This is a genomic window from Spirosoma liriopis (assembly GCF_023196085.1).
In the GTDB taxonomy this organism is placed as follows: domain Bacteria; phylum Bacteroidota; class Bacteroidia; order Cytophagales; family Spirosomataceae; genus Spirosoma; species Spirosoma oryzicola.
In genome coordinates, this window is record NZ_JALPRF010000001.1 from 1,268,364 (window position 1) to 1,326,034 (window position 57,671).

The window sequence follows — 57,671 nt, forward strand, 5'->3', positions numbered from 1 at the left end:
GAAAATCCGAACACTCGTCGAGCGGAACGATTCGTCGCAGTTGGGCAGTAATCCCATGACGGACAACATGTTGCGACTTTTAGCCCAGATGCAGCCGAAGAAAGAAATCTATTCCATCTCGGTGAAGACGGGTGAAAAGATCCGACTAATTCCCCTATCAGATATTGCTTATTTCGAAGCCGAGGATAAGTACGTTTTCCTGGCCACAACGGACGGTCAAAAATTCCTGACAACGTATACGCTGACAACACTCAACGAAAAGCTGCCCGACACATTCGTGCGCGTTAGTCGATCCGTGATGGTCAACCGGCATAAAGTTACCGAAGTTCACAAGCACTTCGACGGCAAATTTTTGCTCGCCATCAACGATAAAAAAGGCACAAAACTGACCACCGGTAGTACGTACGGGGAAGCCGTACGGCAAATGCTCGAACTATAATCGGAACAAACAAGGCAATGGGAAAACTGTACTTTTGCAATAAACAGCGCAGTTATGAGCAAGAAAAACCGAACCGGAATTGTTTACTCAACCAATCCCGATTTTGCCTACCAACCCGACCAGAAATCCGAAGCCGAAACCTTAGCTCCGGCTCAGCAAAACCTGAAAATCTGGCTGGTGAAGTTAGGCGGCAATAAAGTGGTAACGACCGTGCGCGGCTTCGTCGGAACCGAATCGGATCTGGGTGACTTAGGCAAAAAACTGAAAGCCGCTTGTGGCGCAGGTGGCTCAACGAAAGACGATGAAATCCTGATTCAGGGCGATCACCGCGATAAGGTACTGGCGTGGCTCACCGACAAGGGTTACAGAGCCAAAAAAGCAGGCGGGTAAAAAACGAATGCCACTACCGAGAGGAGTGGCATTCGTCGTTCAGGAACCGTTCTGTTTGAAGACAGACATCAGCGTTTAGTCAATACCACCCATCCATTTTTTCAGCGGTTTTACAAAGAGCAGCAGCAGCACCCCGAAGCCTAAACTGAAATAAGCGACACTTTGAAACAGCTGTGGCATCTGCTGCACATTCTTCTCATCGAATCCACCGGCAAACAGCCCCGCAATCAGATTGCCCAATGACGAACCCACGAACCAGAGTCCCATCAGCTGACTGGTGTAGCGTTTGGGAGATAGCTTAGAAAACGAACTCAATCCCACCGGGCTCAGGAATAACTCGGCGAGCGTGAAAAAGAAGTAAGTAAGCGACAGATAGAGGGGTGATGTACGCTCACCGGTCAGCGCAATCTTCGCAGCAACGACCATGACGATATACGCTATCCCTAACAGAATCAAACTCGTAGCCATTTTGGCCGGTACGGGGTAACTAATTTTGCGGTTAGCCAGAAAGACCCATAAACCTGCCAGAACAGGCGAAAAAAGGAGAATAAAGGCTGGATTCAGGTTCTGGAACCAGCTCGACGGCATCTCCCAGCCGAATAGATTCAGCTCTGTGTAACGATCGGCAAAAATTTGCAGCGATGACCCTTGTTGTTCATTACCCGCCCAGTAGGCAGCCGCAGCGATGAAAAAAACAAAAAGCACCGTTACGCGCTTTTTCTCGACCGTATCCAGCCCGCCCGCAATTAAAATATACAGGAAATAGCCGACGGCAATCAACGAAATAATCGCTCCCATCGCCTGCGCCAACCCTTGGGCCGTAGTCATGTCCAACACCCCGGTCAATTGCAAGGTCGCTAATATGGCTACCACCACAACCAGAAACAGCAATAGGGAACGGTTTCCGCTCGATGACTGTCCTTGGGCTGCGGCCACCGGAGCGACAAAATTACCATGATCGCCGAGGTACCGTGGTCCAAAGGTGCGGAAAGTAACAATGCCGAGTGCCATCGCAATGGCAGCCGCGCCAAAACCGTAATGCCAGCCAACCTTTTGCCCCAGATAACCCACCACCGAGATACCAAGCAGCGACCCGGTGTTGATGCCCATGTAAAAAATCGAGAAAGCCGCGTCTTTGCGTGCTCCCCCTTCGGGATACAACTCACCCACGATACTACTGATATTAGGTTTCAGCATTCCGGTGCCGATGGCGACGGTCGATAAACCTATGTAGAATAAACTCGGCCCGGACGGAATGGCCAGGATGATGTGACCAAGCATAATGACCATACCACCGTAGAAGATCGACTTCCGTTGCCCTAGTATGTTGTCGGCAAGCCAGCCACCGGGTAGCGAAAGCAGGTACACCGAGGCCGTATAAATGCCATAAATAGCCGCTCCATCGGCTTCGGTTAAGCCCATACCGCCCCGAACGTTATCGATCAGAAACAGTAGTAAGATGGCTCGCATTCCGTAGTAACTGAAACGCTCCCACATCTCGGTAAAAAACAAAACGAAAAGGCCCATCGGGTGGCCAAATAGCGTGGCTTGCTTGATAGGCTTTTCAGCAGTAATTTCCATAGCGTAAGGTTAATAACTTAGTTTGCCGAAGAATATGCTTCTAACAACGAAAAAATAGCTGTAAATATACTTTCAGCAACCGGAATCAGCAAGACTGCTCTTTGGGTTAGGGTGTGAACGCCCATAGATCATCATAGCTGGCCCGACCGTATACACCTGTCGTGACGTAGCCTTTTGAGCCAACGCTGAACCCAACTGCTTTTTGCCGGGCGGTTCCTTCGAAGGATGATTTGTTGGTCCAGGAATCGGTAGTTGGGTCATACCCCCATACATCATAGTCGCCGGAGCGTTGACTACAGGCTCCCGTCACAAAATAGCCAATGTTGTTGATCGCGAAGCCGACGGCATACGAACGCGCGATGGATGTTTCAGCGAAATTTTTGCGCTCTTTCCACAGGTTTTTAGCCGGGTCATACGCCCAAAAATCCGGTTGATTTATCCCGGCGGCATTGCCAGTACCAACGTAAGCCGTTTCATTAATCACAAAAGCAGCCGCACCGACTCGTCCCCGTCCGCCAAAATCAGCCGCCCGCGTCCAGGTGTCCGTTGTCGGATCGTACCCCCACAGATCACGCTGTTCGTTGCCGTCCGTACCCGTCCCGACGAACCCTGTTTGACCAATGGCGAAGGCTACCGCCGACCGTCGGGCGGAACCGCCAAAATCCGCCACCTGCGTCCAGGCATTGGCGACGGGATCAAATTGATAAAAATCACGCAGCAGCTTGCCACTGGCTCCGTCGATACCCGTACCAACGTACCCTTTGTTGCTAACGGCAAAACCCACAGCTTCACTACGCGCTTTACCGGGAAAATCAGCGACCTGCGTCCATTGATTCGTGTCTGTATCGTACTGCCAAAAGTCGGCAAGAGCCCCTCTTTCTATCGTTAGCCCAGTCCCGACATACGCTTTATTATCGATTGTGAATGTTACCGCAGCGCTGCGAGCTGGCCCTTGTAGCGATGCTTTTGTATGCCAGCCCCCCGGTAACGTGACGGTTTCGGGGCTCATACAATTGTTCAGCAGAAGGCACAGGCAAACTCCCACTACCCCCAGTCGACGCTTACCTTTCATCATTTTTTTTAGTAGTTGGTGCACGTAATTCGTTCTTAAAGAGTGAAAAGCCAGCGCGTGCAAATTCTTAATACTTTTAACGATAGAATTCTCATACATTGATTTTATCACTTGTTCCATTTCCTGATTGCCCATGCTTCTTCCTTTTCTTTTTCAGAAAGACGCCCATCCAGTAAAAGCCCCCTACGTAGTGCTTGATTTTTCGGCTACCAATCCCGATCTGGCAACGCTGGACCTGACGGATACGGTTACTTTCACCGATTACGTTTTCGGAAAATTACGGGAAGCAGGGGCACAGGTAGGCGTGGGCGGCTACAACGAACACCGGGTTATCTACCGCCGAAGTGCGCATTTCAACACCGACGAAGAACCGCGTGAAATTCACCTTGGCATTGACTTCTGGGCCGAAGCCGGAACGCCTGTCTACGCACCGCTGGCCGGGAACGTGCATAGTTTTCAGGACAACGATCACTTTGGCGACTATGGACCCACGATTATTCTGGAACACACGGTTGACGGAAAGCCGCTCTATAGTTTGTACGGCCATCTAACGCGGTCGTCGCTGGAGGGATTGTCCGTCGGGAAGCGGGTTGAAGAAAACGAGCAGATTGCCGAGATTGGCCCCTACCCCGAAAATGGCGACTGGCCTCCGCACCTGCATTTTCAATTGATGACCGACATGCTAGGCAATGAAGGCGACTTTCCGGGTGTCTGCTCCGTCAGCGACCGCGCAAAATTCCTCGCCATCTGCCCAAACCCGAATGACTTGTTAGGCATTCCGGGGTTATCCTAACTTGCCGGTTAGTGTAGTTTTTACCGTGATAAAGTTTAGTACATCAAGCAATCGCCTATATTTGATTTTCATTCATCTAGCATTCCGAGTTTGACGCATCAGTCGTTCGTGAATAGTTTATTTTCAAGCGCAATGAACGAGCACAGTAAAGATTTTTTGTATCAGTACCTTAACAATGCCTCACCAACGGGCTTCGAATCGTCGGGGCAGCAGATCTGGCTGGATTACCTCAAGCCGTACATCGACGAGCACATTGTCGATACATACGGAACAGCCGTCGGTGTGATCGGCCCAGGAAAGGATTACAAAGTAGTGATCGAAGCCCACTCCGACGAGATTTCGTGGTTTGTCAACTACATCTCCGACGATGGCTATTTGTTTGTTCGGCGTAACGGTGGTTCTGATGCCCTGATTGCTCCTTCCATGCGCGTTCATCTTCACACCAAACAAGGCGTGGTCGATGGGGTGTTCGGCTGGCCGGCCATTCACGTTCGGGATCTCGCCAAAGATAGCGCTCCGAAAGTAACGGACCTGTTCATCGACGTAGGTGCCGCCACCAAACAGGAAGTACTGGACATGGGTATCCACGTTGGCACGGTCTGCACATTCTCCGACGGCCTGATGGAGCTAAACGACCGCTATTTCGTTGGTCGGGCGTTGGACAACCGCATGGGCGGCTTTATGATTGCCGAAGTAGCCCGGTTGCTGAAAGAAACTAACGTAACGCTGCCCTTCACGCTTTACGTGGTCAACGCTGTTCAGGAGGAAATTGGGCTTCGTGGTGCCGAAATGATTGCCCGGCGGCTTCGCCCCGATCTGGCTATCTGTACCGACGTGACACACGATACCCAGTCGCCGAAATACGACAAGAAAGAACAGGGCGACCTTAAATGTGGCGACGGACCGGTGTTATGCTACGGACCAGCGGTGCAAAACAACGTCCTCGACTTCATGATCGGCGTTGCTGCACAGCAGAATATCGCCTTCCAACGACAGGCGGTTAGCCGTTCGACGGGCACCGATACCGACGCCTTTGCCTACGCTACCGAAGGAATTGCATCGGCCCTGATTTCGCTCCCGCTCAAGTACATGCACACCACCGTCGAAACGGTTCACAAAGACGACGTGCAGAACGTGATTAAACTCATGTACGAAACCTTACTTGCCTTGAAAGGCGGAGAAGATTTCCGGTACATCAAATAAAGCTAAACCAGAAAGAGCCGGATCAGTGCCGGCTCTTTCTGGCTCTAAGTACCTGTACCGATCGCTATTGAGTTGTTCCTAGACTAAAACACCAGCCGATTGCTACCACTACCTACTTCCAGCTGTACGGTGTGCCCAATGGGAAGAGCAAGATTCTGGTCAACGTGTCCAGCCGGAAAGTTAAACAAAACAGGATAGCTATACCCCGCAACGGCGTCGGCGATAATCTCGAATGCATTTTTTCCGAATGGCAACGACGGATTGATCCGCATATCGTTAAACTGTCCCACGACCAATCCGGCTAATTTTTCCAGCCGACCCGCCCGCCGAAGCTGCGTCATCATCCGGTCAACCGAGAAGAGTGTTTCGTCAATATCTTCGATAAACAGAATTGTTCCGGCCAAATCGATATCCGTGAACGTGCCAAGCGAATTAACCAGAATGGTAAGATTGCCCCCTACCAGCGGCCCTTCTGCTTCACCCACCCGGTTGAGCGCATGATCCGACACTGCGTAATAGTCAGGCCCCTCACCAAACAGCCATTGCCGTACCGACTCAAGTGATTCCGCCCGGTCGGGATGGCCGTACTGCCGGGGCATCAACCCATGAATGCTTTGTATACCGTGCTTGTAAAGCAGACTGAGTAAGACGGTTATATCGCTAAACCCGACAAGCCATTTTGGATTCTGTTGTAGCCGTGTCACGTCTAGCTGATCAACAATCCGGTAACAACCATACCCGCCACGGGCGGCAAAGACTGCTTTTACGGAAGGATCATCAAACAACCGCTGCAAATCAGTACGTCGCAGTTCATCTGAACCCGCAAACGGACCATCAACAGTCCGAAGGCTATCACCTTCGATAACATTTAACTGCCAAACATCGCGAAGAATACGCAAACCGTCGGACAATTCTTCGTAAGGAAACCAACTGGCGGGAGCTACCACGCCAACTGTATCACCGGGACGTAAAAAAGGAGGAACAATCAAGTCAGTTTTGTCTTTGCACCCCACTTTGGAGGCTGCTGTAGCTATATGCACGGTCGCCCCGAAAGGTTTGGGGAAACCGTTCGTTATGTACCGCAAAAGTAAGAATTCAGTAGCAGTTTTGGCACGGTTCGCGCTATAAGCCTTAAGCGCATTTTATACCACTTATGGACAACTAATCGACTGATTTGAGGACCAAAAAGACTTCATAATGAGCGGCATAACTAAATCATATGAAAACTTATTCCTTTCTGATAGGAACCGCAAAAAGTACTACTGAACTTTTAGCTAATTTTGGGGTTAGTGAGATACTCCTCTTCCGCTTTAGACAAGCTTTTCAGGTATATGTTCTGTTTTTGACCAATAATCGTGTACTCTGCTCAGAAAAGAACTTTCTATTACTATTTAGCCTCCTGAAAAATTTCTGGCAACTTTAATAGAACCTTAACCAAAGAATTAAGTATAAATACTTACTTTAGCGAAAAAATTGGCGTGATCGCGCCAAATGGTACTAACCTACGAAGATGACATTAACCGAAGGTATGATTAGTATAGTCGTGCCAGCCTACAATGAGGAAGAGAACTTGCCTGTTCTCGTTCATCGACTTATGGCTGTTATGAAGCCTTATCAATCGTATGAGATTCTGATTGTCGATGACGGTAGTTCGGATCAGACCCGATACGTTCTTCGCCAGTTGAGCAAAGCTTATCCTGTAGTACGGTTTATCTCTTTTTCGCGAAACTTCGGTCATCAGATGGCGTTGCGAGCTGGTTACGAAAACGCCAGAGGTCAGGCCGTCATCTGTCTGGATGCCGACCTTCAGCATCCGCCTGAACTTATCCCTACCCTAATTGCCAAATGGCAGGAAGGCTACGAAGTTGTTTATACCGTTCGGCAACCGGACGAAAGTCTGTCGTGGTTTAAACGTACAACCTCAAAACGATTCTATAGCCTGCTTCGGAAGGTTTCAGGGTTAAAAATTGAAGACGGCGCGGCTGATTTTCGGCTGCTGGACCGGAAAGTTATTGATACATTAAAGCAGTTCAAGGAGAACGATCTGTTCCTTCGCGGAGCCATCTCCTGGGTAGGTTTCCGCCAGTGCCGGATCTTGTATCAACCCGCTGCCCGCTACGCTGGCCGATCAAAATACTCGTTTCGTAAAATGATGCAATTGGCCGCTATGGGCATTACGTCGTTCTCGACGAAACCGCTCTATTTATCGGTATTGCTTGGTTTTGGGATGTTTTTGTTTGCCAGCCTGTTCGGACTGGAAACCTTGTACGAGTATTTTTTCACCGACGCAACCGTATCGGGCTGGACGACCTTAGTCGTACTTTCTGTGCTGATTGGCGGTGCTCAATTTATTATGATCGGTATTATCGGCGTATATTTGGGCAAAACGTTTGTGGAAGTAAAACAGCGCCCCGCCTACATTATTGGCGATACGAGCGATATTGAGGAAACCGTTACCGTATGGGAACCCCCAACCGAAGCACAGCTAGGAGAAGTATATTATTCACCGTTGACGTAGAGGAATTTGACACGGCTGTTGAGTTCGGCCACGACATTTCGCTGGACGAACAGATAGCCGTTTCGACACGGGGGCTGCGCCTGATAGCCGAACGATTTGATGCAGTGAGTGCGCGTACTACCCTTTTTACAACGGCCAACTACGCGCTTCATGAGCCTGCCCTAATCCGGCAGCTTGCTACTAAGCATGAAATAGCTTCGCATGGCTATTATCATACGACGTTTGAACCAGCCGACTTACTAACATCACGGCTTGCTCTGGAAAAACTGCTCGACAAGCCCATAACCGGTTTTCGGCGGGCCCGCATGGGCTTTGTTGATCCGAACGATGTCCGGAAAGCGGGTTATCAGTATAATTCGTCGTTGCATCCAACCTGGCTTCCGGGTCGTTACAATCATTGGGGCGAACCCCGACACCCATTCCAGGAGTTGGGCGTCTGGCAAATTCCGGCTTCGGTAACGCCAAGACTGCGCCTTCCTTTGTTCTGGCTTAGTTTAAAAAACTTTCCTTTTTCGTATTACAAATCACTCTGCAAGCAAACACTAGCGACGGATGGTTTTTTGAATCTGTACGTACATCCCTGGGAATTTACGGATCTAGCGGCTTACGAAAAGATACCGACCTATGTTCGTCGGCACTCGCGCGATGAGTTGCTCGATCGGGTCGAAGCGCTGTTACGTTACTTAAAACCAATGGGTGAATTTGAAACTATGGACGAATTTACCCGACAACTCGAAGCAGTTGCTCACTGACCGGATCTTTTGCTTCTGATATCCTCTTTTGATGCTGTCCTTTTTCAAAAAGCCTATATTCAGCGATTACCGCTTTATTTTTGGTGTTTACGCCCTGCTTACCTTATTCGCCAGCACGCGGATAGTAGTTCTGCTCGACTCCAATAACTATAAGATTTTTTACTACTCGCTGTACCATTTGATAGACGGGAAAACGCTGTACAGTGAATACCCCGCCGAATACAGTGATCACTATCATTACGCCCCTACATTTGCGGCCTTATTCGCACCCATTTTTGCCCTGCCATTCCGAGTAGGGCTCTTTCTGTGGCATTTTCTGTTTGCTGGCGTTTGGGCATTGGCTATTTACCGAATGCCGCTTACCCACCAGCAAAAAGTTTTCGCGTACTGGTTCTGTCTGCAAGAATTATTTACATCGCTGGTCAACAGTCAGACAAATCCGCTGATTGGTGCGATTCCGCTGTTCGCGTTCATTAGCTTTGAAAAAAAGCAACCCATCTGGGCCGCCTTCTTTATCGTCCTTGGTTTTAACATCAAGATATACAGCCTTGTAGCAGCAGCTTTGTTTCTGTTGTATCCGCAAAAGATTCGTTTTTTACTAGCAATGGTTTGCTGGGCTATCGTGCTTGGTTTGCTGCCACTTTTGTTTACTTCTCCGGCAAAATTGCTCTGGCAGTACGAACTGTGGGTAAATCAACTGCTGATCAAGTCCGATCATGACAAATGGGCCAATACCTCGATTCACCGGCTTGTGCACCTGTTTATTTCCCCGGACGTGCCGACACCGGTCATTATCGGTTTCGGTGTAGCGCTGTTCTGCACGGTTTACATGCACATTAAACGGTTTACGCAGCGGTACTTCCGGATGCTGATGGTCGCTTCGATCCTGATCTTTCAGGTTATTTTCAACCCCGTTTCTGAATCGCCTACGTACATCACTGCCGTCACGGGCGTTATGCTCTGGTGGTTCTATTGCCCGCAAAGCGTATTAGACCGAGTCTTACTAATCAGTTGCCTCGTCTTGACGGTTTTTTCGCCGAGTGATATATTTCCGGTCTATCTGCGCGATCGTTTTGTCTTACCATACGCGCTGAAAGCATTACCTTGCGTGCTGATCTGGTTCCGAATTATTTACCTGATGCACAGACCGACTCCGTTTTCTTCGTCAACAGATGTTCGGGAGGCTGGGCTTTCACTCGAAAACAACACGTAGTTCGCCACGGGGGCAGGCTCGAAGTAAGTAAACGTCGGTAGATCAATTACACAATCATCCTTTATCCAAACACAAACTAAATGGCGCAAGGAGCGGCAACATGGCTTGATTTCTGGCAGGACGAAAACGAATTTGACGACTCAATGTCCGTCAATTACGCTTATTTTCTGGCGCGGGTAGAGAAATACATTCCTCTGTCGAAAAAGCTAAAGGTACTAGACATTGGCTCTGGTCCGGGCAATCTGGAAACGGCCTGGCACAACCGGGTTGCCGAGATCCACGGCCTGGATGTATCCAAACGATATAACGAGATCGCCCGCCAGAAACACGCTGGGCATCCAAACGTTTATTTTCACGATTTATCGCCGGACGATTATCTTAATTTTAGCCCGGTCCTGAACCAAAAGTTCGATGTGATCATCGTGATGAGCGTCGTTCAGTATTACCGCAATGCAGCCGAAGTAGAGCAGTTGCTGAAGGCAATAAAAGCGGTAGCCGCACCCGGTGCCAAAGCCATGATCTGCGACCTGATGGTGGGGGGTAGTGTACTCAAAGACATTGGCAGCATCATCGGTCGTTCACTCCGGCAGGGTCAGTTGCTGACGATGATCAGACTTCTGATTCGCTTACGCTTATCGGCTTACTATACAGTGCGCAAGAATAACGGCTTTCTGGTAATTCCTAAACAGGAGTGGCTGGCGATGTGCCAACGGTTGGGCTTGAACGCCCGCTTTGTGGAGGAGCCGCTGACGATGCAGCAGGAAAGACAAAATCTATTTATCGAATTCTAGACGATGCTAATCGTTGACAGTATTAGATAAATACCACGTCGTCGATCACGTCGGTACCCATGTCTTTATTAACGAGCTGGATGAGTTTCTGCTTCGCGTTAACAAGTTCGTTGCGCAAGGGAGCCGACGTAATTTCAATATGCAACTTGCGGTCCCGAACGTAGATCCGGTTGGTCCGCGAGGCAATGGTTGGTCCCATCATGCGACCCCAAAACGCTTCGAGGTATGTTTCGTTAAAGCGCGTCTGGAGTTGATAGGCTTTCAGTAACTGCCCGATTGCATCCTTCAACGATGTAGTTCCGGAGGTTCGTGTAGCGTTTTCGCGATTATAACGGTAAGTCTGGCTCATCAGCAACGTATCTTCCTTACAAAAGTAAACATCAGGCGGACTAAATACGCCCTACCAAACCGCGAAGTTGAAAAAATAACCCAACGGTAGAAAATCCCCCTGGCGTTTGGATTGGCGCCGTTTGCCTATTATACTTGCGCTATCAAGTCAATTGTCAGGCGTCAATCCAAACTCCGACGTCAATTGATTTATACAGAAGCGAGGAGAGATCAGGCTCTGCGAATCGCTGGCAACCTACCACTTGGCAAGGTGCTAACTCCTGCCTAAAGCAACCGCAGCAGCGGATCATTAGGGACTATAAATCGTATACTTAAATGCGCTATACTCAGCACTGTACGCCCCCCGCGGCCTAATAAGCATACTACCCTATTAAACCGAAGACTGGGAGTGGTCTTGGGCGGTTCTTTATGTTTACGATTTTCAGTTTGCGCGGTCTTCACTGAAAATGTCAGGCCAGAAAACGCATTATCCATTGGACATTCATTATTTCGACTACAAATATTCGTTCCCTCTCGAATCGGGCGAGAGCCTGCCGGGCTTTCAACTGGCCTACACGACACGCGGAACACTAAACGACGAAGGTTCTAACGTTGTCTGGATTTGCCACGCCCTGACCGGTAACGCTGACCCCGGCGATTGGTGGGGCGGTATGGTCGGTCAAGGGAAATATTTCAATCCCGAAAATCACTTCATCGTCTGTGCCAATGTGCTTGGTTCCTGCTATGGATCAACGGGCCCGCTGTCAACCAACCCCAGCACGGGTCGGCCTTTTCATCACGACTTTCCCGCGCTAACGATCCGCGATATGGTCGAAGCATTGGATTTACTGCGTCAGGAACTGGGAATCGAAAAAATTCACACCTGCATCGGCGGCTCTCTCGGCGGTGAACAAGCAGTTGAGTGGGCTATTTTACGCCCTCAGTTAATTGAGAATCTGGTGCTGATTGCAGCGAGTGCTGTAGCCTCTCCCTGGTGTATTGCCTTCAACGAAGCACAGCGTATGGCCATCGAGGCCGATCCTACCTGGATCGAACAGCGCGACGATGCGGGAACAGCGGGTATGCGAGCAGCGCGGGCGATGGCCATGATCTCGTACCGGAATTATGACACCTACGGCTTTACGCAGGCGCTCGACAACAATGAGCAACTGGACGGTTACAAAGCGGCTAGTTACCAACGCTACCAAGGCGAAAAAATAGCGGATCGTTTTAATGCTTTTACGTATTGGACGCTCTCGAAAGTTATGGATTCGCACAACGTTGGTCGTAACCGGGGAAGTATTCTGAATGCGCTCAATCAAATAAAAGCTCGAACCTTAGTTGTCGGTATTCGCTCGGATTTACTTTTCCCGCCAACTGAGCAGCAGTTCCTGGCCCGGCACATTCCAGAGGCCACCTACGAAGAAATTGATTCGCTTTATGGGCACGACGGTTTCCTGATCGAGTTCCGTCCCTTGGCGGGTATTATGCGGAAGTGGGTAACGGCTACTCAACCCAGTTCAACGAACGTAGCGGAGGTAGTTAAGAAGTAGACTTCCCATTTTTTCGCGGGTACGATCAGACCAAATACTCATGTGTTTAACGAAGTGCTGCAACACATTCTTTGCTTTTGAGTTATCATAACTTAGCACGGTACACATAACGTACCCTTTATACGAAGCCATAAGGCAAAACTTAACCAATTTATAACCAGATGATCTGGTACGAAGACGAAGTTCGACAGCTCGAAACTAAAATTAAGTCTAATCTATCTACGTCGGACCGAGTCGTATTTTACGGCAGTTCGTCTATCCGGCTTTGGTCAACACTGGCGCAGGATTTTCCGGATATCACAGCGCTTAATTTAGGCTTCGGGGGCTCAACACTGGCGGCCTGCGCATGGTTTTTTGAACGATTGGTCGTTCCCGCTAACCCCAGGTGCATTGTATTTTACGCCGGTGATAACGATCTGGGTGATAATCGCCATCCGGAAGAAGTATACTTGTTTTTCTGCGCACTGGCGGAAAAGGTACGTCGGCAGTTACCCGATACCCAATTTTACTACCTGTCCATAAAGCTCAGCCCTGCTCGCTGGGATATTGCCGATAAGATTCGCGCGACCAATAAACTCATTGCCGACAAAATAAATGAGCTGCCAAACTTTAAAACCATTGACATGACAACTGCTTTGTTGGGTACTGATGGTAAGCCACGTCGCGAGTTTTTTCAGGCTGATGGTCTTCACCTTACCCCGGCAGGTTATCAGGTTTGGAAGCAGGTTTTACAGCAATTACAAATCTTTAATAATTTGTTTACGTACTAAGCTGCCATTGTTTGCGTTGCCTGCTGCAATTTCACCGTAACTACCGCTATCACTATGAATCGCGAGTATCATAAGTGGTTCAGCCCGAATCTGAACCGCGATATGGAATTGCTTGTTTTTGGTCATGCAGGAGCTCGCGTTCTGGTCTTTCCGACCCGACGCGGGCGTTTCTATGAATACGAAGAGCTGGGTTTGGTCAGCGCGCTCGCCGACCGGATCGAGAACGGCTGGATTCAGCTGTTCTGCGTTGACAGCGTTGATCGGGAAAGCATTTACAACCGCTACATTGCTCCGCACGAACGCATCAAGCGCCACAGCCAGTACGAACACTACATTCTGAACGAAGTACTACCGTTTTCCCGCCTGAAAAATCCGCAGCCGTTCATGATTTCGCACGGATGCAGCCTGGGGGCTTACCATGCTACCAACATTGCGTTTCGGCATCCTCAGTGGTTTGGTAAATTAGTAGCGCTTAGTGGCCGGTATGACTTATCCGCTCCGGTAGCAGAGTTTCGCGGTCTATTCGACGACTATTACGACGAAAATATTTACTTCCACACACCCAATCATTTTCTGCCGAACCTGGAAGAAGACGCGATTCTAAACGAACTGCGCCGGATGCAGATTGTCATGACGGTTGGGGCCGCCGATCCTTTTTTAAACAGCAACTGCGCCTTGAGCGAAACACTTTCTCTAAAAAACGTCTCTCACGAATTTTACATATGGGAAGGTCGGGCCCATCAGGCCGAGGATTGGCACAAGATGGTGCAGATATACCTGTAGCTGATCGGATCTGATCACGGTAACTTAGAAGCGAGGTACAGATAAGGCCCCAGCAGATGGTGCACGAAGATCGTTTTCTTGTTATCGGGGTATTTTTTATGATACGCTTCGTCGGCCAGCAGCACTACGAATGACCCCGTTCGGACGTAATGGCTGGATTGGTAAAACGTGGGCGGAATGTACTCTTTCAAGTTTGTTTTTACGTACCGACTGGCAAAGCTACCCAAGTACTTCTGGTAATTTTTCTGCGCCTTACGTGCTGGTTTAGACAGCTTGTTAAAGACGTATTTCAGCGCCAGATTCCGGGGAAACTTCTGCTTTTTGAGTAAAGCGGGGATGTTGGAGAATGGGTTGGTTTGATTGAAATCGTCAATCGTCTGAATTGTAATCGGTGTTTCGGGAACCCAATCGGCTGAATTGACCACGTTGAACGCCCAGCCCCCAGCGGTCAGGGCTTCGTATTCGTACGCATAAAATAGATTACCGGGTTTGGGCGCAGCACTGCAATAGGTCTTGAACCGAATTGTGGCGGGTATCTTTCCCTGCTTCTGCAACTGCTTCAGATGAGATGTCATCAGATACCCGATGGCTCCCCCCTGGCTATGCCCCATGATGTAAAAATTGGTTACCCCGGCTCGAATACACGAATCAAGCCGGGGTAGTATGTTCTGCGCCAGAAAAGCGGTTCCAATAAGCCAGCCAATATGTACCGCAGCCTGCGGATGTTCGGCCAGTTGATAATCAAACTTATAATCGTTTGATAAAACCAACTGCCCTTTGGCTGGCACCATGGCCGCGTAGAAGTTCTCCAACCAACCGACAGGGTCGAGTGTGGTTCCGCGGATGCTGATAACCGCTACGGAATCAGCCGATGTCCATAAGTCACACCGGTTGTCAAGACCCACTACCGGCGAACGATACACAAACTTGAACCGCTGTGGTTTTGGAATCGGGCTATCTGGCGGCAAGGTGTCCACTTGCCGGGCAAATACGCTCATCAGCTCGATGTATTCCGCTTTCTCGAAGCCCGGTTTAAGTTTTTGCCCCAATAAGGTAGTCGATACCAGGAAAAATGCAAAAAACGTAAGCGTTTGTTTCATATGGCCTCAACTGTACAGTGTACAACACAACTTACCTGGGCAACGCTTAGCCGCGCTTATGTTGAAGCGCGACGACCGACGTACGGCCAACGTATCAATTATTCGGCAATGACTTGGCTCGTCAGCAACGACGCATCAGCAACGACACCCTGTGCTTTCAAAAGCGACTTGGCGTACGGTTCGTACAACACACGTCTGGGTGGATTGACCGATAAATCAGCATCCCACAAACCAGAATGGTGCCACTGGTCTAAATGATCCCAGTCGGGCCGGTCGATGATTGGATACAAACACACCCCCCAGAGCGGAATACCCGCTTCAATTACAGCCGCGCATTCGCGTCCGACCATCTCGATCCAGACAGGCCGGTCAATACCCGGATGGCTTGTCTCGGTCAGAACAATCGGTTTACCATACCGATGATACGCTTTCATCAGCAACCGGCGCATCGGGACCCACCGTGAATCGGGAATAGCATCGTTCCAGCCCAAAAACGTCCCCGTCTTGTTGATCCACTGGTTGTTATAATAGTAGTTAAAACCCAGCATGTCAAGATACTCCGGCTTCCCTCCCAGCTCCGGCGCAATCGATCCTGCCAGCATATCGACCGACTGAAATTGATTTTCGTCGGCAATGGCAGCATCCATAATGTCCTTTCTTGTCGCGTTCAGAGGAGGAACCATATGCACCAGCGGCTCGGTAGTCAGGATACGAATAGAAGGGTCGATCTCACGCATCCCGGCTATTGCTTCAATATAGCCTCTCATCAGTCCGAGCTTCACTTCCCAGCCCTGTTTTGTGCAGTAAGGCGATGTACCTCGCGCGTCTCCTCCGAGCCAGGACATAAAACTCACTTCGTTGATCGGCGTCACAATGAGTTCTTCATCGGGATACAGATCGCGGTAGAAACGGACAAAAGCACGACTGAAAGCGGCAAAACGACGGGCAAACATCGGATGAAGGGGCGTCAGGTCGTCGGGGTAACCAAAATGGCACAAGTCCCAGATTTGCTGAATACCCTGCCGATGTCCTTCTTCCAGCATCTGCCGGACAACACTCCAATCGTATTGATAGGCTGTTTTTTCGACCTGACTCCAGCGAACTCCTTCCCGAACGGTACGGATAGCGAATTGGCTGAGATCGGTATAATCCTGACCCAATAACTGTAAATGCCCCGTCAATGGTAAGAAGTCAACCCGATTTCCGAAGCAGTTGAGCTGATCGGTGCATTCATAACCAGCCCACCAGAATGACCGAAACGGGTTCTTTGGCTGGAACGTGTTTGTAGTGAACATTTGAAAACGCAACCATCAGATTGCTATGTACGATGTCTCAATATGACCAAAAAGCGGTCAGTCGGCAAACTTATTCGCTTTTTCCGAGCGAAAGGTATTGACCTTAACTTATAACGCCTGCACGATCGCAATAACGAGTTTGGCTGAATTTCGGGCGGCTGTTGGGTAGAATTTGTCGAAGGCGATGTGTGCTTCAGCGTCGGCCCGATCACTGAGACTACGAATAATCAGGTGCGGCACGTTGATTTGATAGCATACCTGCGCGATAGCTGCGCCTTCCATTTCAGTCGCATCGGCCCCGAAGTCGGCCCGCAGGCTGCTTACTTTTATCGGCGATGCCACAAACACATCCCCCGTTACAACGGTACCCGTCACGACTTTTACGGGCCTGTCAGAAACACCACCTGACGCCAGCGGAATTCCTTCGAGGGGAATGTCCTTGACCACCTTTTCTGCTAATCGCATCAGCGAGGTGTCCGCCGGAAAATAAACCGGGTTAAACTGCTTTGTAATCACGTTCCGCGTCTGACGGGTCGGGGTATTTTTATCGGTAATTGACCCGTAATCGTGATGTGCCGTACGACCAGCAATGACAATATCGCCCGGTTGCAACTCTGGATTAGTGCCCCCCGCAATGCCTGTAAACAATACGCGCTCGGGCCGGAAATGATCAAGCAATAAAGCGGTCGTCATAGCCGCGTTTACTTTTCCAATACCCGTTTCGGCCACGACAACTTTCTGTTTACCCAGGCGGCCAGTCGTGAAGGTCACTCCATCAACGACTACCGTTTTTGGGTTTTTGAGCGTTTGTTTGACTAGTTCAACCTCAGCACCGAACGCACCGAGTAAGCCGGTTATAGGTCGTGATTTGTACTGTTGACTAAAGGCAGTTTGTGACAGAAAAAGAAAGAGGAGAACGGTATACTTCATAAAAATTGGTAGTAAGTGAAGCGACGGTCACGATCAGGGCAGATGGTGACCGTCAGCAGTTACGTTACGGCAAAGATCTTTGCCAGTAACCTCGACAGCGGTAGCAGGCAGAACACCAGCATCGCCAACGGAAAGGAAGCAAAAGCCGCTACCCAGGCCGCATTCATCACAATAAGCGATAAAACACCAGCCCGCACAGCCATACCAATATTTCGACCGACCGGCTCACGAACGGCTCGCCAAAGTGGTGGAAAGATGTAATAGCCAAACAGGATCAGAAACGGTAAAGCGGTTCCTAACTGCTGACGTTGTTGTGCCAATGCCGCTACGCAACCAATGACCAGTGCATACAGCAGTCCAGCCGCCCGAAGCGTAGTTGGGCTACCACCGTGTACTTCACCGCGACTGATCATGGTGATTGCGGCAATATACGCGATGGGTACCAGCCCCACCCACGCCCACGGCATTACCTGCTCGGGAATTACGCTTATCCCCAACAACAAATTTAAGCCCCGGCACAAACCCATGTTGACCGGTCCCAGCCAGTTGTGATGCTTGCCAAACCGATCGTAAACCAGCGATGCGACAGCGATACCAAGCGCCAGAAAACCAGCCGTCTGGTTGACCATGAAGGAGGCTATAATTCCGACGAGCAATAAAACAGTCCCTAATAAGGTAGCCGTATTTTTGCTAACCAATCCGCTTGGAATGGCACGCTCGGGCCGTTCAATAGCGTCGAGTTCGGCGTCGAACACATCGTTGAAAACGACGCCACCGCCGTACAAACAAACCGTTGCCAGCGTGAGCCAGCCTACCGGAGCTGGCGGGGGATTAGGAATAAGAAAGTACCCCGCAATCGCCATACCCGCCAACACATCAGCAATAGCCGTGACGAGGTTGGCAGGACGGGTAAGGGAAAGGAGTGCTTTCACCATTATCGGATTATCGTTGAGTCTTTATCTACTCTCGGTGCCTGTCCACCACGCAGTACCGAGCTACCGTTGTACCGCTGACTTTGATCGATGCCCATTGGCTGCATCAGTTCTTCAAGGCTTAGTTGACCACTCTGCGCAAAAGCGGTTACGGCGTTAGTGAAGGTCACCAGACGAATCGCTTCGTCCGAAATACCGCTTTGTTTCATCAACGCGGCTGTTTTCGGTACGGCCAGTGGATCACTGATTCCCCAGTCGGCAGCCGAATTGATCATAATGCGTTCAGGGCCGTATTGCTTGACAATCTCGACCATACGCTCGTTGCCCATTTTGGTAAACGGGTAAATAGTGAATCCAGCCCAAAAACCCCGATCCAGTACCTCACGCACCGTTTCTTCGTTGTTGTGGTCTACGATGACCATGCCGGGGTCGAGTCCGTGTTCCAGCGCAATGTCCATGCTGCGGCTAGTACCCTGTTTTTTATCCCGGTGCGGGGTATGTATCTGCACCGGCAAACCCGCTTCTTTTGCCAGATCCAGTTGTGCCCGGTAGTATTTGTCCTCGGCAGCCGTCTGATCGTCGAAGCCTATTTCGCCTACACCGACCACGCCTTCTTTATAGATGAACAACGGCAGGATTTCCATAACCTGTTCGGCCAGTTCTTCCTGATTGGCTTCTTTCGAGTTCAGACCGATTGTGCAGTAATGGCGGATTCCGAACTGCGATGCCCGAAAACGCTCCCAACCGACCAGACTGGCAAAATAATCCCGGAACGAATCAACGCCCGTACGAGGCTGGCCCAGCCAGAATGCGGGTTCAATCATGGCGACAACACCGGCATCGGCCATAGCCTGATAATCGTCGGTCGTGCGGGAAGTCATGTGAACGTGCATATCGAAGAACGACATGCCACGAATGGAATCCATAAAACTCATGAGCGAATTACTGTAAGGGTATTCTGGATAAATCCCCGATTAGTAAGCAAAGTTCCACAAAAAATACGGCTTCATCTCACATGTTTTTTATTCTCATTTTAATCATTTTTTAGAAAACTCTACATTTCCCCGTTCGTTTAATAATCAGTAACCCAATTTTCGTTATACATATGCGTCATCGTCAGACGCCGGTTTATCCGAAGATTGATTTAATCAACAAATACATTTATGACAACGCTTCAACAGCTAAGAAAAGGGAAATGGGGCATCTACTCCATTCTGTTACTGGCGCTCGGCAGCGGCCTAGTGGCCTGTAATGAGAATGCAGTAAACAATCTGAGCCCCGCCGATCAGCCGGTGTACATCACCAATTACGACCGATCCGTCAATTTTAATCAGTATAAAACGTTCAGCCTGCCCGACTCGGTCGTGATCGAATCGAACACCGGGTATCAGCCTTCGCTGGGTCCGCTGGAAAGCCGTTTTGTAGCGAACGTCGCCAATGCCATGACTAGTCGGGGATTCCAGCGGGTCAACCGGGGCCAGGCTGCCGATGTGGGCGTTGCCATCATCCGGGTTAGCAACCTGTACACCGGCGTTGGTGTCGATCCCTACGGCTATTATGGCGGCTACTGGGGCGGTGGCTATGGTTTTGGCGGACTTGGTGGTTTTGGCGGTTATAGTCCGTACTACCCAAGCTACTACACCTATCAGGTAGCCGATCAATACTGGGAAATTCAGGTTGTCGACCTAAAAAACCGTCCAGCAGCCAGCACCGGTACACAACAGCAGCTCAATGTCATTTTTGACGCCACCGTACGTGGTTCGGACATTAGTACTCAGCAAGATGTCGATGCGGCCACAACCGCTATTTTCAACCAATCGCCTTATTTACAGGCAGCCCGATAAGCAATCATGAAATCGATCTTAGCATTCGTTGCCCTGCTGTCGTTATCGACAGTAAGCTGGGCGCAGGTAAACCGGGATGAGTACGCTCAAGCGTTTCCATCCCCCTATCAGCAATACGTAACGTTCAACATTGCAGCCCGCTACGGTGTATCACTGCCAATGGGCGGTCAGAAAGGCTACATCGACCGCATTTCGCCAGCCAATTTTGCGCTGGAAGGCGAATGGTTGTTTCCAAAGCGGTTTTCGCTGGGCTTAAAAAGCGGTTATCAGTACACGCAGCAGCGGCTTGGCCGACAAGTGATTAGCTATACGTCAGGAAATACGGTTCAGGACATTTCGGCGGTTCAAACCCGGACGTTATCCATTATTCCGGCAATGGCTTCGGTTTCGTATTACTTCGCCGACAATGCAGCCGCTATACGCCCTTACGTACAATTAGCGGGTGGTGGTGCCTTTGTTAATTACACCAATTTTTTCGGGGTACTATCCGATCAAAAGACTGGCTTCAAAGGAGCCATCGCGCCAGCTATCGGTTTGAAATATTATGGTCGACGCGAACAGGGACTTGGGGCGGAAATTCAGGCGCAATACCAGAACGTGTTTTTCAACTACGATCAATTACAGAATAGTAGCCCTTCATTGATGCTGTCAGTGGGTATTTCCTATCGGTGGTATTAGCGGGTTACAGTCGGATTGATCCCGCAATTGGCAAGGCTAATCCATTAACAACTCGATATGAGGGGGCAAACTACGCCCGGCAGCCCTGCGCTCGGCAGCATAGTCAGCCAGCGTATGCGCGAGTCGGGCGTTTTTGCGCTCATTCAACCCAATGATCTGCGTAACATCTTTATCGGTGAAAAAGGCTTTTAAAATCAGTTGATTCCAGGCCGCTTCGTCAAAATGATCGGCGGGGTACGGATTATGCAGCATGATCGCCGATTGCACATCGGCAATGTTATTGCGAATACCTTCCGTTGCCTGAAACCGCCAGGCTTCCGGATAAGCCAGAATAGGCAATGCAGAATACAACGCCACAAGCTCGTTAAGCTCACCGGCTTTAAACAACTCGGTGATTGTTTTTACGTATAGCGATTCATCGTCGGCGGGCAGTTGAAGCAGCCACCAAACCCGCGCCAGTCGATCCAGCGTCCAACCCGATACGGTGAACCCAGGTCGTAGTTGTTCCAATGCAAAGGCCAGATCAGCGGGCACTTCGATGGGTTGCTTTCCAACAAAGCGAGGTAACGCGGTAAAGACTCGGTAAAATACGGGAATCTGTAGACCTGACGGTCCGGTTCCACCCTGTAATAAACCGACCTGTTGCCGCAGGTAATTGATTGCCTTTTCAGAATTCGCTTGCTGCTCAATCAGGTAGAACAGCGTTTCACTCATTTGCAGAATATTCATAGCGTTACTTGGCTTTCGGGTGCGCCTGATCGTACGTCTTTTTGAGTTGTTCCAAGCTGGTATGCGTGTAAATCTGGGTAGCGGCCAGACTACTGTGCCCTAACAGATCTTTGATGGCGTTAAGATCGGCCCCCCGATTAAGCAGATGCGTGGCAAACGAATGCCTGAGAACGTGTGGACTTTTCTTTTCGAGGGTGGTTACCAGATCCAGATGCCGCTTAACAATTCGCTGGATAAGCATCGGGTAAGCCGCAATTCCTTTTTCGCTGACAATTAGATAAACAGTATCAACCGCTCCGCCAAACGTTTCTTCCTTGAGCAGACTATAGTGACGAATCAGTTCGAACAAGGGCTGGGTGAGCGGTATAATCCGATGCTTATTGCGTTTGCCGAGCACGGTGATCGTTCGCTCATACAGATTTACGTCCGTCGTTTTAAGACCTGTCAGTTCGCTTAGCCGGATTCCTGTACCATACAGCAATTCAAGCACTAATTTGTCCCGTATTCCTTCAAAGGTGTTTGCAAAGTCAACGTCGCTCAGCAGCGTTTCCATCGGCTTTTCTTCTACGTAGACCGGAATTCGCTTGCTAGCTTTCAGTGCCTGCACCTTTGTCATTGGGTCAAGCGTGATCACTTTTCGCCGTAACAGAAATCCGTAGTAGCACCGCAGCGTAGCGATTTTTCGGTTCACTGACGATTTGTCCAGTTCCCCTTCAACCAGACTTACAATCCAGGATCGAATGTGCCGATAATCAGCCTGTTCGGGTCGTTCGACGTTGCATTCCGCCAGTAGAAACGTACTGAATTGCTCCATGTCCTTCGCGTAAGCGGTCAGCGTATGGAGACTCAGCCGCTTCTCGTAACGGATGTACTGAAGAAAATCGTCTGAACTGGGATTTACTTGATTCATAAAAATAGTCAGATGAAGCGTCTATTCGACTACCTGATTTTATCGGCCAAATCTACTCACGTTAGGCATGCAATTTAGCTAAATCATGGTTTGGCAAAGCAACAAAAAAGCAGCAAACATTCCTGCTTGCTGCTCCTGTGTCTATGTTAGCAACTAACAATCACTGACTGCGCATTCAGTAATTGCGACCAACCTACACATCCGGTCAATACCGGGCTGTTGCCCTATTGCTCGGTGTGATTGCCGTACATTCTTTCTTTGTAAGCGGCTTTGATGATCTCGGTGCGACGCTTTACCGACGGTTTTTGGAAAGCCGTCCGCGACCGCAACTGCCGTAACACGCCCGTCTTCTCAAATTTCTTTTTGAAGCGTTTGAGGGCCTTGTCAATCGACTCGTTGTCTTTTACGTTAATGATAAGCATGTTGTAATATTGTATTTTAGCTAAAACCGGACGGCAAAGATAATAGTTTTGCGACTATGAAACAAGCCATTATCGACTTAGGTACCAATACATTTCATCTGCTGATCGTCGAAAAAAACGATACCGGTTATAAAACGCTGTTCCGCGAAAGCCGTCCGGCCAAAATCGGGCAGGCCGGAATCAACCAGGGGATCATTACCGAAGAAGGAATCGGGCGGGCATTGGCCGTACTAACGTATTTCCGGCACGTACTCGATGAACACCGCGTTGCTCCCGAACAGGTCATCGCCACAGGTACGAGTGCGATTCGGGTTGCTCGCAATCAACAGGAGTTTATCCGCCGGGTCGAGCAGGAAACCGGTATTCGGATACAGGTTATTTCGGGTGATCAGGAAGCCGAATACATTTACAAAGGCGTCCGCGCTGCCGGTTCTCTGGATAACACGACGGCGCTGGTTATTGACATTGGCGGAGGAAGCGTAGAATTTATTCTGGGCAATCAGGAGCGCATCTTCTGGAAACAAAGCTTCGAAATCGGTGGCCAACGGCTGCGCGAACGCTTTATGACGAGCGACCCGATCGGTCCGGCCAGCATCCGCCGACTACACAATTATTTTCAGGAGCAGTTACTACCGCTTGCCAACGCCATTCACCAGTATCACCCGGCAGTACTAGTTGGCTCGTCGGGGTCGTTCGATACGCTGGTCGATATGTGGTTCATGCACGAGCAAGGCCGTTTACCCGATCCTAAACAAAGCGCCTTTACCTTACCCGTCGAGGAGTTTTACCGCGCCTACGAACTACTTGTTACCCGCAATCATGCCGAACGTATGCAGATTCCGGGCATGATCGAACTGCGCGTCGATATGATTGTCGTGGCCGTTTGCTTAATTGACTACGTGCTAAAGACCTATGCGATCTCTCAGATTCGGACATCGACGTACTCGCTGAAAGAAGGCGTTTTGAGTAGCTTGGGTTAAGAATCGGCTTTTTATCCTAGCTGAGCGATCCGTTCAGCCAGAGCCATCCTAAATCATAACTAACTCCTCGCTCGGACATGGCCGCCAGCCGGCTAGTCCACTTTAGTTACTCCTATGAAAGCCGAAACGAACGAGCGCTCGTCGTACCGCAATCTCATTTACACCGCAACGATTATTGTGGCTGTTATTGTGGCAATGACCTTTCCGGGGCCATTTACCGAACTGAATGGGTTTCCGTTGAAAAAGTTGATTGTTCCCTTGCTGCAAATCATCATGCTGGGTATGGGGACAACCATGTCGATCAAAGATTTCGAAAGTGTCATTCAGCAACCACGAGCGGTTTTTATTGGTGTAGCGTGTCATTTTCTCATTATGCCGCTGCTCGGTTTTACACTGGCCAATGTGTTTAGCTTTCCGCCCGAAATCGCAGCCGGTGTTGTACTAATCGGGTGTTCGCCGAGTGGGCTGGCGTCGAACGTGATGTGCTTTATTGCCAAGGCGAACGTGCCGCTGTCGATTACCATCACCACACTGGCAACCTTGCTGGCTCCGTTCCTGATGCCCGCGCTTATGAAATTACTGGCCGGACAGTTTATTGAGATCTCGCTCTGGGACATGATGATTCACATCACCGAAATTGTCATTCTACCCGTAATCGTTGGGCTGATTTTGAATCGTATTTTTCATAAATCGGCGACGATGATCAACCGCGTGATGCCGTTGGTGTCGATGGTGGGGATTGTGCTGATCGTGGCGATCATTACAGCTGCGGGACGCGATAGCCTGCTGACCGTCGGCTGGACGCTGGCGCTGTGCGTACTGATTCACAACCTTACCGGCTTTACATTAGGTTATTGGGCGGCTCGACTGTTTGGCATGGATGAACAAAGCTGCCGCACGGTCGCCATTGAAGTTGGCCTGCAAAATGGGGGTCTGGCGTCGGGTATTGCCGTTCAGATGGGTAAAGTTGCAACGGTTGGCCTCGCTCCCGCTCTTTTCGGCCCGATCATGAATACAACCGGTTCGTTGTTGGCAACTTACTGGAGCCAGCGGCCACCCAAAGAAACAATTGTCGATCAAACCACTTCGCCAACGGTGAAGACACAAGGAGTTTAATTTGATAAATGGGGCTGTATTTAGCAGCCCCATTTCGTTTATAACGAACAACACCGAGCAGAAACGACTGACTCTGCTTATCTTAGCACGGCATATACCGCAATAGCTTTGACTCAATAACAATGAAAATTATCTGTATCGTCACCGCACTTCTGCTTGGTTTATTCACCCAGACGTTTGCTCAAAATCAATCAGTTGAAAACCAGAAATTCGTGTTTCTCAACAATGGAGCAACCATCGGCATGATCATTAAATCGGTTCTGAAAGCCGACAAGCAACGGCTTAAGCTTACCGATCAGCAGCTACCCAAAGCGAAGCAGGTCATAACCGATGCGACGGTGAAATTCAATGAAGGCGTAAAAGCGCTGAAACGAACCGGTATGAATAACCAAAAGCTACGTGTGCTGGCCGTAGCAGTAGAGACGGAGAAAGTTCATCAGTACAAGTCGATATTGACCCCAGAACAGTACGCTATACTGGTTGCGCAACACAAAAAAGTGTATCCAGAAAGCAAGGTGTAAAGCATAGCCTATGCAAAGGCATTAGTAAACGCTTACTCTCTGGTGTAGGACAAGAGAGAAACTTCCACCTTTTTTTTACGTGTGCTTTTAACTCGCGTCGCCACACCCTACACCGTTTTCTTGGCTTTTCACTAGTAAGCAAAAAGACAACTCCTGAAATAGTTGTCTTTTTGCTTACTAGTGAAAACATATGTCTGTTATCACATAGGTTAGAGACCACATAATTGATTTCTCAAAAGACGCAAACTATTCATAGTTACTTAACGAATATATATGATGTGTGATTGAACCCTTTTTTATATATTTGACTTGATGTTAATATAATTAACCCGTTATAAATATAATAATCAATCTGGTAACATTTTTTACAACTGAGCATGTCTGTACTTGTAAGGAATAATGTGCGTTTGCTTGGCAACCAGCAGGCAGATAAGACATTGGTATTCGCTCATGGTTTTGGTACCGATCAAACAGCGTGGAATGGTGTTGCGCCAGCCTTTTTTGATACACACCGAGTCGTATTGTTCGACTACGTTGGAGCGAACGAAATAACCGCCCCTCATTTTAATCCGCGTAAATACAAGCAGCTATACTCATTTGCGGATGACATATTGGACATCTTCGATGAATTGGAACTGCGAGACGTGGTTTTTATTGGTCATTCGGCGGGTGGCATGAGCGGAACACTTGCCGCTATACAGGAGCCAACCTGGTTCTCGAAACTTGTTTTATTAAATGCCTCCCCCTGTTATGTTGATCAGGAAAATTATATTGGTGGCTTTAATACAGAGGTTCTGGAAGCGCTTTTCGCCCAAATGGAAAGTAACTTCCACGCTTGGGCCAGTGGTTTTGCGCCCATGATTATGGCAAATCCAGATCGACCGCAATACGCTGCGGCATTTGCAAAAACGTTATCTGCTATGCGCCCTGATGTAGCGCTCTGTATTGCAAAGGTTATTTTTTACTCCGATCATCGGTCAGACATTACTAAGTTAATGCACCCAACCTTATTGCTTCAGAACAAAGATGACGTTGCCGTTCCGATTGATGTAAGCTACTACCTGGAAAAGTATATGCCTAATGCGAGATTATCGTTGATCGATGGTGAAGGACACTTACCACACATCAGTGATCCCGACAAAGTTGTACAGAAAATCAAACTATTTCTGAACTAGACTTTTCTGTCACAACAATACTTTGCTCCGTCTACCATCAATTTGCTTATAGAGTAGTGACTGGATCGGTTGACCACTTACATCGATGGATTTTAAGGTACTTGAGAGACGTTTTCGGGCTATTGAAGCAACTGAAATCGGTCCGAAACTTGTCGAAGCCTATATAGCCGAAACGCTTGCTTTCCTCGGCGCCGATGATTGTTTCATTCTCCAGGAACGAGACGAGTGGACAGCGACTGTGCAATTCACGGGCTCGTCAAAAATAAATTCGGCGTCTTTCAATCCTGCGCAGCTTATTGATTTAACCCGCGAGACTTGTTTCTTTCTGGAAAGTGATTTCACCCCCCGCCGGGCCCTGAAGGCGCTACTAGGCGGCTACAGGCAGGTGGCGGGTTTCCGCCTGAACAATTATTCGGTCAAAGGCTGGGCGTTGATTGTCTGGACCGAACCAAACGATTTACCTGCTGAGGATGTCGAGGATGTCCTGTACCGATTCAGCGACAAAATTCTGATTACGAGTTTGTCGCTTCAGCGCATTGCCCTCGAACAGCAATATCGATTCATCTTTGGCATTGTGCCTCAGGCGATTGTCCTTGTTAATGAAGAAGACGAAACGAGCTGGGTAAATCAGGCAGCCATTGAATTACTGGATCTTGAGCAAGGTGATCTCCGTCCCTCACCGGCGAGCTTGTCCATTGGCATGTTGAAACTTCGCAATCAGGCTCTCAACCTGGATGCGATCAACCACACAGCCGCTGAGTTTATTCGCGATTCGAATTTTAGCATTAAAGAATGGCTTTGGATTTTCTCGGACAAGATCCTGTCGATTCTGACCAGACCTATTTTCTCCCCTTACTTCAAAGGGCGGATCTGGCTGTTCAACGATGTAACCGAACTGTATCAGAAAAATCAGCAGCTTTCGGAGGCTAACCGCGAAATCGAGAATCTGATCAGTGTCATCGCCCACGATTTAAAATCGCCATTGGCCACGCTCAGTTTTATTTTCAATTTTCTTCCCATGCATGGGCCGTTGAACGAAGAGCAAAACGAAAACATCGAATACGGCCAGAAGACCATTAAGCGTGGGCTAAACCTCATCGACAGCATCGTTTACTTCAACAAGCTTATTTCGTCGAACCTTCCGGTCCAGATGGAAGATGTCGAGCTTGACGATTTAATTAGTGTGATCGTCGAAGGGTTTTCGGCGCAGGCTTACCAGAAGGAGATTACGTTGCACACCCGCCGTGTAGAGCAGCCCGTTCTGTTGCATACCGATCCAGAATCACTGGTTCGTATTCTTGATAACCTGGTCAGTAATGCCCTGAAGTTTTCTCCCTTCGGACGAAACATATACGTCGAAACAGATATGCGGGATGATCAGCTGACAATCTCGGTCAGAGATGAAGGTCCCGGCATCTCCGACCAGGACCGCACTAAATTGTTCAAACGGTTTCAGCGTTTATCCGCTCAACCAACCAACAATGAAGGATCGTCAGGTTTGGGGTTATCCATTGTCAAAGCATTAACCGACAAGTTGGGAGCAACCATCGAAGTCGATAGCACGGTCAATGTCGGCACGACCTTCCGTTTGGTTTTCCCCATAACATTCGTCCGCGTCAGTGATCAGATCACGGCTCAATAAGCTTACGTCTGTTAGGTGATTGAACCGCCAGCAGAAAACGGCTAAGAGAATTTGTCAATCTTTGCGACTTGATACGCCCAAGGATGTCCACCAGTCTGTTTTCCACGTTTTATTGCCTTACCCTACTCCTGTTTAGTCTGAACGGCTATGCGCAGCCAGCGTCAACTGGTAAGGTTAAAGCGGACTACAAGTACCAGCTTTATCTACCCAAAGGCTATTCGGCTACCAAAACGGCTTATCCGTTGGTCATTTACCTTCATGGTGGTTCACAGCGGGGCAACGACTTAACCAAACTGAACGTCTATGGCCCGCCTTCTCTGGTCAGCAAGGGCCAGGATTTTCCTTTTATCATTGCGTCACCGCAGTGCCCCGACGATAAGTTCTGGTCAACCGATAACTGGTTTGAACCACTCTACGCGGACCTAACGACAAAATACCGAATCGATCCAAAGCGAGTCTACTTAACCGGTATCAGCATGGGTGGGTACGGGGCCTGGCAGACTGCGGTAGCCTATCCGGATAAGTTTGCGGCTGTTGTACCGTTATGCGGTGGCTGCGATGACTCAACGCAGGTTTGCAACATTAAGAACATACCCATCTGGACCTTCCACGGAACAGCCGACGATCTGATTCCCATTGACGAAACCGAACGTTTGGTCAGACGCTTGGAACAATGTAGAGGAAACGTAAAATTTACCCGGCTCAAAAACACCGGCCATGACATTCAGTACCTCTACGAAGACAAATCCATTTACCGTTGGATGCTTCAACAGCACAACTAAGCTTCTGCTGGCTCAGTAATGAAACAAGAACGGGTAATTGGTGTAGTTACCCGTTCTTCTTTCATTAGACTTTGTTCGGGTCCGGATGCACCCAGGGCTGCCGATAAGGTCGCTGGAGCAGCGCATTCGCTTCGCGGTCGCCGACGATTTCCCGCTTTTGCGGATCGTAGACAATGGGCCGTCCAGTTTTCATCGACATATTAGCCAGGATGCAGCTAGCCGTCGAAATGTGGCCTTGCTCAATATCAGCTATCGGGCGGCTACCTTTATCGATCGCATCCAGGAAATTAAGCATGTGCAGACGCGTAGCCGGAGCAGCATTCAGCTCAATTTTGGGTTCGGTTGGCTCCGTAACGTCTTCGGGGTATTTTTCCTTTTCGTAGACTACGTCCTTATGAATTTTCTCACCTTTTCCATCGGGAATGAAATCGTACGCCATGGTACTAGCCCACAAGGTTCCTTTGTCACCGTACAACGTCAGCGACCAGGGATAGTCGGGGTTAGCGGCTGTACCCCAGGTTCGGTGCTGCCAGGCGCAGTTGAGACCGTCGTATTCGAACAGGACCGATTGGGTATCGGAGATGTTGGATTTGCCTTCTTTCTGGACGTAAATGCCACCGCTTGAACTGATCCGGTTTGGCCATCCCAGGTTCAGCATCCAGCGCACCGTGTCGAACATATGGACGCACATATCGCCGGTAATGCCATTGCCGTACTCCATAAACGTGCGCCACCAGCGAACATGCGGCAAACCGTCGTACGGGCGCATCGGTGCGGGTCCTGTCCACATTTCGTAGTCCAGAAAATCGGGAACGGCCTGTACCGGTGGATTGCCATTGTTCCGCATGTGAAAGTAACAGCACATATCTACGTGCGAGACTTTACCCAGCAATCCGGCATCAACGATGTTTTTCTTCGCGTCGATCAGGTGTGGCGTACTTTTGCGCTGCGTACCTACCTGTACCACCCGGTTGTACTTCCGGGCGGCTGCTACCATCGCTTCGCCTTCGATCACGTCGACGCTGATCGGCTTCTGCACGTACACATGCGCACCAGCTTTTACCGCGTCGATGGTTTGCAGGGCGTGCCAGTGGTCGGGCGTACCGATCAAGACGATATCCAGTTGATTGTCCGCCAACATTTTGCGGTAATCGCCATACATACGGGGCGTTTTACCCGATTTCTGACGCTGGCTTACTAGTTTGGCGGCTCCCGCCATCATGTTTTTATCGACATCACAAAGCGCCACCACCTCAACGGGGGCTACCTGAATCAGCCGAAACAAATCACTTTTCCCGTACCAACCCGTTCCAATCAAACCTACCCGGAGCGTTTTGGTAGGATTGATCAGGTCCATGCCTCTGGCTCCAAACGTTGAAAGAGCAAGGGAAGCGGTAGTTCCCTGCAAAAAACGGCGACGGTTAATGTTGAAACTATGCATGCTATGTTGAGGGTTCAGCCGGCCGAAACCGAGTTTTCAGACTGTATATACTGTCCGCGCTTCGTGTATCATCGTTCCTGACGAAACAACACCGGTGCACATCGACAGCCATACGTTTACAAAAGCAAAAAAGTAAAGAAACTACCAGTTTATCCGTCAATAATTCCGCGCTTTACCACTCATGGGTTTGGTGAGCCGTTCAAACCAATCCGCCAAATTATTCCGCTGGTTACTCGTCTTTGGCTTGCCTGCATACAATCAGTTGTGAACCTCTTTTTCAATCTCGAAACGATGAAACCTTTCTCAAGACTCTTCGCTTTTGGGTTCATCATGAACCTGTTGACGCTCATGATCTTTGTTTCTATAGCCACAGCCCAACACATCCCACCAACCAGGCTGGCCCGCTATCAGCTAAGCGCGTACGTTTCGGCAGACAGCAGCCGGTTACGAGTCAACATCAACAAGCAACCCGGCGGGCAGTTGCACATACACCTTATCGATCAAAAAGGTACGTTACTGTTTGATCAGACGATGGCTCCGATGGACACCGTACGCCGATACAGTTTAAACCTGATGGAATTGGCCGTTGGCAACTACACTCTGAAAGTGTCGAACGGTTTGGAGGTGATTTTTCGGGATTTTAAAATTATGCCCTGGAAGCCCCGGAAGATGATTCGTACCATTACCTTGCTTTAAGCCTAAGCGTTACGGTCTAAGCCAGCAACTGCTTTTTTTGTCGATAACCAGCCAGTGCTTCCAGACAGAAGCCCGTCGTCAGTTCTTCAGAACCCCAGCCCTGCAAGAGTTTAGGACCGCCGTAGTAGAACAACCAGCGAGGCCATTCGCCAGCTTCTCCCTGCTTTGCAATTAAATACGAAACAGCGTTGGTCAACGGCGGCACATCGGCCCCAAAATTGAGCAACGTACTGATGGCAAATGCGGTGTCCAATACCGATTTCCCTATTCGCCCGTCGGGTTGCACACCAGCTACGATGCGTTCGACGATGGGCTGGATAACGGGTTCAAGACTGACGACTCCCCGCTTGTAGGCGCGCGACAGCAGATAATACATGTTATACGGATTGCGGTACCATTTATCGCAGTTGCCTTCCCGCCCTTCCGCAATGGTCTGGATCAGCGCTACGATTACGGGCCGGGTCTGCTCGGTCTCGCCCAGGTAGTAGACGATGTTGGTATTAATACCCAGATCGATGTCAGCTCGGGTACACTCGTTGGCCCGCCAGAAGAAAAAACTGGTAATCGGTTGGCTTATTTCTTTGATGGCTAGCCGCCAGTGCGTTCGGTTGGTATGCCAGCGCGGACGCAAAATAAACCAGGTGTAAAATAACCCCTGTTGACTCCGGTTAGCCAGTAGAAGCGGTACGTTGCTTTCCTCAAAGCAGCGTACTCCACGCGCTTCCAGTAAGGCCGACGCATAAGCCAAGCTGTCGGCGTCGTAAGGAACCATATGATGCCAGGGATGACGCTCAGAAAATACGGGCCACACCCCACCCCGGTGCATCTGTCCGGCGATATAGTCAGTAGCGCGGGTGATCATGGCATCGACCTCCGGGCGTTCATTGAGGGGCAGCAGACAGGAAGCGACTACCATTGTGGCAAAAACGGTGCTATCTGTAATGCACCAACCTTGCATAGGCTCGTCGGCGGCAATGTAGCAGCAAAACTCACCGTTTGGGTACTGGTGTTGCTCCAAGTACTGCACACCCTTGTTTATTGCCGCTTCTAACTGACCGAGCTGATTCATAGTTTGTTACGCGATAGGTGTATAACTTAACTTGCCTGTATCCCGCTTTTTTAGCCAATTCCGATAAGAAGTCAGAGCTTCCAGGCAAAAGCCCGTCGTTAATTCTTCCGATCCCCAGCCAGCCGTTTTACCGGGCTCCCGGCCTAAGAGAACAGTTCTCGACCATTCGCCCTGTTTAGCCTGTTGTGCCAGTAGCACCGTCGCGGTTCGTTCGATGACCATTGGGTTTCCCTGCCAGTAGATCAGCGCACTGAGTGCCTGTGCTGTTTCCAGCGGACTCTCCCCGAACAATCCGTCCGGTTGTTGATGGCTTAACAGGCGTTCTAGTACGACAGGTCGTACATTCTCCAGTTGGCGAACGCCCTTGTCAATAAGGCGTCCCAGCGCGTAGTAGAACGTGATTGGGCTACGGTACCAGCTATCGGACGCTGGTTCCTGCTTGGTATGAACAAGCTTCACCAAATAGTCCAGAATGGGTTGCGTGGCTTCGCTAAGACCCAGATAATACAAGGCATTGGCATTGATAACTTTACCAACGTCCGTGCGCCGATACCCTTGTTTTTTCCAGAAAAGCAGACTGTCAAACGGACGTTTGACGATCCGTAAGCCCGTGCGCCAGTACAGCCGGTTGAGCGTCGGTCGGGGGCGCAGCATCAACCAGGTATACAGCGCTCCGTTGTTGCCCTGATTTAATAGCAATAATGACCGCATATCGGCCCGAGGATAATCAACGTTTAGTGCATCGAACAAAGCGCCAACGTGAACGGTACTGTCAACATCGGGTGGACAAAGCGGGAATAAAGGATTCCGAAGCGCGTAGTAATTGCAAGCTCCACCCCGCATCATCTGATAATCCAAGAAAGAAACGGCACGCACAAGCACAGCACTGACTTTAGGATGATCATTCAGCCCCAGCAGTGTATTGGCAACGATTGCCGTTGGCGCGGCTACGCTATCGGGTGTGCACTGTTCCTGCATCCGTCTGTCGAGCGCTCTATAGCAGCAGAATTCTCCATTGGGGTACTGGTGCTGGTACAGATAATCAATACCCCGCAGGACAGCTTGCTCGACCTGATTGAGCCGCGACAACGCTATTTGATTCAATCGATCCATTCTACATCGATAGTAACCAGCTGCTGGGCCATTGACTGCATATTCTTTGTCATACTAGCTCCTTCTTCTACCAGCAACCGAACTGGTGAATTTTCCCAACCCAGATGGGCTAGGACCTGTAACGAATTAAACTCAAAAATAGCAGCCTTTAACAGATAACTACCTGCGGTCAAGGGTAACCTTGGCAATCGGCATGCTATTTCGTGTTGCCCTGCTTTTAAGGCTATGGGCGTTGCTGGAATGGCCCCTGTGATGCACGTTGCCCCATCGCCAGTCCATATAAAAAAGGTCCATCCTAAGTTCTCAAACGGTATCAGCGACTGATACGCAAGCGTTACCTTTATTTCGCTACCGGGCTGAATTACCGCCGACGCCGAACTCATCACCTGCATAGTCAAACTACGAATAGCAATCGGACGGTCGGAGCTAAGCACTGCCTGCGTCTCTTCTCCTGTTGAGGCTACATGCTGATGTTGCTGGGAAAAATAGTGATCCAGCGTTTCTGTCGCGGTACCGGAAAATTGGACCTGCCCTTTTTCAAGCAAAAGGCCGCGCTGACAAACCGCCTGAATATGATACGGTACGTGTGATACGAGAATGATAGAGCCCCCCGCCGATAGGTAGCTCTGCATATGCTTAAGGCACTTACGCTGAAAATCCAGATCGCCCACTGCTAGAACCTCGTCAACCAACAAAATATCCGGGTTTAGATGAGCCGCTACAGCATAAGCCAGGCGGGCCGTCATGCCTGAACTGTAGAACTGTACGGGCATATGAATAGCGTCGCCTAGTCCCGTGAAATCTATAATCTGCTCGATCAGCGGGTCCACCTGCCGTTTAGAGAGGCCCAACAGAGCGGCCCGCACGTAGATATTTTCGCGGCCCGATAAAACAGGGTCCAACCCGATCCCCAGTTCAATAAGCGCCCCGACATTACCGCGAATCCGAACCTGTCCCCGGTCGGGCTTTATCAGGCCGTTCAGTATTTTCAGAAGCGTACTTTTTCCGGCCCCGTTGTCGCCAACAATCGCCAGCGACTCCCCTTTGTGTAGATTAAAGGAGATGTTTTGCAAGCCCCAAAACTCCGTTTTACGAAGGTGTCCGTTGTCTTGGGTTTTAGGGCGTCTGTAAGGAGTAAGATCCTTGGCAATATCTTTCACGCCGTACCAAAGCGACCGGCGAAATGATGTACTAAACTTTTTAGAAAGATTATCGACGGAGAGTATAGGTACGGTATTCATTGACAATCTAATAGTAAAAAAACCTGATTCTCGGCGAAAGGATTTACAAACGAACGATCAGGTGCGGCTTAGCCAGCCGGTACAGCAGCCAACTCGTCAGCAAAAGCAAACACGATCCGAGGGCAACCAGCGTAAATCCGGTCGAGGGCTGGACCGCCCCCATCAGCAGCCAATCGCGGGTGGTCGTGAGCAGTGGCGTTACCGGATTCCAGGCAATGATCGATGCCATTGATGCTGGGGGACTATACACGATGGGTGTTATCAGGAACCATAGATTAATGACAACCGGCAAGGCATTAGCAATGTCGGCATAAAGCAAACCGACCGGTGCCAGTAAATAGCCCAACCCCAACCCGAAAATAACCAGCACGGCGAGTCCTAGGGGAGCCAATAGCATGGTTGCGTGCCAGGGCATCTGGAATCCAATCAGCACAATGAGCAGTATCAGCATCCGGACCGTGCTATTGAACAGCACGGCCCCTAGTCCGGCCACAATGAACGCTTCGTGGGGAACCCGGACCTTCGAGATGGTTGAACGAGCCTGCTGGAGCTGTTGCAGGGGGCAGTTGAGAGCCTCTACAAAGCCCTGCCAGAGAAACAACCCCGTCAGCACGAAAACCGGGTAGGGAACCGACGACGTTAGCCCTTTCAGTACTTTCGCCTGACCTAAATACATCCAGACCAGTCCCGTAACTAGCGGAGGCAACACCATCCAAACGTATCCGAGCAGATTCTGACGTACCTGTACCTTCAGGTTACGGACGAATAACTGCCAGCCGACATGATACACAATGCGCATATCGGCTTTGATTTCGCCCAAAAAACGGCGGGGTGTCAGCAAGGGCGAATGCGCTGAGTAAATAGTTTCGGTCATTGGTTGTAAATTACAAGCTGTTTACTTCTATTCACATTCGGTTAACATTTCGAATCGGCATCAATGGGTCAGCCTTTCGTATCGTCTCTTCGTCGCATGGGTGCGCAGATAAACGTATTGGTTCGTGCCAGAGAATGGTGGGGCTACAAATTTTCGCCCCTGCTGGCCACCGCTTACGCCACTACGTATCTGACAGGTGCTTCGCTTTGGTCGCTGCTACCGTGTCTGCTGATTCTGCTGCTGGCCCTGACCGTTGGTGCCGTTTACGTCAGCCTGATCAACGACTGGACCGACCGGGCCATCGACCGAGCCGCTGGCAAAGCCAACCGTTTGGCCGATAAGTCTACCACGTTTGTCTGGTCAGTCCTGGGCCTCTGTCTGGCAATAGGACTGGCATTCGGGTATTATTTCTGGACCATTGCCCCGGCGGTCAGTCTTTGGTACTCGGGTGCCTGGATCGCTTATTCGCTGTATTCAATTCCGCCGTTCCGGCTAAAGACGCGAAGCTTTGCGGGTGTGCTGGCCGACGCAGCGGGTGCGCATCTGTTCCCTCAATTGTTCACAATAGCTTTGATCAGTCATTGGGTAGGCCACACGGTCCCGGACGGCTGGTGGTGGGCCATCGGCGTCTGGTCGCTGGCCTGTGGCATTCGCAACATTCTCTGGCATGTACTCAGTGACGTGGTAGCCGACCGACAGGCGGGTATCAACACCTTTGTTACGCACGTTGGTGAAGTTACCGCTCAACGACTGGGTCAATGGGTTATTTTTCCGATTGAAGTAACGGCCTTTGCCGTACTACTGATTTTACTGGCTAATTCAGCGGCCCTAATCGCTTTGGCTCTGTACGTAATTCAGGAGTTCATGCGCCGGAAGCTGTGGAACATTCGTCTTTACGTACTAGCGCCTAACCAGCGTATCGTGCTGAACGAGTACTATATTACGTACTATCCGCTGGCAATTCTACTGACTCAGAGCGCCCGCTATCCCGTCGATATGGCGGTTCTGGTGCTGCACTTACTTCTCTTTGGTAGTCACCTGTCCGATTCCCTCCGGAACGCGTATCACATTGCGGGGCATCTGCGCCATCGTCTGCTCCGTTAGCGACAACAACGGGCTTGAAACTTAATCGCTTCTGAAGATGCTCCCGGCTCCAGACCGCCAGTTCCTGACTAACCCGGTACGGGGCCAGTTGAAAAGCAATGCTTAAGTGACGTAAAACGACCGAAGAGGCTACCGATTTTTTCCAGCTAAAGTAAGCGAAGGTAAAATGATGCATAGCCAACCGCCGACGAAAAATGCGTTTCTCGACTGGAGTCAACTGATGTTTGAAGCGATCCAGCAAGACCTGCTCGTCATGAAAGCCAACGTCGGGAATAATAAGGGTGTGATCGCGGCAGTCCCAGATGTTTGTTTCATGAATATGCTTCGTCCAGTGCGGTATCGGTGTAAACGCCGAGCGGCAGGGACGGTTGATCACCATATCCAGAAGCATACACCAGTCGTCGGCAATGCGCATTTGGCGATTCCAGGAACCCGGAAACGAACTCCGACGAATGATCAGCGAAGACGACGGGGATGGACAGTTTTCGATCATTATGCGCCGGTTCTGGCTGGGACTCAGCAGCCACCATCCATTATCTGTTTGGGTACAGAACCGTTTACGCTGTTCGGGTAATAGCAGATTGTGCGCGTAGCCGGTGCAATCGTTGCTGGTTCGCCAACTCGCAAATACAAAGTCCAGCTGGTGCTTTTGCAACATCGCCATACCGTTGGCCAAAAAATCAGGGTGCCACTCATCATCGGAATCGAGCGAGGCTATGTATTCACCCCGGCAGTACTGAAGACCCTGGGTGCGGGCAGCGGCCTGTCCCTGGTTAGGCTGGTAATAGTATTCGATGTCGTCAATGTCGGCCAACCGCTCTTTTGTACCATCTGCTGACCCATCGTCAATAACAATAATTTGCCAGGGCGAATAGGTTTGCGCGCGTACACTACGCAGTGCTCTTTCAATGAGGTGTCCTCGGTTATAAGTAGGAATAATAATCGATACAAGCGGCTGACTCATTGGAGAACAAGATTAGGAGCCGATTCGGTGTGATTAACCAGCTGAAGAAGTTGATGGCCAAATTGCTCGATGGCATCGGCCGGCACCCGATCGAGTGCATATTGTCGCGCCCGAGCGCCCATCTGGGGCCAGTCGGCCAATCGTTGCCAGGCCCGTTCGAGCGCATCATCAATAGCGTCTGCGGTAGGCGTGGCTGCCAGGAATCCCGTCTCGTTATCCGTTAACAGTTCGGCGACGCCACCAACGTTGGTTATTATCGAGGGGCGGCTGCAAAGCATCGTTTCAACCATAGCGAGTGGTAAGCCTTCACTACGCGATGGTAGTATCAGCGCATGGTGTGTTTGCCAGATAACAGCGGGATTAGGTACGTGACCGGCAAAATGCGTTCGGTCGGCTATATTCAGAAAGTGGGTAAGTTCCTCAACGGCCTGCCGATGGGGTCCGGCTCCAAAAAACGTGATCTGCCACTGGCGTGCGCGCCATTTAGGCTTCGTTAGCACCTCCAACAAGATGTCCTGCCCCTTGTCAAAAATATCAAGCCGAGCGACGCAGGCCAACCGAACCCCATCCGCAAACGAGGGAAACGACGATACCTCACTGGCGTCAAAAGAAACATTGACTGGATTAAAAACGACTTTGGCGTTCGGTAAGGGCAGGCTAAGCTGCCAGCGCGTCAGTTCGACATTATGTTGTGACACAAAAAAACAGCGCTCTGCCGATTGATAAGCCCGTTGAATCATCGGTCGATCACCATCGTACGGATACAGACAGTGAACGGCTTTCTGCGCGATCAATACGTAAGGAAGATTCTGATGGCGGCACAGGTCGGCAAATTTGATTCCGTCAAAATTATTGCCTTGCGCTACAATCGTCAGATGAGGGCGAATTACTTGCAAAGCCTTTTTCAATAATTGTAACGTTCCGTCCTGCCCATTCAACCAACGATACGGCACCAGCCGGTTTCGGAGTCGCCTTAGTACCGGAAGCAACTGATACAGATCGGTGACTGTGCAACCAGCATCCCGCAAGGCAATTATACGAGGGTGATGCGGATTGACATTCGTTTTGAAAACATGCACCTGATGCCCCGACTGGATCAAAAAATGGGCCGCACGAGCCCAAAGTTCTTCACTACCTCCCCAATCGACAGGACAGGAACTAACAATTACAAACCGCATCCGTATAGCTATCTTTCGCTTCACTAAATTTTCAGAACCACTTCGTCATCAACAGCTTGTAACGATCGGTAAACAGCACAAAACTGGCACGAGAGCAGACATGCACCTTGTATAGTCTTATGATAGAGTATCCCTATTTATCTACTAATAAAAACAAACTATCTATCATATATAGTATCTAGTTATTAAGCGGTAGGCAAGAGTAAAAAAAGGTCAAATTATAACTATTTTGGTATACTTATTTTACATAAACAATACTTTAGTAAATATCCTTTTGTTGTCATCAGCGCTACTAAACAAAACGGTAACTTACCAAAAAGATAGCAGAAAAGCCAAACACAGTTTTTATTGACAGTGCATGGCTTTTAACTCGTATCTATGCGATGTAGATTTCTGTAGTCGGGATGTTTGGGTACAGACCGAAGTAATAGAAAGGATGTATCAATCGACTCGATAACGATTCAATTGGACACAGCGATAGGATGCGGCCCGGCTAAAACCCAACCGATACCGTATACGACTATAAAGCGCTAAATAATAATTAATCCTGGCTACTCTTCGTCCTCCTGCTTTTTGAGCGTCAGAATGACTTTACCATTTTCGATCAGCCGTGTTTTCAACACTTTTTGGGCAGGTACCGCCAAAAGCAGCATGGGCTGAACGGTGTATGACAACGGATTTTTCGTCAGGGTTGTGTCTGTCATCCGGATGTAGCGGACGGTCATCACCGAATCCTGGACGAATACCCTGCTGATGGACAACTTTGGCGGTTTGTTGGTAGCCGGTATTGAGATGCCGATAACTACTTCTCTGTTGAAATTCGGCATATCGGGGCGCTTGCTCATCGTAGTCGCCGGCTTGAATACTTTTTCGAACGCATCCGCCTTGTCGAATACAAACAGGGTCGGTTTTCCCTTGTTGACAGGCGCGTCATTGCTTAGAAAATATCCGTTCAGCATCCGGTATTTGAGCGTGACCTGTGCAAGCGTAATGAGGCTCAGAAAGAAGCAGAAGAGAAAAAAAACAGAACGAGAAGATACACGTAAACGGCGTTCGAAGAAGGCAAAAAACGACATACTACAGACTTTACTATACCACGGCAATATAGTTGTAACGTCTGATTACTGAAAGGCAGTATGTTCGTGACGATTAAAAAGATATTATTTCAACGGCAGCACCCCTTATTCAACCGGATTTCGGACGGTCATTCCGGCCACGTTAAAGCAGGAATTCTCATTATCGCTCTTGCATTCGAACAAATCAAACGCTTCGACGCCTTTGTCGAGCCGGTCGAAATACAAGACAAATGACAGTTTGGCGTCCTGCTTGATTTCAACGGTTTCCGGGGACGTTGGAATACCTTCCGTCTTCAACAATGCATACGTACGTTTTCCATCCGACGAAGCTAAAACGGCTTTCGGATTAAAGGAAATAGCACTGGTACCCGCGTAGTTAAAGTAGCGGTCGTCTTTGCTTTTGCCGTACGTAAGATAAAGCACCGTGTAGGTAGCCGTCAGGCGAATGTCCGTCACCCGAATGTCAGGGTCCTGTGAGTGACCAAGCCCACCGTGCGGATCAGGCAAAATGCGCGACTGAAGCGCGTACGTTGGCTGATTAGGCTGGTAATATTCAGCCCCATCAGCCGGAGCATTCACGCTTGGCAGCCGGTGCGAGGTACAGGCGGAGACGAGCAGAACAAGAGCGACGAGAGCTTTCATAGCTTTAATTTACGTTCTTCCGTCCGAATAACCAAGAACTCAACGGGTCTGTTTTTGGAGTACGCCTGCGGTCATAATTTTCCACAGCTGATCGTAAACGTCTACCGCCGACAGGTTGTTTCCCACGTTCTGACTGCTTACAAATACAGGATGATGTTCCCGCGCCGTCCCGATGCGGCCATGCGATCCTTTGACCAACGTAGCATCGAGTGAAATCACGTTCATCAGATAGCGGAATCCAAGCAGTTTACGACCCAGCTTGTAACCCGCCTTTAATTTAATGAGTGGGTTGGTCTGATCCATAAACATCTCGACGGGGTCATAACCGGGCTTCTGGTGAATAGCAACCAACCGGGCGTAGTCTGGAGCGCGGGCGTCGTCCAGCCAATAGTAATACGTAAACCAGCTATCGGCGTCGGCAACAACCACCAGATCGCCGGAGCGTTCGTGATCGATGTGGTACTCCTTCTGCTGCTCTTTGTCCAGGACCAACTCAACGCCCGGTGTGTTTTCCAGGATTGACCGCACTTTTTCAAAAACACCTGGATCATTGATGTAAACGTGGGCAATCTGGTGATCGGGCGTTGCAAAGGCAGGTGAAGCACCCGCATCAAACAACTCCAATCCACGCTCTTCGCGGTAGCGAATCATCCCCGCTTCGCGCAGAATCCGGTTGATGTGAATAGGCCGACTGACGTTCGTGATGCCGTATTCCGATAACACGACCACCTCAGCGCCCTGTTTTTCATAATGCTGGATCAAATCCCGGCACACATCATCGATTTCGCGCAGGTCGTTCGCTATTTTCGAGAAATCCTGTCCGAATTTCTGCACGCAGTAATCCAGGTGCGGCAGGTAAATCAGCGTCAGCGTTGGATTGTGCCACTTATCGACGAGCATCGATGCATCGGCAATCCAGCGACTACTTTTTATCGTTGTCTGTGGCCCCCAGAACTGAAAAAGCGGAAATGTGCCAAGCTCTTTTTGAAGCTTGTCGCGCAGGTCGCCAGGCTGGGTGTAACAGTCAGGAAGTTTGATACCATCCGATGGGTACTGCGGGCGGGGCGTCGCCGAAAAATCAGCGGTAGAGTACATGTTGTACCACCAGAACATTTTCGACACCGTGAAATTCGGGTCGATCTTTTTGGCACGCTCCCAAATTTTTTCGCCCGCAACAAGCTTGTTGGACTGCTTCCAGAATTTTACTTCTGAATCGATGCGGTCGTACCAGCCATTGCCAACGATACCGGTTTCACTAGGCCACTTTCCCGTTACATACGTAGACTGTACCGACGTTGTCAATGCTGGCAGCATCGGATCGATGGTAGCCTGGTGCTTACTGGCAAACCACTGTTTTAGAAAAGGCGTGTGTTCGCCAATCAGCGAATAAGACAACCCAACAACGTCGATTACTACAGTCTTTTTCATACGTGTAACCCGGACAAGCTATCCGGCAAGGAATTATGTGTGTGAATATACGTAGTGACTACCAGCCAGGATAGTCAGGGTACTTCGACTCAATTTATTGATTTAACTACCCGACGCGGACCTCCAGATCACTTAAAACCCAGCGGATTTCGCGCTCGATAGAATCGACCAGATCCAGTTTCAGGGCTTCGGGCAATACGTCCCACGTGTACGTTTCTACCTCCATCTGATTCGTGAAAGGCCGGTCCGTCAATAACCGTAGCACTTCACCGATATCATCTTGCGTAGATTGCAGAACTCCATAATCCGAAACGAACAGGGGAACGTGAAAATGTGCCCGCCATTCGGCATGGGTTTCGTCAAAGGCCGCCAAGGCTTCGGGCAGATCCTTGAACCGCAGGAGTTCGCCCGATTGCGTTCGTGCTACAACCTGATGCAGATACGTGGGCTCGTTGAATTGCTCGAACGCTTGCCGAACCGCTGCCCGTCCTTCCGCATCAGCAGGAAACTGCGCTTTCAAAGCCGCACTAATCTGAATCTTACCGACGCGCAGTCCATACTCTTTAATTTTGGCGAGCACGTCAGCCGGTTGTTCGTAGCCGACGGCAAAATGACAAACGTCGTAGCAGAGCCGGACGTGTTCGCAGATACGAGCTTCGGCTTCCTCGTCGGTCAAACCAAACTGCTCCGTCAATTGCTCGATACCCATTGGCAAGAGATAATCTGTAAACCAGGCAATAAACTCGTCGCTTGTTTCAATAACACCGTCGGGTTCGGGTTCCAGATCGAGGTGCATCAGCCGGTCCGTTTGCTGTCGCAGCTTGATTAACTCAGCCACGACTTCGAGTACGTTCTGCGTCGTCTGGGAAAAGATGTAATCACGGGCCGCCGGTTGATCCCATTCGAACCAGTGTCGATACGATAAAGGCGACGTTGATACGCCACCCTGAATAGCATTTCCCAGTTCATCAACGGGCAGCAGCACCGACAAAATCCGGAACAGGCGTTTGGTGTATTCAACCCGCGCTTCGGTTGTCCAGTCGGGCGTATGCACCTGATCTTTGACGACAGTATGATGAAATCCACCGAACGGAAAGCCGTTCATCGTGAACACATAACAATCGTTGTCGGCCAGCCAATGTTGAAAGGCAACCAGATTTTCGGGCTTTTCCAGTTCTTCACTAGCCACGTCGGACAGGCGCAGGCCAATACCAAAGGGACCGTCGGGCGAAAGCCTTCGCTTTAGTTCGGGAACCGCCTGCTGTAGAGCCTCAAAATGATCGGGCCAGGTTTCACCCGCGTGAATATTGGTGCAGTAACCAAGGTGCCCAAGCGTATTTAGCTTCATACGAGTTGCGATTCAGCCGTCGGCTCCTGCTCTTTTAAGGTGGCAATCGACCAGCGAACCTTTGCCGCATCGATCTCATGAACTTCTACGCCTTTTCCGATGCCCTGCAACAGCATGATGGTCAGCTGACCACCGAGATGTTCACGAAATTCGGCTAATCCTTTTAAAACGCCTTTGCTTTCATCGGCATCGAGCATAGGCTGGTAAAGCGAAAAACCAAGCGTCCGCAATGTCTTGAGCACCCGGTTTGTATCCGCGTCGGTAAGCCAGCCGAGCTGCTGCGAGTACAGGCAGTCCATCGCGATACCAATGGCGACCGCTTCCCCGTGCCGCAATTCGAAATTGGTCAATTGTTCCAGTTTATGGGCGCTCCAGTGTCCAAAATCCAGCGGACGCGACGAACCCATTTCAAACGGATCGCCCCCGGCAATGTGTTCCAGGTGCATTTCTGCGCAACGGTGAATCAGGTAATCCATCGTCTCCATGTCCCGAGCGGCCAGGGCTTCGGCGTTGCGTTCGATCCACTCGAAAAACAGAGAGTCTTTGATCAACGCCACTTTAATGGCTTCGGAGATACCAGCCCGCCAGTCGCGATCATCGAGCGTTATCAGGAAATCACGGTCATTGAAAACAGCCACGGGCGGCACGAACGTACCCAGAAAATTCTTTTTACCCCGGTAGTTAACGCTGTTCTTGACGCCAACGCCGGAATCGTTCTGCGACAAAACGGTCGTTGGAATACGAATGTGGCGAATACCCCGGTGCGAAATAGCCGCAGCATAGCCAACCATATCCAGGACCGAGCCGCCCCCAACAGCAACTATGTACGAATGCCGATCCACGCCATGACGGTCTACAGCATCCACCAGCTGTTCAACCAGCGCCGGGTCGTTTTTGGAAATTTCGCCACCCGGAATAACGATCAACTCGGGTACGAGTTCTACTCGATCAGTCAGTTGAGCAAAGTACGCTTTGATGTCCGTTAACAGATCAGGGTGCGCATCGGCAACGCCCGAATCGATAACAAAAAGAATCTTTTTTCGTAGTTCGCTGCTCTGTTGCGTAAAAAAATCGGCAAGTAGCGGATTGGTACTCTTGAAAAGCTTTTCGGTAAAAAAGACGTTGTACGTAAACCGAACCGCGAAGGACTGTTGCAGGTGGCTCATTTCATTAATATTCACTCTGACTATAAAATTCAAACTTACCAAATTAACAACAGTTTTGCCCAAAAAAGTCCATTGGTTGGCGCAGATATGATGTTATTGCGTATCTAGTACACAGATATGTTTGCAGAGTAGCCTAGGGCAGCGTAACTCGTACGCACGGGGCGACGAAATAAGAAGAGAAATCTCGCTTGATTATACCCGCTCGTAGAAATCGTTCCAGGTGTGGGTATACGGTTTATCATGGCTTCCCGAATGCCAGCTGCTAGCAAAACGGGTCAAACAACCGTTTACTGAGCGAGTGGCGGCATGGACCCCGAGTATTCTATTAGCTTTGCACAAGACCTTACAACCGAATCAGTATGATTGCACTCATTACCGGCGCCACTTCGGGTATTGGCCGCGCTACTGCCGAAGCCTTCGCCGATCTTAATTATCGCCTTATTTTGTGTGGCCGACGGCAAGAGCGTTTAGACGAACTGGAAGACGTTCTTGGCGCGCAGACCCCCGTCATAACGCTGGCGTTTGACGTACGGACACGGGATGAAGTCGAACAGGCGATCAGCACGCTTCCCACCGAATGGCAATCCATCGATATTCTGGTCAACAACGCTGGCAATGCGCATGGCCTCGCTCCTATCCAGGACGGCGACCCAAACGACTGGGATCAGATGATCGATGGTAATGTACAAGGGCTTTTGTACGTGTCAAAAGCCATTATTCCGGGTATGGTTCAGCGAAAGCGGGGCCACATTGTCAACATCAGTTCCATTGCTGGCAAAGAAACGTATGCCAACGGAGCCGTGTATTGCGCTAGTAAAGCAGCTGTAGAAGCCCTTAGCACCGGTATGAGACTCGATCTCACGCAGCATGGCATAAAGGTGACGAATATTGCACCGGGGGCGGTCGAAACAGAATTCTCGATGGTACGCTTCAAAGGCGACAACGAACGGGCGGCAAAAGTATACGAAGGCTTTAAACCCCTAACACCCATCGACATTGCTGACACAATCGTTTACGTAGTAACGGCCCCCGCCCATGTCACCATTGCCGACCTCACGATCCTGGCAGGTGCGCAAGCCTCAGCAACGACCATTTACCGAAAGTGATCATCTGCGCCTTATTCGTAGGAGCGAAAACGAATTAGTACGCCGGTCTTTTTGGGTTTTTACGAAAAATAAAACAACTAGCAGTCAACAGCTTACCTGAAAATACGCTATAGTTGGAAGGGCTTATTCTGGTTTTTTCTAAAAAATTTTCTGGGTAAGCAATCTAAACTAACCACAGCGTACGTATATCTGTTCGATAACACTTTTCTTTTCATTAGGCCGTTCTTTCGAGAACGGTCTTTTTTTTGACTCATTGCTAAGTGTTCGAATCCGGAGAGTAACTGAGACGGCGCTAGTAAGCTTTTTTAACAGAATCTGGTAGCTTGTTCAATGGTGAGGTTCGGTTCTTGTTTGATCGAGCGAACGTTTATAAGCTACCCAGGATGACTTCGTGTGGCAAGGTTGGCCCACCGTGTCGGTTCTAAGAACCGCGTGGGCGGCCCCGCCGACACCACATCGCTTGCAACGCGATACTAAATCGGTGAAAGCTGGCTGGAATCGTCGCTTTTTAGCAAAAAAACCCGGCCTAAACCGGGCTTCCCTTGGTAGTGCACTTTAACACAGTGCCCACACACAGGCACAAGCGACTAACTGAACAGTTCCAAAAGTGTTTCTATAATTGGTACCCTCTGTGCAGTTGCGGTTGTTTATTGATAGAACGGTAGTCAAATTAGGGAATGTTGTATTCCACCGTCGCCTGATCCAGCGTTTTGGCGTACCGATTCACCACTTCATCCAGGAACAGAAACGCACCATTACCAATCCCTCCTAATGACTCGTTGTTCACAACAGGTTCATTTTCGTAGGTATTCCCGGCGTTACGCGAAGTTACCTGTCCTTTGAATACCACCACTCCGTTTTCCAGCGTGGCAGTTATTCGTATCTGAACGGGTTGTCGAATCGTCTTAAACTCCGTTACAGTCTGATACTGCGTTGTAATCGTTCCTTCCTCTTCGCTGGCTACTTCAATATCAAATCCGGCTTCTTCCAGATAAGCCTGAACCGACTCGAAAAGCGTCGAATCGGCTAATGTGGTCGTTACTTCGATCGCATCGGCCCCACTGGGAATCGTCTGCGCTTTTCCCGCAAATGAACGAAAGACAAACGCGATGGCTAAGCAGAAAAACAGCTTCATGATCGGACGGATGCAGAGCACCTTGTAAGTACGAATTTATTAGCACAGCCGGTTACAAAAAAAAACGCCCGGTCAATATGTCCAGGCGTTTCGATACCCACCGTAACTTGTAAGCCACAAAAATAGAAAAAACGGTGAATGTAAGGCAGGTCAGTAAAGCCCAAGCCCTTAATACAGGCTGTTTATTTCGGAACCGGTACCTTTTACTCCGTTTAAGTCACTCTGGCGGCAAAAAGGGGTTCTTAAATTTATAGACTTACGGCCTGCTTCCCCGCCTTGAGCGGCAGCGTTTTTCCTTTCCAGCGCAGTATACCCGTCAGGGTTGCGGGCAGAGTTATAGTACCGGTCAATCCACCCGTTGGTGTTTTTTGAAACTGTACCGCTATTTCGCCTACCGGATGCGGCATTCGTCCCTCTACGTTGGTTAAATCTCCCAGAAACGGCTCAATACGTACGGTTTTAAAGCCCGGCTCAGCCGGTTTTATGCCGCAGGTCAACGACAGAAATTCGTATAAGGGTGATGCGCTCCAGGCGTGGCAGTCCGAACGCGTCGGTTCCGGATTTTCGGCAAAGGTGGTTAAGCCCATAGCCAGCATATCGCGCCAGGGTTTTAGCTGCGTCACGAACTGATCACCGAGACCTGCTTTTTTCAACGCTTCGAACAAATAGAATTTGAAGTAAAACGTAGCCTGCGTCAGGGAGGTATCGGTCATCACTTTTTGCAGGAGCGATGCCTGTTGCGCTGCGGGTACCGCATCCGTCAGCACGGCCAGGATATTCGCGTGCTGGCTAAAGCTGGTTTTACCGGATTGTCCGGCAGCAGCAAGCGGAGTGTCTGCCATCAGATTTCGACCCGCGTCCCAGCATTGCGCATAGACTGCCTTGTTCAGTTTACGGCCTAACTCGCGGTAATGTTCGGCCTGCTCGTTCTTGCCGTAATGCGCCAGCAAATCACCCGCCCGGAAGTAGGTGTATGCCTGTTGAAGCGATAAAATACTTGATCCACCTTTGCGCGCTCCCGCCGGAACACCACCGGCAATTTCATCACCCGCATTTTGCCACTTCGACCAGTCTACAAAATTCCACCATTCCAGCGGTCCGTTCAGGCCGGTTACCGCCAGTCGTTGCTCATGCCAGTTCAGAACTCCCATTATTCCGGGCAAAAATGATTTTACGAACGCATCGTCCTGGCGGTGCATCCAGTAATCGTGCACCATACAAACCCAGAACAGCGAAAAGGTAGGAATCACCTGAAAATCGGCGGATGGGTAACGGCTCTGCGTCAGCCCGTCGTTGAAACGGCTGTGTTCATAGTCCATAATCGCTTTCCGCATCAGCCGGTCGTCGCCGGTTACGTACAGCGAAATCATCGATTGAATGCGCGTGTCGCCGGTATATTGCAGCTGTTCGTAATACGGACAATCGTAGTAGTTCTCACCCGCACAAAGCCGGGCGGTGCGCCAACCAACGTTCCAGAGCGGTTTTAACGTCGTATCGCTGGCAGTAAACTGCGCTTTTTCTTCGAATGGATAGCCTGTAAACTGACCGACAAGGTCATCCAGAACCAGCGGTTTATCTTTTGTCTCAACCGTTAGTTGCAGGTAGCGGTAGGTGCGAAACCAGAGTGGGCGGAAGGTACGACGATCTCCTCCATCGGCTACGAACTGATCATCGAAACCGCGCAACGTTCGACCCGTAATCTCGTTTCGATTGCCTTTCTGACCTTTCGCATCGATCAACGCTTCGGCGTAACTCAGCGTCACGGTTGTACCCTGCCCCTGGCTGACGGTTAATTCAGGATAGGCGTTGGTCAGGTGTCCCTGATCCAGCAGGAATACGGCTTTTGTATTGGCGGGAACGGTTACCGGCGCTTTACCTTGTAAAAAGGTATCGTCCATGCGCCCGTTTTCACTGCGCCGAACCGTCGCCAGCCGTAATGGCTTTTCCTCCATCATCGGAATGGTGCGTGGCACAAGTCCCCAGTTGCCATCGGTTCCCAAACCACGTGGTTTAGTCGCAAAGCCAAGCGGTTTGGCAGCTACCCACGCTTTGTCATCGAAGTTGAGTTGTTCCCAGCCCCAGGGATAACGAGCCCCATCAACACGGTCACCGTCGCCCACAACGATGTAGGTACGTAATTTCGGAATGTCGTTTTTAATGGGCGAATACGCCAGATTGTGGAGTATCTTCCAGGAAGCATCGGTATTGGCTATCTTCTCCGCGTCGCCGTCACCCTGCAACAGAAACCCAAATTGATAGCTCATCTGCGCAAAGGGAGCGCCCTCACCCATGTACCACACCTGCGCAGCCAACACGTTGTTACCCGCCTGTAAGAAGGGAGCGAGGTCAATGGTTTCGTAATTCCAGTTTTGGGTGTCACTTCGGGCGGGACCATGCGCAACGGCTTTCCCGTTCACGAACAACCGATAGCGATTGTCCGCCGACACATGAACCACGAAACGGGCGGGCTTTTGCGCTAAGTCGATCACTTTTCGCAAATGATAGATACCGTACTGCCGGGCGGGAGCAGTCGGGTGCAAAATCCAGCGGGCAGGCCAGTATTGATTGGTCCAGTTGGGAACTGGCGTTTGAGCGATTAGCGAATTAGCCCAAAACGCCAATCCGATAGCTGAACTCAATAAACGGAGTACTCGAAAATGCAGATTCACACAAAACGTTTTCTTGCAAAGATAGAGCTTACGCTAGTTCGCCAAGCAAGTAAAAGCGGGTGTTTATCGGGCGTACCAGCATGCCGGTTATAGAGTCGTGGTTTTGTGGTGTCGGTTGTGAGCACCCGACACCACTGTTTCCATTAAATGCGCTGGATCAGTTCTTTTACCTGGTGTACCTCGCGGCCCATGATGTGGTCGATGATCGCCTGAGCGTGTTCACGACCGTTCTCAATAAAGACCTTTTCCGTAAAGACGCCAGCCATCACCGTACCGCAGACGTACAGCCCCGGAACGGTGGTCTCAAACGTTTCTTTGTCGTAAACCGGTACCTGCGTCGCCGGATCAAGCTCGATACCACACCGACGAAGCAGTTCAGCGTCGGGGATATAGCCAGTTAACACCAGCACGAAGTCAGCCGGCAGCTGGGTTTCTTCGCCGGTTTTCAGGTTGTTGATCGTTACTGTTTTCTCGTCTATCTGCGTCGCAACGGAGTCGAAGACGGTCTTAATCTTTCCTTCTTTGACCCGGTTTTTTACATCGGGTACAAGCCAGTATTTGACCGTAGTACGAAAATCTTCGCCCCGGTGAACAACCGTAATGTTTACGTCGTGCCGGTATAGTTCGAGAGCGGCTTCGACGGCGGAGTTCGACGCACCGATAATCACAACGTTAGTAAATGAGTATTTAAACGGCTCGTCGTAGTAATGCGATACGTGCGGCAGATCTTCGCCCGGAATACCCAACCAGCGCGGGCGGGTGAAGTAGCCCGTTGCCATGATTACTTTTCGAGCCTGGTACTGCTCACCCGTGGTGGTCGAAACGGTGAATAGATCATCCTGTTTCTGAACGTCCCACACCTGCTGAAACAGTTGAAAATTCAGCTTAAAATAAGCCGCCACCTTCCGGTAGTACTGCAAGGCTTCATCGCGACCCGCTTTTACGCCCGAAATTGGAAAAGGTAGCCCGCCAATTTCAATATTTTCGGCAGTTGAGAAAAAGCGCATCCGTCGTGGATACTGCCGAATGGATTCCGTCAGGCTACCCATTTCCAGAATCAAATGACTCAGACCAGCTTTGGTTGCTTCAATTCCGGCTGCCAGCCCACAAGGGCCACCGCCAACGATAATCACATCGTACACTTGCATGTTCCGTAAAAATAAAATTCGGCTGTTTTCAGGACTTCTCCCTTATTTCTAACACGTAAAAACCCTCTCGCGGTTCCGGATGGTGGTGTCTGCTTTGAGAACCTGGCCCCACCGTCCGGAACCGGATCAGTACCCGTATTGGTTGTGTTTCCTACACTCCCGATTGGCGAACAAAAAGGAGGAGTTGGTTAGCCCACGCATTGCCTGAAGCTGACCGTTTTGTGGTTATCTTTACTCGACGTACCGATTTCATTCGTGGAGAATCAGCCTTATTCACTCTTTTCGTTTACCGATGCCGAAGAAGTTACCTTCTTTGCGGATCTGATTTTGCCCATTCCCGTTCCCAGATTATTTACGTATCGCGTTCCGCGTGGCATGGCTGACACGCTCAAGATCGGGGCGCGGGTTATCGTTCCATTTGGTAAGAACAATGGTCGCGTGCTCACAGCCGTGGTGGCCCGACTGCACAACACACCACCGACAGCTTATCAGGCACGTTACATCAGCGAAGTACTCGACGAATACCCGCTCGTGACCAGTTACCAGTTGGAGTTATTCCGCTGGATGGCCGAGTACTACATGTGCTGCATTGGCGACGTGATGAATGTAGCGCTTCCGTCGGGTCTAAAAATTTCCAGCCAGTCGAAGGTGCAGTTTAATCCGGATTTCGATTACCCGGAACTGCTGACTGAGTTTGAAGCGACACTCCTGACCGAACTCAAAAAACAACCCGCACTTTCGTACGAAGAACTGGGACGATTGGTCGGTGAAGGCGGCAACGTTCCGGCTTTGATCAAATCGCTGATCGGCAAGAAGGCGGTTATTGTTTTCGAGGAGGTCAAAGAAAAGTACATCCCCAAAATGGTGCGGAAAGTCAGACTGCACCGCAACTACGAAGAACGGGAACAATTGCTGGTGTTGCTTCAGCGGCTCGAAAAATTACCGAAGCAGCAGGAAGTGGTGATGCGTTACCTGAGCCACGTACCGATGCAGCGGAACCCGGCTCTCAACCAAAAAGGGCTGGATAAAACAATCCTGAATCAGGATGAAACGCTTTCGCAGTCGTCGCTGACAACGCTCATTAAAAACGACGTTTTCCAAACGTTTGAAGTGATTCAGCCCCGGTTTTCGGACAATTCCGTGTCTACCCCGGTCGAGATCAAGCTGACCGATGCCCAGCAGACAGCCTCGCAGCAGATCATGACCCAGTTTGAGCGTCAGAATATTGTGCTGTTGCACGGCATCACGGGGAGCGGAAAAACAGAAGTGTACATCAATCTGATTCAGCAGGCGCTCGAAAGTGGTTCACAGGTGTTGTATCTCTTGCCCGAGATTGCGCTCACGACTCAGATCGTGGTTCGTCTACAGCGCGTGTTTGGCGACAAAATGGGCATTTACCACTCGAAGTTTTCGGACAACGAGCGGGTCGAAGTCTGGAAAGGTATCGTTTCGGGGCAATACCAGTTTGTAATCGGGGTGCGGTCGTCCGTGTTTTTACCGTTCGACAATCTCGGCCTGATTATCGTGGATGAAGAGCACGAAACGTCGTACAAACAGCACGACCCGGCCCCCCGCTACCACGCCCGCGACGTAGCGATCATGCTGGCGCACTGGCAGCAGGCTAAAGTGTTGCTTGGCTCGGCAACTCCCTCGCTCGAAACCTATTATCAGGCTAAGCAGGGCCGTTATGGGCTGGTTGAGTTGTTCAAGCGGTTTGGGGAAGCCACCTTGCCCAATATCATGCTGGTCAATACCAAGCAGGAGAAGAAGCAGAAAACGATGAAGAATGAGTTTTCGTCGGCCTTGCTTCAGGCGCTGGAAATGAATCTGGAGCGTAAGGAACAAAGTATTCTGTTTCAAAATCGACGCGGTTATTCGCCGTACATGCAGTGCGAAGATTGCGACTGGACCGCTGAATGCTCGAACTGCGCCGTTAGCCTGACCTACCACCAGCGCGATGCCGAACTGCGTTGCCACTACTGCGGCCATAAAGAGAACGTACCCCGTGTCTGCCCGACCTGCGGCTCAACAAAAGTGCGTACCATAGGCTTTGGTACCGAGAAGCTCGAGGACCAGCTGCAAATTTATTTTCCTGGCTCACGGGTGCTGCGGATGGACCTCGACACCACCCGCGCGAAAAACGCTTATCAGCAGATCATTCAGGAATTTGAAGGGGGGCAGGTCGATATGCTCGTCGGTACGCAAATGATTACCAAAGGGTTGGACTTTGATAACGTTAGTTTAGTCGGTATTTTCGACGCTGACCGGCTGATTCACTTCCCTGATTTCCGGGCGACCGAGCGGGCGTTTCAGATGCTCACGCAGGTCAGTGGCCGGGCCGGACGCCGGGCCGGACGCCAGGGAAACGTGTTGATTCAGACGGGTAATCCGCAGCAGACGATCCTGCAAAAAATCATTGAAAACGATTACAAGGGATTGTACGAAGAAGAGATTCAGGAACGGCAGGATTTCAATTACCCGCCTTTCTCGCGATTGATTAAGCTGACAGTTCGCCATCCCGAACGAATCATTAGCCACCAGGCCGCCGAACGACTGACAAACGAACTGACCGACGCACTGGGCAGCAGCCGCGTGCTGGGTCCCGAAGAACCCCTCGTCGAGCGGATACGGAACCTGTTTCTGTTCGATATCCTTATTAAGATCGAACGCGAGAAAGTAAACGTAAAAGCCGTAAAGACGTATATTCAGGAGCGAATCAACGATATTTTGACCGACAAAGGATTACGACAGGTGAGTATTGTGGTCGATGTGGACTGCCTGTAAACGGGCCGTTCCTTTGACAGCACGCATTCAAAACCGAACGGGGTACATACAGTTATTACCCGTTCTCAACCACCATTTTTCGAACTTATGGCCCGAATCCTGATTCAGTTTGCGCACCCAGCCCTGAGCAAATCGCAGGTTCACCGCGTTTTGATCGACTACTGCCGCAATCAGAAAAATGTAACAGTCAACGATCTTTACGAGTCTTACCCAGATATGTTTATCGACGTTGATCGGGAGCAAAAACTAGTGCTTCAGAACGACATTATTCTTTTTCAATTTCCGCTGTACTGGTACAGCAGCCCGGCCATTATCAAGCAATGGTTTGATCTGGTTTTAGAGCATAATTGGGCCTACGGTTCACGAGGAAATGCGCTGGCTGGCAAAAAGATGGGCTGTATTATTTCGTGTGGCGGAGGACCCGACACGTACTTACCAACGGGCCGCAATCATTATCCTGTCGATCAGTTTCTATTGCCGTTTGAGCAGACCGCGCGCTTGTGCAAAATGGAGTACTTACCGCCATTTGTCGTGTACGGCACCTTTCATATCACGAAAGAAGTAATCCGTCAATCGGGGGAGCAATACCAGACCATCCTGTCTGCGCTGGCCAACGACCGGCTAAACGCCTTGAATTACCAGGAGGCAACGTACTTCAACGAATTACTCCCCGATCTGCAAACGGTCGGGCAGGTATAAGTTTCGCTTTCTGAATAGGTTTCAGGTGGTATTATTGCTACTTGATCCAGATACATAGTTCCGTCAATCAACCGTATCAACAATGCAGCAAACATTCTTTTTCCAGGCAATGGTTTATCTGGCCTCTGCGGTCATTACGGTACCTATTGCCAAAAAACTGGGACTGGGTTCGGTGCTTGGTTATTTGCTGGCCGGAATCATCATTGGCCCCGCCGGATTAGAGTTTATCGGGCAGGAAGGCACTGACATCATGCATTTTGCCGAGTTCGGTGTCGTCATTATGCTGTTCGTCATCGGTCTTGAACTGGAGCCATCGCGGCTGTGGCATTTACGAAAATCAATCCTTGGCATGGGTGGCGTGCAGGTGGGAGCTACCTCACTTGTCGTTGCCGGACTGGCCATACTCTTCGGCATCGACTGGAAGCAGGCCCTGGCCCTGGGCATGATTGCCTCGTTATCATCCACGGCCATCGTCCTGCAATCGTTGAACGAAAAGGGTCTGATGAAAACCGCTGCGGGTCAAAGCTCATTTGCGGTATTGTTGTTTCAGGACATTGCCGTTATCCCGATGCTGGCTCTGTTTCCGTTACTCGCCAGTGACACCAACGTACCAGTTGTGGAAGGCGGTCATAGCCACACAACCCTGGTCGATTCCCTGCCCGCCTGGCTTCAACCTTTTGTCGTTTTGGGTTCGGTAGCGGCTATCATTGCCGTCGGACGCTATGCCACACCGCCCCTGTTTCGCATCATCGCCCGAACGGGTATGCGCGAGATGTTTACGGCAACGGCTCTCTTGTTGGTGGTGGGCATTGCGGTGCTGATGACAACGGTTGGACTAAGCCCAGCCCTGGGTACGTTCCTGGCGGGTGTCGTGCTGGCCAACAGCGAATACCGGCACGAGTTGGAAAGCGATATCGATCCGTTCAAGGGTTTGCTATTGGGCTTGTTTTTCATTGCCGTAGGCGCTTCGATCGACTTTCAACTGGTCATGGCAAATCCGGGGCTTATTCTGAGCTTGGTACTAGGGATTATGGCCTGCAAACTGATTGTGCTGTTCCTGCTGGGTAAATCCTTTTCGCTCTCAAATAACCAGAACTCCATCTTTAGCTTCGGCCTTAGCCAGGTTGGTGAGTTTGCCTTTGTGTTGTTCAGCTTCTCGCTACAGGAAGGTATACTCTCGAAAGAAATAACCGACACGATGACGGCTGTTGTCGCCATCAGCATGGCCTTTACTCCGCTGGTGATGCTGCTCAACGAAAAACTGATGCTGCCCCGCCTGACCGTGAAGCAGGACGAGCCCGAAAAAGAAAGCGATCTGGTCGAGCAGGACAACCCGGTTATCATCGCGGGTTATGGTCACTTTGGTAGTACGATAGGGCGTTTTCTGCAAGCCAACAACGTTCAGGCAACGGTTTTGGACAGCAACAGCGACAACGTTGACTACCTGCGCCGGATGGGATTCAACGTTTTTTACGGGGACGCCAGCCGTCATGATCTGCTCGAAATTGCCGGGGCCGCCCGAGCAAAGGTCATTGTGATCGCTATTGGTGACGAAGCAAAACGGCTCGAACTCATCGAGACCATCAAGAAGCATTTTCCCGAACTGCACATTCTGGTACGCTCGACCAACCGCTATGATGCGTATGATCTGATGAACGCCGGGATGCTGCACATCTACCGCGAAACGCTCGATACCAGCCTTCGGGTCGGCGTTGACGCCCTGACCTTGCTGGGCTACCGGGCGCACGAAGCGAATCGTTCAGCAAAAACGTTTTTTATTCACGACGAGCGAACCTTAAAGCGGCTGTCGGCTATCCGCAACGACGACGAGTATGTTCATGCCGTCCGGGAAACGCAATCGGAACTGGAACAAATCTTACAGGCCGATCGTACAGCAGAAAGTCTGCGCGTTGACGAAGGCTGGGATGAAGGCAGCCTGATCGCCGAAAACAACGAGTTAGTGAAGTAATACGCAGATGGCCGTTCTCTGTAGGGAACGGCCACTAACGTAACGAATCAAACCGGGTACTGCCATTCGCCCCGGTAGGCACGACTCAGCAGCTTATTGGCTTCGGGATCATTCGCAATTTGCCCACCGTCCCACTCGACACTACGTCCGAGCTTCATCGACAGCATACCCAATAAGGCCATGTTGGTTGATCGATGCCCAATTTCGATGTCACTAATCGGCAGCTTATTGGTTTTGATACTGTCCAGAAAATTAGCCCACAGCAACGCTATGTTCTGATCGTCCGGTTTGTCCAGTTGCGCGTCCTGGTGGATCGTTGGTTTCTTTGGATCAGATGGGTAAAATGTCCAGCCATCCAGCCAACCCATGTGAAAGGTGCCTTCGGTGCCGTAGAAATATACGCCTACGGCTTGCTGCGGATGGGTTTTCTCGGCAGTATTACCCGCAAAGTTTCGCTGCTCCCAGATCGCCGTAAAATTCTCAAATTCGTAGGTAGCGACCTGATGGTCGGGCGCGTCGGTGCTATCTTTTCGAATCGGTCTTCCGCCGGTAGAATAAATTTTGCGCGGGTGCTTTTCTTCGGTCCACCATAGAATCTGATCGAGCCAGTGAATACCCCAGTCGCCTAGCGTGCCGTTGGCGTAATCCAGGAAGTTACGCCAGCCTCTTGGATGCATAGCCGGATTGTAGGCGCGCAACGGAGCCGGTCCGCACCACATGTTCCAGTCCATTTCTTTAGGCGCTTCACCATCGGGCGTAGGCTGTCCGGCTCCACCCGGATAATACACGAACGCCCGCGCCATTCCGATTTTACCAGCTTTCCCCGACTTCAAAAACTCTATGCCCGATACGTTGTGCGGTGACACCCGACGGTGCGTACCCACCTGACAGATCCTACCCGTTTGCCGGGCGGTTTTCACCATCGCCTTTCCTTCGTTGATCGTATGACTAATGGGCTTCTCGACGTACACGTGAGCACCAACTTTCATAGCGGCAATGGCAATGAGCGGGTGCCAGTGGTCGGGCGTAGCAACGATCACGATTTCGGGCTTTTCCGTATTCAGCATCTCGCGATAATCCCGGTACAGCTTGGGTTTGTCGGATGTCAGCTTACTCAGTTCGTCACTTGTTTTCTGGAGCTGGCGGGTATCAACATCGCAGAGCGCAACTACCTTCGATTCGCCCGCCTGCACAGCGCAACGCAGAATATTGCCACCCCACCAGCCAGCGCCAACCAGGGCCGTACGGTATTTCTGAGGAGCTTTTCGGGTAATAAACGCCCGCACTTGATGAGGGTCCGTAATCAGTGACGCCCCGGCAAGCGCGGAGGTTTTTAAAAAGTCGGAACGGTTCATGTTAAGAAAGAGTCTGTGGTCTACAAAAGGCTATTGCATCATTTCTTTACCGCTTGGATCGACGAAAGCCATACACATCCACCTTTCTTACGACGCTCGCACCCTCAAAAATGGAAGCCCAGAAGAAGCGGCTTAGCCCATAACGCTTGTACCAGCAAAGCCGAAATAACTACGCCATAAGCAATCGAGACGGCAATCACCTGCCGGGGTTGTTTGGCCAGAAAG

At 50.3% G+C, this 57,671-nt stretch carries 53 protein-coding genes, 1 pseudogene and 1 riboswitch (2 of these 55 cut by a window edge); of the genes and pseudogenes, 25 read left to right on the forward strand and 29 right to left on the reverse strand.

Annotation, left to right across the window (positions count from 1 at the left end):
• Together M0L20_RS05250 and M0L20_RS05255 are read left to right on the forward strand one after the other, a co-directional pair.
• Nucleotides 1-439, forward strand: partial view of a LytR/AlgR family response regulator transcription factor gene (locus M0L20_RS05250; protein WP_232559810.1) — the 3' portion only. The gene continues 344 nt to the left of window position 1, outside the view; 439 of the gene's 783 nt are visible here — the last part of the coding sequence; its start codon lies beyond the left edge, outside the window; its stop codon occupies nt 437-439.
• 54 nt (nt 440-493) lie between these two features.
• Nucleotides 494-829 carry a translation initiation factor gene (locus tag M0L20_RS05255; protein ID WP_248475992.1) on the forward strand — a complete coding sequence of 112 codons (336 nt, stop codon included), beginning with the start codon at nt 494-496 and terminating at the stop codon, nt 827-829.
• Nucleotides 830-904: 75 nt separating this feature from the next.
• On the opposite strand, the gene M0L20_RS05260 is transcribed toward M0L20_RS05255, so the two are convergent.
• Entirely contained in the window at nt 905-2,410 is a 1,506-nt protein-coding gene (locus tag M0L20_RS05260) for a peptide MFS transporter (protein WP_248475993.1), read from the reverse strand.
• Between the two features lie 106 nt (nt 2,411-2,516).
• Nucleotides 2,517-3,419, reverse strand: a complete 903-nt coding sequence (locus M0L20_RS05265) for a Kelch repeat-containing protein (RefSeq protein ID WP_248475994.1) — start codon at nt 3,417-3,419, stop codon at nt 2,517-2,519.
• 196 nt (nt 3,420-3,615) lie between these two features.
• On the opposite strand from M0L20_RS05265, the gene M0L20_RS05270 reads away from it, so the two are divergent.
• Nucleotides 3,616-4,275, forward strand: a complete 660-nt coding sequence (locus tag M0L20_RS05270) for a peptidoglycan DD-metalloendopeptidase family protein (protein ID WP_248475995.1) — start codon at nt 3,616-3,618, stop codon at nt 4,273-4,275.
• A 132-nt stretch (nt 4,276-4,407) separates the two neighbouring features.
• On the forward strand, nt 4,408-5,478 hold the full coding sequence (locus M0L20_RS05275) for a M20/M25/M40 family metallo-hydrolase (protein ID WP_248475996.1): 1,071 nt from the start codon (nt 4,408-4,410) through the stop codon (nt 5,476-5,478).
• Nucleotides 5,479-5,561: 83 nt separating this feature from the next.
• Here M0L20_RS05275 and M0L20_RS05280 read toward each other — a convergent pair whose 3' ends face one another.
• The gene (locus M0L20_RS05280; RefSeq protein WP_248476603.1) at nt 5,562-6,467 is read right to left on the reverse strand and encodes a S66 peptidase family protein; all 906 of its coding nucleotides are present in this window, start codon (nt 6,465-6,467) and stop codon (nt 5,562-5,564) included.
• A gap of 521 nt (nt 6,468-6,988) precedes the next feature.
• Here M0L20_RS05280 and M0L20_RS05285 point away from each other — a divergent pair.
• From M0L20_RS05285 to M0L20_RS05300, 4 genes are all read left to right on the forward strand, one after another.
• Nucleotides 6,989-7,996, forward strand: a complete 1,008-nt coding sequence (locus M0L20_RS05285) for a glycosyltransferase family 2 protein (protein WP_232559816.1) — start codon at nt 6,989-6,991, stop codon at nt 7,994-7,996.
• A complete protein-coding gene (locus M0L20_RS05290) occupies nt 7,939-8,748 on the forward strand; it encodes a polysaccharide deacetylase family protein (RefSeq protein WP_248475997.1) in 810 nt (269 codons plus the stop codon). Before M0L20_RS05285 ends, M0L20_RS05290 begins: the two co-directional genes overlap by 58 nt.
• A 31-nt stretch (nt 8,749-8,779) precedes the next feature.
• On the forward strand, nt 8,780-9,961 hold the full coding sequence (locus M0L20_RS05295) for a glycosyltransferase family 87 protein (protein WP_248475998.1): 1,182 nt from the start codon (nt 8,780-8,782) through the stop codon (nt 9,959-9,961).
• A gap of 80 nt (nt 9,962-10,041) precedes the next feature.
• Nucleotides 10,042-10,752 carry a class I SAM-dependent methyltransferase gene (locus M0L20_RS05300; protein ID WP_248475999.1) on the forward strand — a complete coding sequence of 237 codons (711 nt, stop codon included), beginning with the start codon at nt 10,042-10,044 and terminating at the stop codon, nt 10,750-10,752.
• A gap of 22 nt (nt 10,753-10,774) precedes the next feature.
• Here M0L20_RS05300 and M0L20_RS05305 read toward each other — a convergent pair whose 3' ends face one another.
• A complete protein-coding gene (locus tag M0L20_RS05305) occupies nt 10,775-11,101 on the reverse strand; it encodes a DciA family protein (RefSeq protein WP_232559820.1) in 327 nt (108 codons plus the stop codon).
• Between the two features lie 185 nt (nt 11,102-11,286).
• Nucleotides 11,287-11,405: riboswitch (SAM riboswitch) on the forward strand.
• Between the two features lie 168 nt (nt 11,406-11,573).
• On the opposite strand from M0L20_RS05305, the gene M0L20_RS05310 reads away from it, so the two are divergent.
• From M0L20_RS05310 to M0L20_RS05320, 3 genes are all read left to right on the forward strand, one after another.
• Entirely contained in the window at nt 11,574-12,632 is a 1,059-nt protein-coding gene (locus M0L20_RS05310; protein ID WP_232562883.1) for a homoserine O-acetyltransferase family protein, read from the forward strand.
• Between the two features lie 161 nt (nt 12,633-12,793).
• A complete protein-coding gene (locus M0L20_RS05315; RefSeq protein WP_232559821.1) occupies nt 12,794-13,402 on the forward strand; it encodes a GDSL-type esterase/lipase family protein in 609 nt (202 codons plus the stop codon).
• A 54-nt stretch (nt 13,403-13,456) separates the two neighbouring features.
• Nucleotides 13,457-14,185 carry an esterase family protein gene (locus tag M0L20_RS05320; protein ID WP_232559822.1) on the forward strand — a complete coding sequence of 243 codons (729 nt, stop codon included), beginning with the start codon at nt 13,457-13,459 and terminating at the stop codon, nt 14,183-14,185.
• Nucleotides 14,186-14,199: 14 nt separating this feature from the next.
• Here M0L20_RS05320 and M0L20_RS05325 read toward each other — a convergent pair whose 3' ends face one another.
• The 5 genes from M0L20_RS05325 to M0L20_RS05345 all read right to left on the reverse strand — a co-directional run bounded on the left by M0L20_RS05325 (nt 14,200) and on the right by M0L20_RS05345 (nt 19,377).
• A complete protein-coding gene (locus tag M0L20_RS05325; RefSeq protein ID WP_248476000.1) occupies nt 14,200-15,285 on the reverse strand; it encodes a lipase family protein in 1,086 nt (361 codons plus the stop codon).
• 98 nt (nt 15,286-15,383) lie between these two features.
• The gene (locus M0L20_RS05330) at nt 15,384-16,580 is read right to left on the reverse strand and encodes a glycoside hydrolase family 1 protein (protein WP_248476001.1); all 1,197 of its coding nucleotides are present in this window, start codon (nt 16,578-16,580) and stop codon (nt 15,384-15,386) included.
• Nucleotides 16,581-16,688: 108 nt separating this feature from the next.
• Complete coding sequence (locus tag M0L20_RS05335) at nt 16,689-17,510, reverse strand: 5'-methylthioadenosine/adenosylhomocysteine nucleosidase (RefSeq protein WP_248476002.1); 822 nt, start codon at nt 17,508-17,510, stop codon at nt 16,689-16,691.
• Between the two features lie 59 nt (nt 17,511-17,569).
• On the reverse strand, nt 17,570-18,445 hold the full coding sequence (gene eboC, locus M0L20_RS05340) for a UbiA-like protein EboC (RefSeq protein ID WP_232559826.1): 876 nt from the start codon (nt 18,443-18,445) through the stop codon (nt 17,570-17,572).
• Entirely contained in the window at nt 18,445-19,377 is a 933-nt protein-coding gene (locus M0L20_RS05345) for a TatD family hydrolase (protein WP_232559827.1), read from the reverse strand. The genes eboC and M0L20_RS05345 overlap by 1 nt, the downstream gene beginning before the upstream one ends.
• A 228-nt stretch (nt 19,378-19,605) precedes the next feature.
• Here M0L20_RS05345 and M0L20_RS05350 point away from each other — a divergent pair, with 228 nt between their 5' ends.
• Nucleotides 19,606-20,286, forward strand: coding sequence for a DUF4136 domain-containing protein (locus M0L20_RS05350; RefSeq protein WP_248476003.1), 681 nt, complete (start codon nt 19,606-19,608; stop codon nt 20,284-20,286).
• A 6-nt stretch (nt 20,287-20,292) separates the two neighbouring features.
• Nucleotides 20,293-20,964, forward strand: a complete 672-nt coding sequence (locus tag M0L20_RS05355) for a porin family protein (RefSeq protein ID WP_248476004.1) — start codon at nt 20,293-20,295, stop codon at nt 20,962-20,964.
• 36 nt (nt 20,965-21,000) lie between these two features.
• Here M0L20_RS05355 and M0L20_RS05360 read toward each other — a convergent pair whose 3' ends face one another.
• The 3 genes from M0L20_RS05360 to rpsU form a co-directional block, all read right to left on the reverse strand.
• A complete protein-coding gene (locus M0L20_RS05360; RefSeq protein WP_248476005.1) occupies nt 21,001-21,693 on the reverse strand; it encodes an EboA domain-containing protein in 693 nt (230 codons plus the stop codon).
• Between the two features lie 4 nt (nt 21,694-21,697).
• The gene (locus M0L20_RS05365; RefSeq protein ID WP_248476006.1) at nt 21,698-22,603 is read right to left on the reverse strand and encodes a tyrosine-type recombinase/integrase; all 906 of its coding nucleotides are present in this window, start codon (nt 22,601-22,603) and stop codon (nt 21,698-21,700) included.
• A 224-nt stretch (nt 22,604-22,827) separates the two neighbouring features.
• Nucleotides 22,828-23,025 (reverse strand): 30S ribosomal protein S21, encoded by a 198-nt coding sequence (rpsU, locus tag M0L20_RS05370; protein WP_012924721.1) that lies wholly within the window; start codon nt 23,023-23,025, stop codon nt 22,828-22,830.
• Nucleotides 23,026-23,081: 56 nt separating this feature from the next.
• Between rpsU and M0L20_RS05375 the strand changes: the two genes are divergently transcribed.
• The 6 genes from M0L20_RS05375 (at nt 23,082) to M0L20_RS05400 (ending at nt 29,241) form a co-directional block, all read left to right on the forward strand.
• Entirely contained in the window at nt 23,082-24,005 is a 924-nt protein-coding gene (locus tag M0L20_RS05375; RefSeq protein ID WP_248476007.1) for a Ppx/GppA phosphatase family protein, read from the forward strand.
• 114 nt (nt 24,006-24,119) lie between these two features.
• Nucleotides 24,120-25,121, forward strand: a complete 1,002-nt coding sequence (locus tag M0L20_RS05380) for a bile acid:sodium symporter family protein (protein WP_248476008.1) — start codon at nt 24,120-24,122, stop codon at nt 25,119-25,121.
• A gap of 122 nt (nt 25,122-25,243) precedes the next feature.
• Nucleotides 25,244-25,642, forward strand: a complete 399-nt coding sequence (locus tag M0L20_RS05385; protein WP_232559834.1) for a hypothetical protein — start codon at nt 25,244-25,246, stop codon at nt 25,640-25,642.
• Nucleotides 25,643-26,019: 377 nt separating this feature from the next.
• Entirely contained in the window at nt 26,020-26,817 is a 798-nt protein-coding gene (locus M0L20_RS05390) for an alpha/beta fold hydrolase (protein WP_232559835.1), read from the forward strand.
• 85 nt (nt 26,818-26,902) lie between these two features.
• Nucleotides 26,903-28,459 (forward strand): sensor histidine kinase, encoded by a 1,557-nt coding sequence (locus M0L20_RS05395; RefSeq protein ID WP_232559836.1) that lies wholly within the window; start codon nt 26,903-26,905, stop codon nt 28,457-28,459.
• 83 nt (nt 28,460-28,542) lie between these two features.
• On the forward strand, nt 28,543-29,241 hold the full coding sequence (locus M0L20_RS05400) for a carboxylesterase family protein (protein WP_248476009.1): 699 nt from the start codon (nt 28,543-28,545) through the stop codon (nt 29,239-29,241).
• Nucleotides 29,242-29,305: 64 nt separating this feature from the next.
• Here the strand turns inward: M0L20_RS05400 and M0L20_RS05405 are convergent, their stop codons facing one another.
• Nucleotides 29,306-30,682, reverse strand: coding sequence for a Gfo/Idh/MocA family protein (locus tag M0L20_RS05405; RefSeq protein ID WP_248476010.1), 1,377 nt, complete (start codon nt 30,680-30,682; stop codon nt 29,306-29,308).
• Nucleotides 30,683-30,973: 291 nt separating this feature from the next.
• On the opposite strand from M0L20_RS05405, the gene M0L20_RS05410 reads away from it, so the two are divergent.
• Complete coding sequence (locus M0L20_RS05410; protein WP_248476011.1) at nt 30,974-31,378, forward strand: T9SS type A sorting domain-containing protein; 405 nt, start codon at nt 30,974-30,976, stop codon at nt 31,376-31,378.
• Nucleotides 31,379-31,394: 16 nt separating this feature from the next.
• On the opposite strand, the gene M0L20_RS05415 is transcribed toward M0L20_RS05410, so the two are convergent.
• Genes M0L20_RS05415 through M0L20_RS05430 form a run of 4 tightly spaced genes read right to left on the reverse strand, consistent with a single transcriptional unit; the run spans nt 31,395 to nt 35,675 of the window.
• Complete coding sequence (locus tag M0L20_RS05415; RefSeq protein ID WP_248476012.1) at nt 31,395-32,447, reverse strand: prenyltransferase/squalene oxidase repeat-containing protein; 1,053 nt, start codon at nt 32,445-32,447, stop codon at nt 31,395-31,397.
• Nucleotides 32,448-32,453: 6 nt separating this feature from the next.
• Nucleotides 32,454-33,560, reverse strand: a complete 1,107-nt coding sequence (locus M0L20_RS05420; RefSeq protein WP_248476013.1) for a prenyltransferase/squalene oxidase repeat-containing protein — start codon at nt 33,558-33,560, stop codon at nt 32,454-32,456.
• Entirely contained in the window at nt 33,548-34,801 is a 1,254-nt protein-coding gene (locus tag M0L20_RS05425; protein ID WP_248476014.1) for an ABC transporter ATP-binding protein, read from the reverse strand. Before M0L20_RS05425 ends, M0L20_RS05420 begins: the two co-directional genes overlap by 13 nt.
• Before the next feature lie 43 nt (nt 34,802-34,844).
• Complete coding sequence (locus M0L20_RS05430) at nt 34,845-35,675, reverse strand: ABC transporter permease (RefSeq protein WP_248476015.1); 831 nt, start codon at nt 35,673-35,675, stop codon at nt 34,845-34,847.
• A gap of 63 nt (nt 35,676-35,738) precedes the next feature.
• On the opposite strand from M0L20_RS05430, the gene M0L20_RS05435 reads away from it, so the two are divergent.
• Nucleotides 35,739-36,779 carry a UbiA family prenyltransferase gene (locus M0L20_RS05435; protein ID WP_248476016.1) on the forward strand — a complete coding sequence of 347 codons (1,041 nt, stop codon included), beginning with the start codon at nt 35,739-35,741 and terminating at the stop codon, nt 36,777-36,779.
• A 565-nt stretch (nt 36,780-37,344) separates the two neighbouring features.
• Here M0L20_RS05435 and M0L20_RS05440 read toward each other — a convergent pair.
• From M0L20_RS05440 to M0L20_RS05470, 7 genes and pseudogenes are all read right to left on the reverse strand, one after another.
• A pseudogene (locus tag M0L20_RS05440) lies at nt 37,345-37,743 on the reverse strand (glycosyltransferase family 2 protein); the annotation flags it as partial.
• Nucleotides 37,740-38,921 carry a glycosyltransferase family 4 protein gene (locus M0L20_RS05445; RefSeq protein WP_248476017.1) on the reverse strand — a complete coding sequence of 394 codons (1,182 nt, stop codon included), beginning with the start codon at nt 38,919-38,921 and terminating at the stop codon, nt 37,740-37,742. The gene M0L20_RS05445 and the pseudogene M0L20_RS05440, both read right to left, overlap by 4 nt.
• Nucleotides 38,922-39,472: 551 nt before the next feature.
• Complete coding sequence (locus M0L20_RS05450) at nt 39,473-39,997, reverse strand: hypothetical protein (protein WP_232559846.1); 525 nt, start codon at nt 39,995-39,997, stop codon at nt 39,473-39,475.
• Nucleotides 39,998-40,102: 105 nt separating this feature from the next.
• Entirely contained in the window at nt 40,103-40,639 is a 537-nt protein-coding gene (locus M0L20_RS05455; protein WP_232559847.1) for a hypothetical protein, read from the reverse strand.
• 39 nt (nt 40,640-40,678) lie between these two features.
• Entirely contained in the window at nt 40,679-42,067 is a 1,389-nt protein-coding gene (locus M0L20_RS05460; protein WP_248476018.1) for an alkaline phosphatase family protein, read from the reverse strand.
• A gap of 106 nt (nt 42,068-42,173) precedes the next feature.
• A complete protein-coding gene (eboE, locus tag M0L20_RS05465) occupies nt 42,174-43,415 on the reverse strand; it encodes a metabolite traffic protein EboE (RefSeq protein WP_248476019.1) in 1,242 nt (413 codons plus the stop codon).
• Entirely contained in the window at nt 43,412-44,581 is a 1,170-nt protein-coding gene (locus tag M0L20_RS05470) for a 3-dehydroquinate synthase (protein ID WP_248476020.1), read from the reverse strand. Before M0L20_RS05470 ends, eboE begins: the two co-directional genes overlap by 4 nt.
• A gap of 353 nt (nt 44,582-44,934) precedes the next feature.
• Here M0L20_RS05470 and M0L20_RS05475 point away from each other — a divergent pair, with 353 nt between their 5' ends.
• On the forward strand, nt 44,935-45,687 hold the full coding sequence (locus tag M0L20_RS05475) for an SDR family NAD(P)-dependent oxidoreductase (RefSeq protein ID WP_248476605.1): 753 nt from the start codon (nt 44,935-44,937) through the stop codon (nt 45,685-45,687).
• 670 nt (nt 45,688-46,357) lie between these two features.
• On the opposite strand, the gene M0L20_RS05480 is transcribed toward M0L20_RS05475, so the two are convergent.
• The 3 genes from M0L20_RS05480 to M0L20_RS05490 all read right to left on the reverse strand — a co-directional run bounded on the left by M0L20_RS05480 (nt 46,358) and on the right by M0L20_RS05490 (nt 50,639).
• Nucleotides 46,358-46,822, reverse strand: a complete 465-nt coding sequence (locus M0L20_RS05480; RefSeq protein WP_248476021.1) for a hypothetical protein — start codon at nt 46,820-46,822, stop codon at nt 46,358-46,360.
• 248 nt (nt 46,823-47,070) lie between these two features.
• A complete protein-coding gene (locus tag M0L20_RS05485; RefSeq protein WP_435531823.1) occupies nt 47,071-49,449 on the reverse strand; it encodes a family 78 glycoside hydrolase catalytic domain in 2,379 nt (792 codons plus the stop codon).
• Between the two features lie 185 nt (nt 49,450-49,634).
• The gene (locus M0L20_RS05490) at nt 49,635-50,639 is read right to left on the reverse strand and encodes a YpdA family putative bacillithiol disulfide reductase (protein WP_248476022.1); all 1,005 of its coding nucleotides are present in this window, start codon (nt 50,637-50,639) and stop codon (nt 49,635-49,637) included.
• 255 nt (nt 50,640-50,894) lie between these two features.
• Here M0L20_RS05490 and priA point away from each other — a divergent pair, with 255 nt between their 5' ends.
• The 3 genes from priA (at nt 50,895) to M0L20_RS05505 (ending at nt 56,091) form a co-directional block, all read left to right on the forward strand.
• Nucleotides 50,895-53,423 carry a replication restart helicase PriA gene (priA, locus tag M0L20_RS05495; RefSeq protein ID WP_354004168.1) on the forward strand — a complete coding sequence of 843 codons (2,529 nt, stop codon included), beginning with the start codon at nt 50,895-50,897 and terminating at the stop codon, nt 53,421-53,423.
• Nucleotides 53,424-53,510: 87 nt separating this feature from the next.
• On the forward strand, nt 53,511-54,122 hold the full coding sequence (locus M0L20_RS05500) for an NAD(P)H-dependent oxidoreductase (RefSeq protein WP_248476023.1): 612 nt from the start codon (nt 53,511-53,513) through the stop codon (nt 54,120-54,122).
• 82 nt (nt 54,123-54,204) lie between these two features.
• Entirely contained in the window at nt 54,205-56,091 is a 1,887-nt protein-coding gene (locus M0L20_RS05505) for a monovalent cation:proton antiporter-2 (CPA2) family protein (RefSeq protein ID WP_248476024.1), read from the forward strand.
• Between the two features lie 47 nt (nt 56,092-56,138).
• Here the strand turns inward: M0L20_RS05505 and M0L20_RS05510 are convergent, their stop codons facing one another.
• A complete protein-coding gene (locus M0L20_RS05510) occupies nt 56,139-57,446 on the reverse strand; it encodes a Gfo/Idh/MocA family protein (protein WP_248476025.1) in 1,308 nt (435 codons plus the stop codon).
• Nucleotides 57,447-57,550: 104 nt separating this feature from the next.
• Nucleotides 57,551-57,671: the final stretch of a hypothetical protein gene (locus tag M0L20_RS05515; protein WP_248476026.1), read on the reverse strand. 656 nt of this gene lie beyond the right edge of the window; the window shows 121 of its 777 coding nt (coding positions 657-777); its start codon lies beyond the right edge, outside the window — the gene reads right to left on this strand; the stop codon is at nt 57,551-57,553.

What these genes read in the sequence shown, in the direction of transcription:
- M0L20_RS05255 (WP_248475992.1), top strand. Translation starts at nt 494, where the DNA reads ATGAGCAAGAAAAACCGAACCGGAATTGTTTACTCAACCAATCCCGAT.
- M0L20_RS05260 (WP_248475993.1), bottom strand. Translation starts at nt 2,410, where the DNA reads ATGGAAATTACTGCTGAAAAGCCTATCAAGCAAGCCACGCTATTTGGC.
- M0L20_RS05265 (WP_248475994.1), bottom strand. Translation starts at nt 3,419, where the DNA reads ATGAGCCCCGAAACCGTCACGTTACCGGGGGGCTGGCATACAAAAGCA.
- M0L20_RS05270 (WP_248475995.1), top strand. Translation starts at nt 3,616, where the DNA reads ATGCTTCTTCCTTTTCTTTTTCAGAAAGACGCCCATCCAGTAAAAGCC.
- M0L20_RS05275 (WP_248475996.1), top strand. Translation starts at nt 4,408, where the DNA reads ATGAACGAGCACAGTAAAGATTTTTTGTATCAGTACCTTAACAATGCC.
- M0L20_RS05285 (WP_232559816.1), top strand. Translation starts at nt 6,989, where the DNA reads ATGACATTAACCGAAGGTATGATTAGTATAGTCGTGCCAGCCTACAAT.
- M0L20_RS05290 (WP_248475997.1), top strand. Translation starts at nt 7,939, where the DNA reads ATGGGAACCCCCAACCGAAGCACAGCTAGGAGAAGTATATTATTCACC.
- M0L20_RS05295 (WP_248475998.1), top strand. Translation starts at nt 8,780, where the DNA reads ATGCTGTCCTTTTTCAAAAAGCCTATATTCAGCGATTACCGCTTTATT.
- M0L20_RS05300 (WP_248475999.1), top strand. Translation starts at nt 10,042, where the DNA reads ATGGCGCAAGGAGCGGCAACATGGCTTGATTTCTGGCAGGACGAAAAC.
- M0L20_RS05305 (WP_232559820.1), bottom strand. Translation starts at nt 11,101, where the DNA reads ATGAGCCAGACTTACCGTTATAATCGCGAAAACGCTACACGAACCTCC.
- M0L20_RS05315 (WP_232559821.1), top strand. Translation starts at nt 12,794, where the DNA reads ATGATCTGGTACGAAGACGAAGTTCGACAGCTCGAAACTAAAATTAAG.
- M0L20_RS05320 (WP_232559822.1), top strand. Translation starts at nt 13,457, where the DNA reads ATGAATCGCGAGTATCATAAGTGGTTCAGCCCGAATCTGAACCGCGAT.
- M0L20_RS05325 (WP_248476000.1), bottom strand. Translation starts at nt 15,285, where the DNA reads ATGAAACAAACGCTTACGTTTTTTGCATTTTTCCTGGTATCGACTACC.
- M0L20_RS05330 (WP_248476001.1), bottom strand. Translation starts at nt 16,580, where the DNA reads ATGTTCACTACAAACACGTTCCAGCCAAAGAACCCGTTTCGGTCATTC.
- M0L20_RS05335 (WP_248476002.1), bottom strand. Translation starts at nt 17,510, where the DNA reads ATGAAGTATACCGTTCTCCTCTTTCTTTTTCTGTCACAAACTGCCTTT.
- eboC (WP_232559826.1), bottom strand. Translation starts at nt 18,445, where the DNA reads ATGGTGAAAGCACTCCTTTCCCTTACCCGTCCTGCCAACCTCGTCACG.
- M0L20_RS05345 (WP_232559827.1), bottom strand. Translation starts at nt 19,377, where the DNA reads ATGAGTTTTATGGATTCCATTCGTGGCATGTCGTTCTTCGATATGCAC.
- M0L20_RS05350 (WP_248476003.1), top strand. Translation starts at nt 19,606, where the DNA reads ATGACAACGCTTCAACAGCTAAGAAAAGGGAAATGGGGCATCTACTCC.
- M0L20_RS05355 (WP_248476004.1), top strand. Translation starts at nt 20,293, where the DNA reads ATGAAATCGATCTTAGCATTCGTTGCCCTGCTGTCGTTATCGACAGTA.
- M0L20_RS05360 (WP_248476005.1), bottom strand. Translation starts at nt 21,693, where the DNA reads ATGAATATTCTGCAAATGAGTGAAACGCTGTTCTACCTGATTGAGCAG.
- M0L20_RS05365 (WP_248476006.1), bottom strand. Translation starts at nt 22,603, where the DNA reads ATGAATCAAGTAAATCCCAGTTCAGACGATTTTCTTCAGTACATCCGT.
- rpsU (WP_012924721.1), bottom strand. Translation starts at nt 23,025, where the DNA reads ATGCTTATCATTAACGTAAAAGACAACGAGTCGATTGACAAGGCCCTC.
- M0L20_RS05375 (WP_248476007.1), top strand. Translation starts at nt 23,082, where the DNA reads ATGAAACAAGCCATTATCGACTTAGGTACCAATACATTTCATCTGCTG.
- M0L20_RS05380 (WP_248476008.1), top strand. Translation starts at nt 24,120, where the DNA reads ATGAAAGCCGAAACGAACGAGCGCTCGTCGTACCGCAATCTCATTTAC.
- M0L20_RS05385 (WP_232559834.1), top strand. Translation starts at nt 25,244, where the DNA reads ATGAAAATTATCTGTATCGTCACCGCACTTCTGCTTGGTTTATTCACC.
- M0L20_RS05390 (WP_232559835.1), top strand. Translation starts at nt 26,020, where the DNA reads ATGTCTGTACTTGTAAGGAATAATGTGCGTTTGCTTGGCAACCAGCAG.
- M0L20_RS05395 (WP_232559836.1), top strand. Translation starts at nt 26,903, where the DNA reads ATGGATTTTAAGGTACTTGAGAGACGTTTTCGGGCTATTGAAGCAACT.
- M0L20_RS05400 (WP_248476009.1), top strand. Translation starts at nt 28,543, where the DNA reads ATGTCCACCAGTCTGTTTTCCACGTTTTATTGCCTTACCCTACTCCTG.
- M0L20_RS05405 (WP_248476010.1), bottom strand. Translation starts at nt 30,682, where the DNA reads ATGCATAGTTTCAACATTAACCGTCGCCGTTTTTTGCAGGGAACTACC.
- M0L20_RS05410 (WP_248476011.1), top strand. Translation starts at nt 30,974, where the DNA reads ATGAAACCTTTCTCAAGACTCTTCGCTTTTGGGTTCATCATGAACCTG.
- M0L20_RS05415 (WP_248476012.1), bottom strand. Translation starts at nt 32,447, where the DNA reads ATGAATCAGCTCGGTCAGTTAGAAGCGGCAATAAACAAGGGTGTGCAG.
- M0L20_RS05420 (WP_248476013.1), bottom strand. Translation starts at nt 33,560, where the DNA reads ATGGATCGATTGAATCAAATAGCGTTGTCGCGGCTCAATCAGGTCGAG.
- M0L20_RS05425 (WP_248476014.1), bottom strand. Translation starts at nt 34,801, where the DNA reads ATGAATACCGTACCTATACTCTCCGTCGATAATCTTTCTAAAAAGTTT.
- M0L20_RS05430 (WP_248476015.1), bottom strand. Translation starts at nt 35,675, where the DNA reads ATGACCGAAACTATTTACTCAGCGCATTCGCCCTTGCTGACACCCCGC.
- M0L20_RS05435 (WP_248476016.1), top strand. Translation starts at nt 35,739, where the DNA reads ATGGGTCAGCCTTTCGTATCGTCTCTTCGTCGCATGGGTGCGCAGATA.
- M0L20_RS05445 (WP_248476017.1), bottom strand. Translation starts at nt 38,921, where the DNA reads ATGCGGTTTGTAATTGTTAGTTCCTGTCCTGTCGATTGGGGAGGTAGT.
- M0L20_RS05450 (WP_232559846.1), bottom strand. Translation starts at nt 39,997, where the DNA reads ATGTCGTTTTTTGCCTTCTTCGAACGCCGTTTACGTGTATCTTCTCGT.
- M0L20_RS05455 (WP_232559847.1), bottom strand. Translation starts at nt 40,639, where the DNA reads ATGAAAGCTCTCGTCGCTCTTGTTCTGCTCGTCTCCGCCTGTACCTCG.
- M0L20_RS05460 (WP_248476018.1), bottom strand. Translation starts at nt 42,067, where the DNA reads ATGAAAAAGACTGTAGTAATCGACGTTGTTGGGTTGTCTTATTCGCTG.
- eboE (WP_248476019.1), bottom strand. Translation starts at nt 43,415, where the DNA reads ATGAAGCTAAATACGCTTGGGCACCTTGGTTACTGCACCAATATTCAC.
- M0L20_RS05470 (WP_248476020.1), bottom strand. Translation starts at nt 44,581, where the DNA reads ATGAGCCACCTGCAACAGTCCTTCGCGGTTCGGTTTACGTACAACGTC.
- M0L20_RS05480 (WP_248476021.1), bottom strand. Translation starts at nt 46,822, where the DNA reads ATGAAGCTGTTTTTCTGCTTAGCCATCGCGTTTGTCTTTCGTTCATTT.
- M0L20_RS05490 (WP_248476022.1), bottom strand. Translation starts at nt 50,639, where the DNA reads ATGCAAGTGTACGATGTGATTATCGTTGGCGGTGGCCCTTGTGGGCTG.
- M0L20_RS05500 (WP_248476023.1), top strand. Translation starts at nt 53,511, where the DNA reads ATGGCCCGAATCCTGATTCAGTTTGCGCACCCAGCCCTGAGCAAATCG.
- M0L20_RS05505 (WP_248476024.1), top strand. Translation starts at nt 54,205, where the DNA reads ATGCAGCAAACATTCTTTTTCCAGGCAATGGTTTATCTGGCCTCTGCG.
- M0L20_RS05510 (WP_248476025.1), bottom strand. Translation starts at nt 57,446, where the DNA reads ATGAACCGTTCCGACTTTTTAAAAACCTCCGCGCTTGCCGGGGCGTCA.